Source organism: Synechococcus sp. 1G10 (assembly GCF_002252625.1).
In the GTDB taxonomy this organism is placed as follows: domain Bacteria; phylum Cyanobacteriota; class Cyanobacteriia; order PCC-6307; family Cyanobiaceae; genus Regnicoccus_A.
Window position 1 is genome coordinate 1 of sequence record NZ_NQKW01000002.1, and the last position, 52,507, is coordinate 52,507.

Consider the following 52,507-nt stretch of genomic DNA (forward strand, 5'->3'; position numbering starts at 1 on the left):
GTGAGCGAACAGTGGGCAAAATCTGCTCAATAACGTCTCATTGATGAGAATGAGACTGGGTTGTTTGGATTGAGCCGTCTTGATCAGAGCTTCCCTAGAAGAATAAGCCCGACTGCGGAGCAAATGCGATCGAATTCTAGGCAGAGTGGTTCAGTACGGAAGGGCGCTCAGTGCAATTCGTGCTGCGACTAACACCCAGCATGGCGATGCCATGGCGCCGGCTGTGCTGGCCTCGGACCAGTGCCTCATTGGCAGCACCGCAGCCTGGCCATTGGGGCGCGAGATGAAACGGCATAGCTCTAGCAGCGGCTGCTGGGCCTCGGCGCTCGGGAAGCATCTGTACGCCAGGGCGTATGCGAAATGCTGGAGATCGTCACCGTACTGGCCGGTGACATCGAAGACGCTGGCGATGATCTGGTGAATGAATTCGGTCGCTACAAGCTCGGCCGTAAGACATATCAGGGTGGCTCTTTTCTTGGCGGCTTGGTTCAAGCGGTGATCCGCTTCATCAGCCGCTGGACCCGCATCAAACAAAGTGAGAGTGGTAGAGCTGCCGCCGATCGTCCTGGACGGCAATGCCACAAGTGCCCGAAGAACTTGTCGGCCGAGGTGGAGCACGTGGTCAGCCCATCAGCGGAGACTGGCGAGCATGGGCCTGATCACTGACACCCTGCGGGCCACCCTCGGGGATCTGGCCCAGTCCGACGCCCGCCTCTACCGGGGTCTGCAGGAGGAACCCGCCGATACGGCTCCGGCTGCCAGGCAGCAGCCCCTCTGATGGACGGCAAGGCCCGTGCCCGCCGGGAGTAGCTGGAGGCTCTCTTCAAGACGGCGCTTTGGAAACTCTGCAAAGAGCACGGCATCAAGGGGCTGAGCAAGAGCACCAAAGGGTCCTGCACATTGGCGGTCAACGGCAAGGCCGGCAGAGCTGCACTGCAGCACCTGGAGCAACGCCTCGATCGACTGGAGCAGCTGGTGGTTCTGATCACTGAGCTGTTGGCGGGATCTATCCTCCCGCCAACCTCAAGCTCCAGCCGCAGTCCCTGACCATGCCCTCAGACCTGGAGAAGCTGGGCCGCTTTCTGCTGCGTGGCCTCCGCATCGGTGCCAGCACGATCTCGATCGTGGAGCTCCTGCGCAGCGATTGGACTGGCGGCATCAGCGCCGGGGTGGCCTGGCTCGTGTTTCTGCAGGTGGAGCGGCGACTGCCGCCGGAACCGACGGACACCCAGAGTTGAGCGCCAGCCTGCAGGCCCTGGGAGTGTTGTCGGGCCTGCCGAGGGTGCAAGTTCCGGAGCCATGAAGCCCTCTTCATGAAGACCAGTTGCCCTCGGTAACGACCGTTGTCGATCGCGCTGCAGCCCTTGCTGGCAGCGGCTGGCCGTCCGATTGTGACTACATCAACAACCGGGAGGCTCCAGAGCATGGAAGACACCCCACCTGAGCATCAGCCAGGAGCGCGCTGACGATCCGGTCCCTGCTCCAACAATCTCGACGGACCACTGACTTCCCCGGCGTGTGACATCGTCGCCGTCCACTGCACCGTTCACGGCCCAGCCTCAGGTGCCCAGGACCAAACGGGAGGTCCCACTTGTCAACTGGCCCCAGGTGCCAGCGTCAGCAGCTCCGCCCCCACAACCAAACTGCTTCAGAGCCCGGTGGCCTCGTCACCGGGCTTTGTCGTGCGGGCTCCAGGCTGCCTGGGGCGATTGAGCGAATCGGCTCGGGTTTGAGCATCGACGGGCCGAGCCTTGCTGTCTCGGTTGGCTGCCAGCCTGGGCACCGTTCCGGCTCTGATTGCTTGCCCCTCGATTCCGCCACCCTTCGGCCAATGCCGTGCACACCAGCCATGGGCGGTGTGCTCGAGACCCTCGCCTTCCTGCGGGATCCTGATTTCGCTCGCTCACGCTTCGAGCGCTTCGGCGATGTCTACGAAACCAGCCTGCTGGGGCAGCGCACCGTCTTCATTCGCGGCGGGCAGGCGATCGGCGACCTGTTCGCTCAGGCTGATGCGGTTCAGGGCTGGTGGCCGGACAGTGTGCGGCAGCTGCTGGGGCCGCTGTCGCTGGCCAACCGCAACGGTGCCGATCACAAAGCCCGCCGTCGGGTGGTGGGCCAGCTGTTCGCCTCCGCGGCCCTTAAGCGGTACAGCCCGGCGATCGTGGCGCTGGTTGAGGCGCTCAACCAGGAGCTGCTTGGCGCGCAAGCGCCCGTCGCCGTGGTGCCAAAGCTGCGGCGCTTTGCCTTCAGCGTGATCGCCAGCACGGTGCTGGGGCTCGATGGTGTCGATCGTGATGCCCTGTTCGAAGACTTCGAAACCTGGTGCCAGGGCCTGTTCTCCCTGCCGTTCGCCCTGCCCGGCAGTCCATTCGCAAGAGCCCGTCAGGCCCGCAAGCGCCTGTTGCTGCGTCTGGGCTCTGTGCTCCAGAAGGCCCAGGCCGCCGCTGCCTCCGGAGCACCCCTCGCCGCCGGCGGACTCGATCTGCTGGCAGGAGGACTGGATGAAGCCGGTCTCCCCCTGGCCGACGACGACGTGGCCGAGCAGCTACTGCTCCTGCTGTTCGCCGGCTACGAAACCACTGCCTCCTCGCTGAGTTGCCTGCTGCTGACCCTTCTTCAGCATCCCGCGGAGTTGGCCTGGCTGCTGGAGGAACTCGACAGCTTGCCCTGGCCACCGCCGGAGGGGGAAGCGGTGAGCGTCTACGACGCCCTGCGCGCCCCACGTCTTGATGCGGTGGTGAAGGAAGTGATGCGGCTGACCCCGCCGGTGGGGGGCTTCTTTCGCCGCACCCGGGAGCCCATCGCCCTGGGCGGTGTGCTGGTGCCTGCCGATCGGGTGGTGCAGGTGAGCATCAGCGCCAGCCATCGCCACGGCGCCGACCCCGATGATCTGGCGGCCTTTCGGCCCCAGCGGCATCTTTACGGAGACGCAACTGTGTTCCTGCTGCCCTATGGAGGAGGTGAGCGGGTCTGCCTGGGCAAGGCGCTGGCGGAGCTGGAAATCCGGCTGCTGGCGGTGGGCTTGCTCAAACAGCTGAGCCTGGAGATGGAGCCGGATCAGGACCTGACGCTCATGGTCATTCCCAGCCCCTCCCCGAAGGATGGCCTGCTGGTGCGCCCACGCCGCAGAGCCACTCCCCACAAGTGATCGGCCATGTGCTCAACGCTCTGAAACCCATCTGACTCCCCGTGGCCCAGCTGCTGCTTACGGTGCAGGAACACTGGGATGATCGAATGCCTCGCTGGCTCCAACGCCTTTCCCAGCGCCCCTCACTGCTGTGGAACACCGGCATCGGGCTGATCATCTGCCTGTCGCTGCTGCGCTGGCTGCTGAAGCGCTGAGGCGTTCAGGGAATGAAAAGTTCCTTGTAGCCGCCGCTTGTCGGAGCTGACCCAGCCTGAATGGGTTCCAGAAGATCATCGGCGCCAGGTTCATCACCCCGACCACCTCGTTCAGCCGATCAAGCGATCGAGCCGCAACTGATGGTCGGCGCTGGTGAGCCGTCTGTAGGCCAGGCCAACGACGCCGAACACGCCCAGCGCCGTCGCCGAAGCGATCATGAACAGGATCACGATCTGGTAGCGAACAGCCGCATCTGGCGCCGCCCCCTGGAGGATCTGGCCGGTCATCATCCCCGGCAGGCTCACCAGCCCCATCACCATCATCGAGTTGATCGTCGGGATCATTGCCACGCGGATGGCGTCACGCACCACCTCCTGGCAGGCCTCCCAGCGGGTCGCCCCCAGGGCCAGGGCTGTTTCCACCCGATCGCGCCAGCTGCGCAACCCCTCCATGAAGCGATCGAGCCCCAGGGAGATGCCGTTCAGCGTGTTGCCCAGCACCATCCCCAGCAGGGGGATCAGATACTGGGGGTCATACCAGGGCTGGGGCTGGATCAGCCCCGTCACCGCCAGGCCCGTGACCAGCGCCGAGGAGGCCATCACAGAGAGCAGGCTGTTGAGGTAAATGCCGGCGAAGCGGCGCCGGGTGCGCTGGACGGCTGAGACCCCCGCAATCATGGCCATGGCCGCACCCACCAGCACGATCAGCGGCGCATGGTCCTGGCGGAACAGCCACTCGAGCACGAAGCCCACCAGCAGCAGCTGCACCACCATGCGCACTGAAGCCACCAGCAGACTGCGCGTCAGGCCCAGGCGCAGCGCCGCCGAAAGCCCCACGTTCACCAGGATCAGCAGGGCGGAAAGCGCCAGGCGGCCATCGCTGATCGTCAGGGCTCCAGAGGTCACGGGCGTCATGGGCGGAGCTCCAGGGTGCGGGTGGCGAAGCGTTGGATCTGCTCGCTGTCGTGGCTGGTGAACACGCAGGCGCGCTGGCCCGCGGCGAGCCACTCGATCAGCAGAGCCTCAAGCGCAGCGGTGGTGGCCCCATCGAGGGAGGCCGTCGGTTCATCCAGCAGCAGTACGCTCGGATCGAACTGCAGGGCCCGCAGCAGCGCCAACAACTGCAGCTCGCCGCCGGAGAGCCGCTCGGCGTCGTAGGCCAGGAACGAGGGATCGCGCCCCAGGGCCTGCAACCAGCCCGTGATCCGCTCATAACGCCAGCCACCACGCCCCCGCAGCTCCTGGAACTCCCAGGGCGAGCGCAGGTTCGCCTCCACTGTCCCCCCATGGGCGATGGGCCGCTGGGCGAGATACAACACCATCGAGCGCCAGCGGGGCAGACCCCAGGAGGCCGGCGGGCGCCCCTGCAGGCTGATCGTGCCGGCCTGCAGGGGATCGAGCAGGGCCAGGGCTCGCATTAACAAGGTCTTGCCCGCCCCCGAGGGTGCCACCAGCCCGATGCGATCACCGGCGGCCAGCACCAGATTCAGCTGACTCCAGAGGAGTCGATCCCCCAACTGACGCTTGAGCCCCTCGGCGCGCAGGAGCAGGAGGCGGTCCAAGGCGGGCTACAAGGCAGGACTCAGTTTGATCCCAGCCGCCATGGTCAACGCCAGACGTGTCATACCGTGCTGCCCCATCAGGGGTTGATGGCGTCGAACTTGGCGGCCAGGACGGCATCGGCTCGCGTCAGGCCATCGGCTTTGTGGGTGTAGATGTCAATCTCCACGTAGCCCCAACCCACGCGAAAGTCGCCGTGGTGGCCCTGGTCTTCACAGATGGCGCCGGCCTGATTCAGCCAGGCCAATGCCGCACTGAAGTCGGGGAAGCTGATGCGCCTGTGGAGGTGGTGGCCTTCAAGGACCTCCCAATCCGGCAGTTCAGCCTGCAAGGAGGCCAGTTCATCCGCCTCAAGGGTGGGGCCACCATCTCGGCAAGGCACACAGATTTCGTCGCGTAGGGCCATTTGGTTGACATTCAACAGGGCTGCTTTCATCGTGCCTCACGACTGGTGCGGCGGCACAGGTGATAACCCCACCCACTTGAAGAGATCCCAGGCGTCGAGCTCGACGGGACAGGATTCTCAGCCTGCTGTGAATAGAAATTGCTCTCGCTAATTCTATGTCCTATTCTCTAATCGCCTGCAGGTGGATATCCGGTCACTACATCTTGTAAAGCAACACGACTGCTGGCCGGGGGCGCGGCAACGCTTGAGGGATGAACGGTCGTCAATCAGGAGAAGACCATGCCCTCCTTCATTCGCGGCTCCCTCCGCAGGCTTGGTCCCACAGCGCTGCGGCTCGCGGGCGCAGGGCTTGCCCTGACCGTGCTGTCCGGAGCGATGCCGGTGGCTCGGACTCAGACATCAGAACCCTCTGTGCGGCAAGCGCAGGTCGTTGCACCTCACTGGAGTGCTCGGATGGGTCCGAGTGATCAGCGTTTCATCGAGATGATGGTTCCCCATCACGATGGAGCCATCGCGATGGCCGATCTGGCCCTGACCCGCGCCCGCCGACCAGAGATCAAAGAGCTGGCCCGCAGCATCAAGGTCAGCCAGACCCGAGAAAATGAGCAGATGCGGCGCTGGTATAGGCAGTGGTTCAACGCCGATCTCCCCAAGTGGGAACCAGGGATTGGCTGGGGCTGGCACCGCGGCGGGATGATGGGAGGAATGGGCATGCCAGGCAGTGCTGGCAGAGGCAGAGGGCCTTGGATGGGCACCAACCTCGCGGCTCTCAAGCAGGCATCCGACTTCGATCGGGTGTTCATCGAGCAGATGATTCCCCATCACCAGATGGGCGTGATGATGGCGACCATGGAGCTCAACAGTAGCCAGCGCCCTGAAATGCGCAAGCTCGCTGAAGACATGGTGCGCGTGCAAAGTGATGAGATCAATAAGATGCAGCGCTGGTACCGTAACTGGTATTCCTGAAACGTCAGGCCTGAGTCTTCTGTTGGCAATCAATCCTGTTCAGCGGGCTGGATATCATGACATCAACAAGCGGCTACGCATTTCGCTGCACTCTCGCCTACGGAGATATCTATGGGCAGATTCTTGTGTGGTTGCTGGTCATCTTCCTGAGCCTTGCTGCAGGCATGGCGCTAATGGGCGCCACCCATCCCGTGGCTGGCATCGCGGTGATCGGGCTGATTTTCGTGCTGTCGCTGCCGTTTCTGATGTTTGCCTTCGTGACCACCTTGTTCAGTCATGTCGCTCTTGACGAGCAGTCTTAGTTGCTGGCGGATTCGCGCAGCAGCTCCTGCAGGCGTGCCTGAAATCTGTCCTCAGGCATGCCGCCGGCGATTTCGCCATGAATGCTGAAATCCCCCTCAGGGCTTTCCACCAACAGATAGGTGGGTAGCCCCAGGTTTTGCTTGAGGGGATAGTGATGCAGCAATATCTTGCGGTATCGCCCGTAGATCAGTGGATTCTTCATGTCGACATCCACAAAAGCCAATCCCAGCTCCTCGGCCACTTTGGCGTCAAAAGCAGCCATCCTCTGGCAGATTGAACAGTCATGGGTGCTGTACTTCAGCAGGGTGAGCATGCCCATCGCCATCGGCTCTCTCAGGCCTCTAGTATAACTGTGGTTCACCACCTCGGCTGCTCATGCCTGCAACTGAGAGTGTCGCTGCAGGGGGCACCAGTGGTTGCGTTCATTCGACCTCTGCCAGGCGATCATGCCGGACTATCCCGCCAGAATGGTTTTGATGGAGTCAATGAACGAGCGGGAAGGGGCGACGGCTATCGGTTGAGGCAGAAGCGCAGGCCCGCCGGTGAGTAGCTCAGCTGAAACGGCTGACTGCGGACCAAGTGCCTCGGGCAACAGCACGCTACCTCGAGAGCCTTTGCCGTTCAAGGCAATGAGAATGGCGGCGGCTCAATCTATGGTCGCTTGATTGACTATGCGAGTCGAATGTCGGCCAATCATTCTGCGGCGGCCCCCAGGAAGATTGAAGATACCTGGCCATCCTTAAGAGAAAAGATAAGCCCGCCGTACACTGATCCGACGACTAACGACTGAGGGTAATCACTCTCTGGTAAATTGATCTCAGCCTTGTAAGCGCTCATCACGGTCTGAGCATCAGTTCCAACGCCAACTCCTCTCTTCGTTTTAAATTTGCAAGGGCCGCTGGCTTTGATCGTGGCAATTCTTTGCTCGTCAGCTTCGGTCACCATGTCGAAAAGAAGGCCCGCCTTATTGTAAGCCCATTGCTGATGTTCTTGGGCGTCCGCTGGCCAAACTCTCTTTGGCGATTTGGTCTCAGGACTTCCAAGAAGTGCGACGGTTTCGCTGGAAGACAATCCGATTCGTAGAGGGCCTAAGCTTTCTGTTTTCAGCAAATCCCAGCCAATAGCAGAAAAGTCTGTTCCCGCCCCGCTTACATCTTGAGCGCTCGTAGCAGGTCGTAATTGCGTGATATTGGGAGGTTCTGCTTTGCTCTCATTGTTGATGAGGCACAGGGTCAAAAGTGCAATGCACATGATGCTGCATCTTGAGTTCCTCATCAGTGGTCTCGTCATCTTGGTCCGATATTGATGCAAAGCGACCAGCAGTTTCCCTTGATTCAGGCCACCACAGCCAACTTAGCCGCTTCGGCTCCGGTTTCAGGTGGTGAAGTCAGATCTCTGCAACCTGATGACCTTGTGCACAGTCAAGGGCGTGGATGAGCAGATCCCCGCCACGCACAACGCCTACCCGTTGATGTGCAAGTCACTGGAGCAGATGGTGCTGTGCGGGGAACTGCGGTGTCCACGGGAGATCAGTGCCGTGGAGAAGACCCTCATTCTCTCGCGCCTGCTCGGCGTCAACTACTTAGGCGGCGAGTCAACGCCCTGGGCCCAGAGGGTGCGCACCTGCCGGCAACTCGCGCAATGTCAGCAAGCGCTCTGGACCTTTCTGGAGAAACCAGGGATCGAGCCCACCAGCAACGCTGCAGAGCGAGCGGGTGGGGCTCTACCGCCCCGCCGGTTGCTGGACTGAGGCTTGGGTCTTCCTGGTGGAGCCCGTCAAGCCGCCCTGATCCAAGGCCGGGCCCGCAGCCATCACGACTGGATCCAGAGCCTGGCCGACGACCCCCAGGCAATCCCTTGTATTATTAATGTATTGCACATGGAGCGAATCGGTGAGGACGATTTCCGTGCGCCTGGATGACGGCAGCGAGGTCAGGCTCGAAAGCCTTTGCCAGGCCCTCGGCCTCAGCCAGACCGAAGTGGTGAAGGCCGGCCTTGAGCTGCTGCAGCGGCAATCCGCCAGCCCCGCGGCCCTGGCGGAGCGCCTTGGCCTGATCGGCTGCTTCTCCAGTGGCGCCCCGGGCAGCGCCAGCAGCAGCCGGGGACGGGACCATTCGGCTCAACTCCGCCAGAAGCTGAGCGGGCAGCACAAGCGGCAACAGCTGAGCGAACCGGACGCGTGAGCCGCTCCAGCTTTCGCGGTGCCACCCTCGTCGATACGGGCCCTCTGGTCGCCTGGTTCGATCGCAGTGATCAGGACCACGAGGCCTGTGCCGCTTTTTTCCTGGAGCACAGCGGGGCCTTGGTTTCCACCTGGCCGGTTCTCACCGAGGTCTGCCATCTGATCCCAGCGGATGTGGCACCTCGCCTGCTCGGTTGGGTCTCGCTCGGGGGCCTGAGCGTTTTGGAACTGAGTGGGTCTGCCCTGGAGTTGATGGCCCGCTGGATGCGGCAGTACGGCGATCTGCCGATGGATCTGGCCGATGCCTCATTGCTCTGGCTGGCCCATGAGCATGGGCTGCGCCGAATCGCCACGCTTGATCGACGCGATTTCGGCGTCTATCGACTGCCCGGTGGAGACAGTCTCGAAAACCTGCTGGTGACGTGAGACGCCATCGAAGAGAGAGATCAGGTGACGGATAACCTGTGAAGAGGGCGCAGCAACACGGTCCGTGTGATCGACGCCATTTTCTAAGATTGGGGCTGTCCTTTAATCAGCTTGAACCCCTACGCAAGGAACCCCACGCTGCTGCAGATCACCAGGGGATGGGGGTTGTACATGTCAGCTGTGGTGAAGCCGTGCGAGGGAGCGTCGAAGTCGACGCTGGGGACTTCGATCTTGTTGAGCTGTGGCCCCAGGTAGTGGCGTCGTGACTGAGGCCCTGGTCCTTCATAGGCCGATCAGTGGAACTGCAGCGGGAATAGGGCCAGAGCGCCTCGGGTCTGCACTTGGCACGAGTCATGCCGCCTTGCATTGACTGTCGATTCATGACGCAGGGCCGATCCGAGCTTCACCGGCATCAGCCTGGAAGGGATCAACCTGGAGAACCGTCATGCGTCAGCTGATGAAGGTGCGTTTCGACAATGCCGCCGCCAATGTGGCACTGGCCGATCCTCAATTCGGTGAAAAGATGCAACGACTGCTGACGGACATCCATGCCGAAGCGGCTTATTTCACGGCCGTTGATGGTCAGCGGGGTGCCTATATCGTCCTTGATCTGGAGAGTGCAGCGCAGATTCCTGCGGTCGCTGAACCCTTCTTTCATTGGCTCAAGGCGGAGCTCTCCTTTGAACCGGTGATGATCCCTGCTGACCTCGCCCAGGCAGGGCCCGCCATCGCAGAGGCCGCCAGGGCCTGGGGGTAGCCCCAGGAGGCGCCAAAGCTCTTGGCAGACAAGCAGCATCCTGATCCTTTGACGAGCCGAGCGTCGTTCCTCAGGATCCGTGCGGAGCTCCAGGACAACGACAGGTTCATCACGCCGGAGCAGTGGGCACTGGCCAGCGACTGAACGCAAAATGGGGGCTTCCAGGTGCGATCTGAGTCGTGGGCACCATCCTCACACAAGTCGTCTCATCCGGCAGCAGGTTGGTTACCCTGCCGGGAGCGAATCACGCCAGTGGATCGCCTCAAGCTCCACCCTTACCGCCTCCTCCACGGGAATCACCGGGCGAGCCTGGAACTCGAAAGCTGGAAAGGTGGAGCAGAGCTTGTGGACCGTCAACGGGTCATCGCAATCCACCAGCAGATGGCCGCCCCATTCACCAACGCGAACCACGAAGAGCTCGATCCGAAGATTGGCGGGTGCCTTCCACTGACCAAATACCTCAAGGATCCGCTTCTGGGCTTGCTCGTACTCCGCTGAAGAACCCTGCGGGCGCTCGAACCAACTGATCATGTATTTCATGGCAGCAACATTGCCTCAGAACATCATCCGTATGAACGTTAGATCGGCCCTGAAGGCGTGATCACCGCAAGGCACGAACGGACACATGCAGCCCTCCGGGCTCAATGAACGTCGAACCGCTCACAGCCCTGCTTGATCGTCTCGAGTGCAGGACCGGGGCGTTGGGCCCGAAGCGCTCCAACGGCACATCAGGAGCGAAGGTAGCCTGCTCTGCTTGCTGCCCTCTGAACCGTCATGCTGGGCATTAACAACGGCCCCAGCAGAACCTGACGCCAGCCAGTTGGGCACGTTCTTCGATTGGGATGCCCGGCTTGCCCTCTGTCAGCCCCTTGCCAGCTGAACCTGGTGGGACTGCTTAGCAGCGCCTTCCCCTTGAGTTTCGGCAGAACCCAGGCGCTGCTGGATGTGGAAATCAGCCGGGGTGCCATCGCCACCATTTTCGAGCGGCTGAGCGCTTGCCTGCAACACTCTGCGGCGGAGGCGCTGGAGCTGGCCCGGCAGCAGCCGGTGGCCTACATGGATGAAACCGGTGCTCCCACGGGCACTGCGGATGGGGCAATCCTGATGGCCGGCGCGGCTGGCAATGGGGCATGGTGACGCCGGTGGTGACGGTGTTCCTGCAGGGCCTGAGCCGCTCGGCCATGCCTTTGCCGGGATTGTGGTGAGTGATCGCTTCGCGGCCTACAACCATCTGCCCATTGATCAAAGGCAGCTGTGCTGGGCGCACCTGATCCGTGACCTCACCGTCATTGAGCAGCGGCCTGGCGGCAGCGGTGAGATCGGCATGGCGCTGCTGGCGTTGCAGCGGCAGCTGTTTGAGCAATGGAATGACAGGAATGTTGGCCAGAACAACCACCAGCAGCTACAGGACAGCTGCCTGCCGATCCGGCTGGCGTTCGAGGCCACGCTGCAGCGGGTGGTGGATCTGGGCTGTGAGCGGGGTGAGCGAACGCCCTGGGCCCAGACGGTGAGCACCTGCCGGCAACTCGCGCAATGTCAGCTAGCGCTTTGGACCTTTCTGGAGAAACCAGAGATCGAGCCCACCAATAACGCCGCCGAGCGAGCACTGCGCCAGCCGGTGATTCACCGCAAGATCAGTCATGCCGTCCAGTCCGCCAGCGGTGCTACCTGCCGAAGCCGCCTGCTCACGGTCACGGCCACCCTCAGGCAGCAGGGCAGAGATGTCTGGAGCTTCCTGGAGCAGGCCTGGATCGCCCAGCGCCTCGGTGGCGTGATGCCATCGCTGGTGCCAGATCGCTGAGACGACAGTCACAAAAGCCAGCAACCGATTGCCCCTTTCCAAGGAGCAATCGGGCTCTCATTGGCGCGATGGGCTGTCCCGACCCCTGAACGCACACCATGGTTTTCAGCCTTCGGTAACCGGGTGCCTACATGTCTTACCTTTTCGAGCCAGACGGGCCAGCCTGAGAACCACGAACGGAGCTGCCGTTGGCCGGCAGCGGGTGCGCATTCCCCGGGAAAATCACCACCTTCTGCTCGGCCGGAAGGAAGCGACGGGGCAGGCTCGGCCCCGAACCAGGCCCTTTCCTACGAGCCTGCTCATAGGCCTTCAGAACGGCCGCATCCGGCTCCGCAGCTGAGGTGGAGAGGAACACATCGGCGCAGGATCGTGGATCGATCCCGGCAGCGGCCATCAGCCGCACCGCTTCGGCCTGGGCTTGTTTTCGCTGCTCCTCGATCACCTCATCCCGTTCCTGAGCGGCGACGCCGAACCACCCGTCGATATGCCCCCAGGCCTTACTGAAGATTGTTTCGGTACCAAAATAATAAGGATTACCTTCCGGCAGGCTGCGCAGCTCCATCAATGCAGTCACCACTGCTGGTGCATGCTGTTGCAGCACCTGCCAGTGGGGGGACTCGGCCAGACGGGCATTGATCCAGCGGCCCAGGTTCCTGCCTGGGATTCTCGTTGCAGTACCAACCGCCGTGTGTAAGGGCATGGAGATCATCAGTATTCCTGTGATCACTTTTTCCAGGTTCGATGGGCGAGGGTTTGCCACACCCGCCACCAAGCTGATCCGCTCCGCCAGCTGGGTATGGATGCGATCGAAACTCTCCTGCTGTTGCTGCGGCTGGCCCAGCTGAACGGCGGCGAATTCCTGGGCGATCCTGCAGGTGGCTTCGGGCGGGAGAACGGGCCCTGCCTCTCTTCCGTGCCGCGTTGCAGGCGTGGAAGCCTGCCAGATCAATTCCAGGCGTTTGGCATTGAGCAGGATCGTGTGCCCCTCGATGGCGGCCGAGGGTCGTTCAGGATCGCTTGCCGGGTCGGCCTGACGCTGCAACGACACCACGAAGGGCACGAAGAACCCCTGCCGAAGTCGTGGCGGCAGCTCAAAGCCGCTCAGACAGATGCCCGACTCTGATGGTGGCTGCGTTGTGGCGGCCGCCTGGGTGCGGGCCACTGGATCGACCGCCTGCGGCGGGCAGACCTCGCCGCGGAACGGTCGCACGACGAGGGTGATCGGGGCCTTGATCGAAGCCGGTGCCATCAGCCGATCCAGCACCCGGTAGGCCGCAAGCAGTTCCGGGGCAGGATCGGTCGCAGCAGGGGGTACAGCGAAGCTGGGCAGCGAGCCAAGTGAGAGCAACCAGAGGGAGGCCACCTCCCTGAGTTGCCGTTGCCATGGTTCCATCGACCCCTCTCTTCCTCCTATTCTCGATCGCGTGCAACGGCTGCTGTTGTTGCCGTGGGCTTCGTTGTACCCCCGCCGCGTGTGTGGATCCCGATAATCGGACACACCCGTCCACGAGCCCCTTGTGGCATGGGTTCCTCTGCCTTACAGCCGGCGATGTCTGGCATGCTGAGCGGCAGCGGGGATGGGGATTCCATGGGCAGATTCCTTTCCCTTGTTCCGTTCACACTTTTCCTGCCCGCCTTTCTGGCTTCCCTCGGCTTCGGAGTGGCGGTACCTGGCCAGCCCACCTCAGCGCCGGGTCCGCGAACCACTGGGCAGCTTCAACGCTGGGACGGCGCCGGCCCCGCTCCTGCAGCAGCTCCCGATCCCAGGATCGAGCGGTACAAGGTCCAACTACTTTCCTGGAGCAGTCTGCCTTTTGAATCCTGGATCGTGTTCGACGTGATCGCAGGCACCACGACCATCCTGATGAAACATGCAACCACAAACACCGCGAAGTGGTGGGATCACCCCATCCTTTCAAGTAATGCCTGTCGGATCATCAAGGCCGACGGAGGCGACCGGCTGGTGGACTGTCTCCGGGGCGCCAGCGCCGGCCCTGCAAAACAGCTGCGGATCGTTCTGCCGGAAGGCGCTTCCCTTCATGACTACCTGTTCACCTTCACGTGGCAGGAAAGTGGCAGGGTCCACGAAGGGGTGACCCGCATCGATCGCACGATCAAACCCACACTGATCCGGTCACGGTGATGCCGCCGAGGCGTCAGCTCGCCAGCGAGGAGACAAGCAGCCAGGGCCCGAGGCATCGTCGCAGCCGATCAGTTCCAGCACCCACCCAGCCTCCAGTCATTTTAGCTAAAGAGGCTCTGATCAAGACTGCTTAAACCCCCTGGTTTCAGGAAAGAGGTCACCCCTTTCATCGGTACACCTGAGGTGGGTGCCTTTTATTGGACAGATACGACCTCTGACATCGTTAACCCCGGACGGGAGGAACAGGGTTCGGTCTCAGTGTAGATCTCTTGAGGAGTTTTGCCTCCCAGTGCACTGTGGGGGCTTACATGGCAATACCTCCATAGGAAGTGGGCCAGGCTGACTTCCGCCTCCCAGCCATCGCTGTAGGCACGCAGGTACACCTCCTCGTACTTGACGGTGCGCCATAGCCTCTCCACCAAGATGTTGTCGTAGCAGCGTCTACGGCCCGACCAGCTGATCTCAATCTCTTCTTCCTTGAGCCTGCCCACGAAGGCTGTAGAGGTGAACTGACAGCCCTGATCGGAGTGGAAGATCTCTGGCTTGCGGTCATTGCCCAACGCCATGTCCAAGGCGTCCAGGCAGAATTACGTTTCAAGGCTGTTGGAGAGTCTCCAACTGAGCACATGCCTGGAGAAGAGATCAACCACCGCCACCAGGTACAAAAAGCCCTTCTGCAGCGGGATGTACGTGATGTCGGTTGCCCACACCTGATCTACTGACGTGATCTGATTGAGGTCCACCAGGCAGGGGAATCTCTCAGCTGGCTCGCCTGGCACCGTGGTGCGTGGCTTTTGGTAGATCGCCCGTAAACCCATGCGCCGCATGAGGTTTCGTACGCGGTCGCGGCTGATCGGGATTCCTTCTCTGGCCAGGTAGTCCACCATTCGACGACTGCCGCTGCAGGGATCCTCCAGATAGAGCGCATCGATCCTGGCCATGATCCGCAGCGTCGATTCGCGCACTGGAGTGGGCCGGTAGTAGAGCGTGGATGGAGGCAGGCCCAGCAGCTCGCATTGACGGCTGACCGTGAGCTCAGAGTGGTCGTGATCGACCAGGTTCCGCAGTTCACCGGGCATCAGAGCAGTTGAGACTTTTTTCAGCCACTCCAGCTCCATCTGAAGCTTGCCGATCTGCTGGAACAGCTCAGCTTCCTTGGCCTGGGTTTCGTCCTTAGCCTGCGTCTTCTTCCCTCGCGTGAACAGCTCGTTGGCTCCTTCCAGCAACTGCTTCTTCCACTGGCTCACCTGGATCGGGTGGACCGCATGGGCAGCGGCGATCTCCTGAAGCGTTCTGCGACCTGAAATCGCCTCCATGGCGACCTACCGCAAGCGGAAGCCTTCGGCTAGGGCCTTGAACTCGGGGCTGTGCGTGCGGCGTTTGCTCATGGGTGGGAGCCCCTTGTCAGGGGCGGTGCCCCGCCTCACAGGTTAACGATGGGGTCTGTCCAGAAAAACCAGACCACCTCATCCACTTCCATTTCGCGCCCACCTACGCCTCCTGTCGCAACCAGCTGGAGCGTTGGTTTGGGGTCATCACCCAGCGGGCCATCCGGCGGGGCAGCTTCTTCAGCGTCCTAGGAGCAGGCTTCCGCGCAGCGGTGGGAGTTGATTGCCAGGATCGATCAGTTCGTGGCGGCCTACAACAAGACCAAGGCCCCATTCAACTGGAACGCCACAGCGGATTAAATTCTCGAGAAGTTCAAGCGATTTTACACACAAATCTCCATAACAACATACTTGCTTGGCGCCTTTGATTGGCTCAAACCAGCTGTATTGCAGGGATTTTGCATTTTTCAGGAGTCCCGAAATAGAAGTGGGTTTGAACACCTCGTCCAGTTTTCCCTTCAGCGAGCTCGGCAACACCATCAGCGGCCCGTTGCAGTTGGATGTGATCCTGCTGGGACAGGGTCGCTTTGGCAGCGCGATCGACAGCCAGATGTAGCCTCACAATCTCACAATTGTTCCTGCCGACCTCGACCACCTGGCCCTGCGGCTGGAAACGGCCAGTTTTCAGGGCAGCCGCCATGGCGGCTGCAAGTGCATTGGGTGTTGCTCGATCAACTGACCGGCAAACAAAGCTGATTTTTCCGCCGGGTTTTCCCTACGCGGCACTCGCTGAGAGGGTCATGGTTGGGGCACGCGAAGGTGGTGCAGTCGTGTGATCAGATCGGCGATTGAGTCGTCTTTGGCTGGATGGCTGCTGTTGCTCACCAGCTGACGGCCCACCACATGGGCACCCAGGTGGGCGAGCTGCAGCCGCAGGGCCGTCATAACGGTGTGGCCGCCACCACCGGAGTGCGTGGCGATCGCTACGGGGCGACCATTGAACAGGGCTCTGAAGTCGTCGCCCTGCACCGACAGCCAGGCAATGGCACTGGTGAGCACCGGCGGAATCGAGCCGTTGTACTCCGGAGCACAGATCACCCAGCGGGGGTAAGCACTGAGACGGGCCTCCAGATCGGCCAGCGCAGGCGGTGTGCCGGCTGCTTTGGCTCGGGGCGTGAACAGGGGCAGCGCGACGGTGGTCAGGTCCAGCACCTCGGCGGAATGGCCCTGTTCCCTGGCAGCGGAGGCAAAGCGCTCAGCCAGCTTGAGATTCTCGCCATTGCTGGCGGCGATCACCAGCAGATCTGGGGTCTGGGGCAGGTTCATGGCTGGGTAATGAGGTTCCTCATCAAAGCTGGATAGAACGCATCCCCGCGCTCTGCCATGACGACCGCGAGGCACTGATGGCACCTACAACAAAACCCCAGGCAGTACCCGGGGATTTGAAGTAGTTGCGCTTTCGCGCAAAGGTCAGAAGCAGAAAGGCAGAAACTGGGTGCGGCAGGCGGCGTAACCGTCCACCAGGGGTCCGAGACCGATCTGGTGGGCAATGCCGAAGCCCGTGAGGCCTTCGACCACCACCCCGATCACGATGCCGATCATGGCAGCGCGGCCATTGAAGAGTTCGGCGCGTTTGAGCTGATCCAGGTGGATCTGCTGCTCGGTGGGCTGCTGGAAACGTGGGGCGTCGACTGGAGTGTTGGTCATGGGTTTAAGAGGTGAATGGAAAAGGACTGAAGCGTCAGTCAGCAACTTCTGGCTGAAGCAGGGCGCCAGCGAGCTAGGTGCTGAACAGGACGACGGTGAGGGTGGCGGCGATCATCGTGATGACTGAGAAAGGTCGCTGGGACGGCTGAGCAAGTAAGTCACCATGCCCGTCAGAACAATGACGAGGCCGATGACGGCGGCGGTAGCTGCGGTGTAGTCGGTGCTCATGACGATCAACCCAGTCCGATCTGGGAGAGGATGCCCTGGCCGGTGAGCAGCTCGGTGCCGAGCCCGATCACGAAGCCGAGCATGGCGAGGCGGCCATTCCAGGTTTCGGCGAAAGCGACAAAACCGAAGCGGGAAGCGGAGTCAGCCATGTGTGTTACGGGTTGTTTCAAGAACTGTAACAGGTTGTTAAGCGTTTAGGCAATGCGGGCCCCAAGGCCGTGCGCTCGGCTGAATCCGCCCGCTTGCGGCAAGGCTGAGCGCTGCTTCCGTTAGACCTGCGCCCGGTGGTGGGGCGCCATCACCACATCGATAGATCAGCTCTCACAGGGGAATCGATGCCTGCGGGGACGGGCAGCACCGGATTGCTGCGGCGATCCGCCGGTTGGGCATGGAGCTGGTTGTGATCGACACCGGCACCTGGCATCCGGACTCCGGGCTGGGGGCCGAGTGACTGCATGCAGATCGGTGGCCGAGCGTGCAGATCTGACGGTGTTCTTGGTTTCAGGCCTTCATGGAAGGCTGATCAACACAGGGATTCTTCAGTGGCTGGGGTGCTCACGGCAGGGCATCCAGAGTGAGCCCATGGCATGGACGCCCTCGCACCCCAGTTCCTTCGCCTTCTGGAGCGCCACCTGTTTGCTCGGGTAGGCATAAACGTTCTGTTTGGCCCCTTGCTGCCCGTGGTGTTGATGAACCTGCCCGCTTTGGCTCCGCAGACGGAAGGGGCCCATACCCTCGATCCCAACCCACCACACACCCATCACGTTCACCCCAGCGATCAGGATGCCCATGCCCACCACAGAGGCATTGATCACTCCCATGGCGACGGCGCCGATGCTCAACACCCCCATCGGCACGACGCCAATGCTGACCACACCCATGGGCACGATGCCGATCGAGATGATGCCCAGGGGGGCAATGCCGATGGCAACGATCTTCGGTCGACCACCGCAAGCCGGTGGCGATACAACCGGAGTTGTCATCAGTGCGCAGCTGGGCTGGAATGGCTACCGGAGGCCTCGCCATGCCTGGCGCATGGCATCCATAGGTTGCCCATCCTGTGGGCGCCTTTGTAATTGAACTGCTTGGCGGCGGCTTCAGCCTCAGCTTTTGTGGCGAACATCGCCTTCTGTGCCCCCTGGCCTGCATGCTGAGCGCTGGCGGGTCCGGCGTAAAGGCCGGCAATGAGTCCGCCAATGGCTGCAAGCAAGGTGAGGACCTGTCGGTGGTGTGTCATGCCGGCATCACCAGTCCGTCGGTGTCGGTGACACCGGGGCTGATCTGATTGACGGTGATCCCGCGGGGCCCCAGCTCCTTGGACCAGGCCATGCCGAACTGTTCCACCGCCGCCTTGCTGGCGGCATAGACGTCGGCGGCCACGTGACGGGCCGCCTCCTGGAGGGCAAAGAAGGTGCCGCGTGCATTGGTGTTCATCACTCGGTCGTAGTCGTCTTCTTCGATTTCGGTGGTGGGTTTGAACACCGACATCCCCACGTTGTTGACGACGATGTCGAGACGACCGAATTGCTCGAGCACGGTGGCAAACCTATGTTGCGTGTGGTGCACCTGGCTGAGGTCGGATTGGAGGGCGAACGCCCGTACCCCGGCTGCACGGATTATGGCCGCAACGGCTTCCGCATCACGGCCCAGGCGCTCGGCGATGGCCCGGCCAATGCCGCGGGATCCGCCGCTGACCAGGGCCACCTTGGCTTGCAGTCGCGTCATGGACGGGGGGAAGCGATGGTCAACCTGTGGAGATCCGCTTCGGAAAGGAAGGACTTACCGTCAGGCGCGCTCCAGGGCAGGACTTCGGCAGCTCGAATGAACGCCATCCAGCCCTGGGGCGCTGGTCCCATCGAAGCAAGCCTCTTCGTTCGAGCTGCCCTCCAGTTGCTGGCGGGCAAGTGGACGCTGCCGATCCTCTGGCTAGAACGGCGGCTGACTTTGGAGCCCCAGGGTGAATCTCGAGCGCCTCCAAAGATTCTTCACGTCTCCATTGTTTCCACTGGGACGTCAGAGTTTTTCCCTGTTGTGGGTTCTTCAGGTTCTGCTGCTGCTGGTGGCCGTGAGCCTGGCGGCGCGGCTGTTGAAGCGTCTGCTGGCCGGTCGTGTGCTGCTCTGGTTCTCCCTGCCGGAGGGGCGGCGCGAAGCGGTCGCTACCCTCGTGTCCCTGGGCCTGGCCGCCCTGGGCTATGTGGTGGTGGCCCAGGGCATGGGGCTCGACTTCGGCGCTCTCGCTGTGCTTTTCGGGGCCTTGGGTGTGGGGGTGGGCTTTGGACTGCAGGAGCTCACCCGCAACCTGAGCAGCGGCCTCACTCTGCTGATGGAGGGAAAGCTGAAGGTGGGGGATCTGATCGAGTTCGGCAACACCACCGGTTACATCCGAGAGATCTCGATCCGCTCCACCGTGATCCGCACCTTTCAGGGCGCCGAGATCGTGGTTCCCAACTCGGCCATCACCAATGCGCCGGTGAAGAATCTCAGCTACCTGAGCCCGGATGGCCGGGTGGATGTGGAGGTGACCGTGGCCCACGGCAGTGACGCTCTGGCCGTGACCGAAGTGCTGCTGGAAGCGGCACTTGCCGAACCCTCGGTGCTGGCCGATCCGCCGCCGAAGGTTCTGCTCCACGGACTGCAGGGCCAGGGGCTGGCATTCGAGCTCTGGGCCTGGACCTCACAGATCCATGCCAGCCTCAGCCTGCGCAGTTCCCTCAACTACGCGATCGAGCAGGGGCTCCGCGATCGACAGATCGAACTGGCCGGTGCCCGTCAGCAGGTCCAGCTGCTCACCTCCAGGCACGGGGCCGCCAAGGACGCAGAGGCGCAAGAACGGAGCCCGCTGCGCAGCTCCCTGCCGGACCATCCCTGCTTCAGCAGCATGGATGAGCGGCGCCTGCGGGAGCTCGTGGGCAGCGGCGCCCGCCGCTTCCTCCCCACCGGCACGGTCCTGGTCCGTCAAGGTGAGGAGGGGCGTTTCTTTTACATGGTGCTGAACGGCGCCATGGACGCCATCCACGAAACCGAGCGGGTCAGCCGCAAGCTGTTCACCTTCGACGCTGGCGAGTTCTTCGGCGAACTGCCGCTGCTGCTCCAGGTTCCTTACCCGACAACGATGGTGGCGGCTCAGGACACGACGCTGTTCGTGGTTCCCAGCGGCAGCTTCCGCGCTCTGCTGGCCTCGAGACCCGAATTCGCCGACACCGTGGCCCAGGAGGTGGCCCGGCGCAGCGATGTTCTGCGCAGCTATGAGGACTGCCTGCGCCAGCGTGGCCTGCTTGAAGACGCTGATCTGGGTCATCCCCTGCAGTGGTTCCGTGAGCGGCTGCGGCGGGTGCTGGCGGGCCGCCCGCCACTGGCAACGATCGAGGTGGAGGAATAAGTCACCTGCTTTTGATGAGCCGTGTCTGCAGTTTTCCCCGGACGTCTGACCGGAAGGTTGGGGCCGTTCCCATCACCTCGCTTGGGGGAATTGTTCTACCAGCCGGCCAGCAACCCCCGCAGTTCCGCTCTGAGTTACCGCACCTCCTTGATCCGCCCAACGCTCAGGATCAGCGGCGGGCAGGAACCCAAAGGATTCATCAAGAATTTCTAGCCCCGGCCGCTGGATCTTGATGTTAGAGAGTGGCATTAACTGTCGGGATCCAGCAAAGGTAAAATTCTAGACGTCACTTGCTGGACAATCGGTGCCGGTGCACAATCAATCAACCTGGCTTTCCGAGCTCGCCAGTCCAAGCTCTTTAGCTGATCAGAAAGAACTACGCCACCAACCTCAAGACCATCGGGTAGGCGAACCTCAAAGGGATAACCTTTGATCCGCGATGTCACTGGACAGACAAGGGCTAACCCAACCTTCTTGTTGTATGTCCTTGGTGACATAATCAGAGCCGGGCGTTTCCCCGCTTGCTCGCTTCCAGCCTGAGGTGTGAACTCAAGCCATACCAAGTCTCCTCTATCGGGTACATAGGCGGCTGGCATCAGAGGATCTCCACGCCAACAGCTTCTCCAGTGTCCACTGCTGAATGGAGATTTTCAGGAGTGATTCCTGCGAGGAGATCTTCTAGCTTGAACCGAGTAGGAAACGCCGGCTTCACGATCAGCTCACCCTCAAGGACACTCAGACTGACTTCTGAACCAGGGCCGACTCCGACTTCTTCGGCAAGAGCGCGCGGGATCCGTACCCCAAGGCTGTTTCCCCATTTCTGGATCCGTGTTTGCATGGCCTGAAAGCGACTATACAAAGAGTATACGGCACCTTGCCGTAGGGGCTGCGAGCCACTCCGCCGCCGTCTCTCTAAACGATTAACGATTATGGATAGATCGTGCGCAGCCACGATCTTATCCGAAGTTGAACAAGCCTGCAACTCCGGAATCCAGGGCCTACTGCAGAAATATCCGGCCTGATTTCACAGTTGCTCCAGATTGACTATGGAGGCAGAGGCCTGTCGCATGACCCACATGGGTGTGGCGTTGCGTGACTATCCATTATATGGGCGCAGCCGTGCCGGTAGGCCATTTCTCTCTACGGGAACTGGCCTGGAGCAGGCTATAGGATTTATCTCTAGATTGATCTTACAGCCCTTCTTGTTCAGCTCAGCAGAGTAGTGGCGCCATACTGCGCACCCGTACGGCGATGATGCTCATCACCCCTCTGCAACGGGGGCAGAGAACGGGGGGCTTCTGGCTCGCCGCTGGCTGATCTGGTAGCGACACCTTGAGCAGGAGTTGCACCAGTTGAATCAGTTGCTTGCAATTGCCATGCAGGATGCCGAAATCCCGCACGCGACGGAACCGTTTGGGCAGCACATGCCGCAGAAGCAGCCAGAGGAAGTCACCCCCACAGACGGTCTGGATCGTCTCGTGTCCCTGGTTGTCCGTCGTCCGGAACGTTACCTTGCCATCCGCGTCCGAAAGGATGTTCTCCTCAGGTAGCACGCCGCGATACAAATAGCGGCCAAGGTAGAGCAATACCTTGTCGCCATGGCCCACATGCTTGCAGTCCACCACCCATTCCTGCGGCAGGGTTGTCTTGACCTGCAAGCCAAGCCGCCGCATTCCCTCGTACCACTTCGCACGGAAGACCTTGGCCAGGTTGGCAGCATGAAACAGGTACTGTGTGGCCTTGGTCCGCCATTCATGACGCTGCTGATTCACGGCACCTGCAGGCACGATCAGATGCACATGTGGATGGAAATAGAGTCTGCGGTTATGGGTGTGCAGCACAGCGTGGGCACCGATCTGCCCTCTGAGTTTCGGGTCACGTCGAGCGAATGAATCAATCGTTTGCCAGGCTGTTTTCAGCAACAGATCGTAGGCGGTGCGCTGATGCTGCCAGATCAATGGCCGTAGTTCTGCTGGTACCGTGAAGGTGATCAGGAAATATTGTACTGGCAGCAGCTTGGCTCGTTGCCGTTTAATCCACTGTTGGCTTTCATGATGTTGGCAGTGCGGACAACTGCGATGGCCGCAGGAATGGGGGATCTTGATGGTGTGCTCACAGTCAGAACAGTGGAGCACCATTTGGTCACTGCCCTGCTGTCGGCAGCGCCGCATCGCCTGCAAGGCCTGGCGATGGCTCGGCAGCAGTTGAGGGCCATGGCGGCGTTCCAGGTCATCCTGGTAACGCTCCACCAATTGGGAGAGAAGAATCATGACTCCTCCACCCAGCGCAGCTGGAAGCCGCTCAGCAGCGTTTCAATGCGATCGCCGGTGTGATCGCGAACCACCTTGGTGATGTGGGCGTAGCGGGCTGTGGTGTTGCTATTGCTGTGGCCGAGCAGGGACTGGATCAGGCGCAGGTCCATCCCCTGCTCCAGCAGGTGGGTGGAGTAGGCGTGCCGCAGCGTGTGAACCGTGAGCCTCTTCTCGATCCCACACTCCAGGCGGGCTGCTTTCAGTGCCGCCTGCACGCCGCTGGCATCCATCGGTGCACTGGCGATCCGCACGATGAACTGGCTGCCGGCCGGGCTGGTGAACAGCAGTCGGGGATGGCGGTGGGTCGTCCAGAACCGACGCATGGCCTGCAGCGTCAGCGCCGGCATGGGTACGTAGCGATCCTTGCCGCCCTTGCCATCGCGGATGTGCACGCGCCGCTGTGAACCGTCGATGTCGGCGACTTCCAAGGCCAGACCTTCACTGATGCGCAGGCCCAGGCTGTAGACCACCAGCACAAAAATCCGATAGCGCAACTTGCGCACCGTATTGATCAGCCTGTGCACCTCCTCCCGAGTTGGAATATCTGGTAGGCTGCGAACTCGAGGTGGACGGATGATCTTGATCCACTCCATCTCGCGATCGAGAACATAGCGATGGAAAAACTGCAGACTGCAGAGATCGACCTTGATCGTGCTCCACGAATACTGCTCAAGCAGAGCGGCAAAGTAGTCTTTGAGTTCAGAAGGGCTGAGATCATCAGGGCAACGATCGAAATGGCCGGCCACTCGACGTAGCGTTCGGCTGTAGCTGTCGATCGTCTTGCTGCGTAAGCCGTGCAGCCTCATCGCTTGCAGGTTCGCATCAAACAGGCAATCAAAGCGCTCCTGTTCAGCAGGATCCATTGCGGTAGCTTCCCGATGGAAAGACGAAGGGAGTGGGCGCATCTACAGATGCACTTCCCTCAGTGTCTTCTTCGGCAGGCGCAGGCTCGCAAGAGGCTGCAGAGGCCTTGCCATCGACAATGGCTCGGCAGCAGGACATTGATCTACAGTGAGCCCTGCAACGAGGCAGGTTTGCTATGCTTATTCTTGGAATCTGCCGCGAAGCGGCTTAGTTCAAACGATTATGGATAGATCGTGCGCAGCCCCGATCTTATCCACAGTTGAACAAGCCTGCAAATCTGAAGCTCTGCCGGGCGGGGACTACTGCAGATAAGTCCGGCCGTTTTTCAGGTTTCCTTCATGATTGCCGTGGCTGGTAAGTAGAAGTACCTGCTCCATGGCCCCCATGGCTTCATGAAGAGTGTAGTTGGCTTTCAGCTGATCTTGGTGTGAGGGTGCACACTGCGAATGTGGAAGTATCGGAATAGTAAAGAGTGAAGCAATGATTGTTTTCACGGGCTGTTGAATCTGCCGCGCAGCGGCTTAGTTCAACGCTAATTGGACGGACCGGCACAACACTGTTCGCGTTGTCACGCAAGTTCGGCTGGGTTGGTGTTGCCAGGTTGGTCGCTGTTGCTGAATATCTTTTCAACATTCTTAACTGCAATTGCGCCAAAGGATCAGCAGGTTGGTGAGAGCTCAGCACTCCACTCAGTCAACTTCTGCACGTCGATGACGCAGGCACCATGCTGGACGTGAGGCGGTCCACTTCGACAACCTTGCAGATCGCACCACGGGTGCGCAGCCCTGCGGGACAGGGCCAAACGTTGCTGAGTCATTGGCACTTGGTCATTCCCCAGCATGCCGATGAAGGGTGTGCGGCCCGAGTGGGTGGTCGGCATGGGGGTAGGGGGTGTCGTTCGCCTCGATCGGGCTGCGCTTCCTGCTCACCAAGGCGGTTGCCCTGCTGCTGTTCGGTTTGCGGGTTCGATCCGCACGGTCGGGTCCCGATGCCTGCCCAGGAGAGATATGGGTTTTCTGCTGGGCTGGAGCGCTGCTTTTCTGATCTGCCGCCAGGTTCCGGTGGGGGAGCTGCTTGGCCGGCTCGTGATCGGAGCCATGGGATGAGCGGATTCCTGGTTCCGGCCGCCATCGAGGTCAGCCAGCTGGCCTTCACCTATGCCGATGGCACCCCTGCCCTGGATGGAATCTCGCTCACCATTGCCCCCGGCGAATCCGTGGCGGCGATGCTCACCGGCCTGCTCGAACCGGCGGCCGGCTCCATCCACATCGGCGGACTCCGGCGGGGGAGCTGCAGCCTGGCGGAGATCCGCCGCTCGCTAGGCATTGTGTTCCAGGATTCCGACGACCAGTTGTTCATGCCCACCGTCGCGGAGGACGTGGCCTTCGGGCCGGTGAACCTGGGCCTGCCGCCGGAGGCGCTGCTGCTGCTCGATGAGCCGAGCGCGAACCTCGATCCACGCGCCCGCCGCAGGCTGATCCGTTTGCTTCAGGGACTTGCCCATACCAGGCTGGTGGCCACCCACGATCTCGATCTGGTGCTCGACCTCTGCGAGCGCACGCTGGTGCTGGCGGCCGGCCAAATCGTCGCCGACGGCCCCACCGACCGGATCTTCGTCGATACGGCCCTGCTGGAGCGCTATGGCCTTGAGCCACCCCTGGCCCTGCAGCGCTGCCCGATCTGCAGCCGGGGCTGACCGCCTCAGCCGGACTGCCCACTCCAGCCCTTTTTTCTCTCTGCCATGAAACGGTCCTTCCTTCCAGTTCCTCTGGGTCTGCTGCTGGCCCTTTCTCCCCTGGCGGCTCTCGCCCATATGGAGCACGGCCATAGCGGGGGGTTCGTGGCTGGGTTCCTCCATCCGATCACGGGGCCCGACCATGTGGTGGCGATGGTGGCCGTTGGGCTCTGGGGGGCGGTGCTGGGACCGCCGGCCGTCTGGGTGCTGCCGGTGGCCTTCCCCCTGGTGATGGCCTTCGGCGGCCTGCTCGGCCTTCTGGGGATCCCGATTCCCGGCGTCGAAATCGCCATCGCCGCTTCGGGTCTGGTGCTGGGTCTGATGGTGCTGTTCGAGGTAAGGGCTCCGCTCTGGTTGGCTGCGCTGATCGTGGCCGCCTTTGCGGTGTTTCACGGCCATGCCCACGGCAGCGAGCTTCCTGCCGGCAGCAATGCTCTTCTCTACAGCCTGGCGTTCGTGATGGCCACCGGGCTGCTCCATCTCACAGGCATCCTGCTGGGGGAGACGCGCCGATGGCCTGGGGGACGCAGGTTCGTGCAGGGCGCTGGAGCGGTAGTGGCCCTGGTGGGGCTCTTCTTCCTGGAGCAGGCGCTGACATGAGCTCCGCAGGTGTCCGCCGCGGCAAGGGATGGTCAGGCGTGTTCCTGATGGCAGCTTTGGCGATTGCTGCCCCACCTGCCGGCGCCCATCTGGTGCAGACCGGCCTGGGTGGTTTCGCGGATGGCGCCGCCCGTTTGGTGCTGACGCCCTCCGACCTGCTGCTCGTCTGCGGTCTGTCCGCCTTGGCGGTTCAACAGGGAGCGGCCTGTGCTGTGAGGCTGCGGTTGGCCCTGCCCTTGTCCTGGTTGCTGGGCGGAATCGTGGGGCTACAGCTGCCGTTCGAGCTGTCGACGCCTTGGCTGAACACGATTGCCTTCTCGCTGGTGGGCCTGCTGGTGGCGCTCGAGGTGCCGATGGGCAGGCGGGCGACCATGGCTTTGACAGTGCTGGTCGGTCTGTGGTTCGGCCTGATCAATGGATCAGCCCTGGCCTTTCACTCCGGCGCTGCCCTGGCCTTGGTGGGTGGCGTCGTGGGCGTCACTGCGATGACAACGATGCTCACCCTGGCGCTGACCCCACCGCATCCAGCCTGGCTGCGCATCGGCCTGCGGGTGGCAGGAAGTTGGATGGCTGCTTCTGGCCTGCTGATGCTGGGCTGGCTGATCAAGTACTCGTCTTGAAGAGACATTCCAAAGACCAATCCGATCCCGGTGTGCGAGGGGTTGCTGATCTCTTCCCAGCCCACTGCGCCTACCGGGTGAGGATCCGGCGATCGCCGTCCAAAAGCCAGCGCGATCAGGCTGTTGCGGCGCCCTTTCCTCGCGAACATCTGTGTGCCAGCTCAGACTGGGGGCAGGCGTTGATTCGGGGGATGGTGCGCTGATGTCAGGGCCGGTTCCCCCCGCTGACGGCCCGCAGCCCGTGGATCTGCCCGCCGGCCGCTCCTACCTCTGCAGCTGCCGCCGCAGCCGCCAGGGCTGGTTCTGCGACGGCGCCCATCTGGGCAGTGGGCTGATTGCCCGTGAGATTCAGCTGGAGCAGCCGGGCACCGTGCTGATGTGCGGTTGCGGCCGCTCCCGCCGCTACCCCCTCTGCGACGGCAGCCATGGTCGAGCGGCTGTAAAGCCCTGGTGGAGCTGGTGGAGATGAAGGGCTCGATCGTGCTGGCCGCCGACGATCCAGCGGAACTGGCCGGCTTCTATGGCTGCCTGCTTGCGGTGGAGCCGCAGCGGGGCCTGAGCGCCTCCCACTGGCGGTTGGCCTGGCCTGCCGGCGGGTTCCTGGAGATCTATGCCCCGTCGAGCAGTCGGCCCCAGCCCCGGCAATTGGGCCGTGTGGCGCTGTGCCTGCAAGGCCACGCCGATGGCGGCGATCCCACCCAGGTGCTCCACGACTGGATTGGGCAGGCAACAGCTCAGGGGGCATCACTGCTCACACCCCCGCGGCAGGAACCGTTCGGGGTGGAAGCCTGGCTGCTGGATCCGGAGGGCAACCGCCTGCTGTTGCTGGTGCAGGCCTGAGCCGTCTGGTCAGAACCAGTGGTGGGGATAGGGATCATCCCCGGGCCGCAGACGGCTGAACAGCACCGCCATCAGCGTCAGCAGCAGGGAACCCGTCAACATCGGCATCACCACAAATCCTGGCTGGACCTTGAGCAGCACGCCCAGCAAGGCGACGGCGCCGGCAGGTGGATGCAGGCAGCGCAGCAGCTGTCCCAGGGCGATCGTGACCCCAACCGCCAGGCCCATCGCCCAGGGAGTACGACCCAGCGTCGCGACACACACCACACTGACAGCGGCCGCCACCGTGTTGCCCAGCACGATGTTGCGCGGCTGGGCCAGGGGGCTGCCGGGATGGCCGAACAACAGCACGGTGGAGGCCCCGAAGGGTGCGACGACCAGGGGGTAGTGGCTCCAGGAACTGATCAGACTCAGAGCTGTGATCGCCAGCAGACCGCCCAGCCAAGAAGCCACGACATCATGGAGCTCAAAGCGTGGCTGGAAGGCCCGGCCGCGCAGCCGCTGCTCCTGAATCCGGCGCCAGGCCATCAGTTGTGTAGCCGTTCATACAATTAAAGCGTTTCATGAATGGCCTCCGAGCTCTCGGAAAAGCGCTGTCCAGGCCGATCCACAGGCCGCTGATCACCTGAATGGCGACAGCTCTCACCCCACCAGCTGCGCCAGCAGTTGGGTTCCGGCACCGATGGCTGCAGCCGCGCCAATCACCTGCAGCACACTCCAGCGCAGTTTCACCAGGACCAGCAGGGCGAGGGCCACCACCAGTGCTGCTGCGGGATTAAGGCGTCCGTTGGGCCAGAGCACCGGTCCGGCGAAGAACACCGCCAGGCTGGCGATCACCCCCACCACAGCCGCTGTGATCGCTGTGAGCGGTGCACCCAGGCGCAGATCGCCGCGGCTGGCCTCCACGAGCGGCGCCCCGGCCAGGATGAATCCGAAGGAGGGAAGAAAGGTGAACCACACCGTGACCAGGGTGGCGGCGGCGGCGGCGGGCCAGCTGCCCTGGGTGCTGTTCCAGCCGCCCATGAACCCCACGAAGGCCACCACCATGATCAGCGGGCCCGGGGTGGTTTCCCCCAGGGCCAGGCCATCGACCATCTGGCCGGCTGAGAGCCAGCCGAACTGCTCAACCGCCCCCTGGGCCACATAGGGCAGCACGGCATAGGCCCCACCGAAGCTCAGCAGCGCCACCCGGGAGAAAAAGCGGGCCATCAGCGCGAGGTTGCCGTTCCAGCCGCCGGCAGCGGTGAGCAGCGCCAGGGGAATCAGCAAGGCCATTCCCCAGGCCAGCAGGGTGAGTGCCAGGCGGCGGCGGCAGAAGCGGGCGTGCTCCGGCGTCGACGTGTGGTCCCCGTGGATGGGCTCCACCTCGGACATGCCGGCGTTTGATGCTGTGGTGCTTTTGGTCTGCTGAGCCGGTGGGGCTGAATGACCTGGCACCAGCAACAGCCCCGATCGCCAGCGGCCCACTACCAGGCCGCAGAGGGCTGCCCCCACCACCACCAGTGGATAGGGAAGCTGCAACACCGCCAGGGCCAGGAACGCCGCGACGGCAATGCCGATCAGCACGGGGGTGCGCAGGGTGCGCAGGCCCAGCCGCCAGGCCGCCACCAGCACGATCGCCAGCACGGTCGGCTTGAGAACGGCAAACACCGAAACGAGCAGGGGCAGCTGGCCCCAGAGGGCATAGACCGTGGCCAGGGCCGTGAGCACCAGCACCGAGGGGGCCAGAAACAGCCCACCGGCGATCAGGCCACCAGACACCCCATGCATCAGCCAGCCCAGATAGGTGGCCAGCTGGGTGGCCTCCGGACCGGGCAGAAGCATGCAGTAATTGAGGGCATGCAGGAAGCGCCGCTCGCTCAACCAGCGCCGCCGCTCCACCAGCTCCCGGTGCAACAGGGCGATCTGCCCGGCCGGCCCACCGAAGCTCACCAGCCCGAGCTTCAGCCAGAAACGTGACGCCTCGCTCAGGCTCACGGCTGAGGCCTGAGAAGCCGGTTGCGTGGTCATGGCTGGCCGATCCAGTTCGGAACCATCACGATCTCACCCCAACCGCATTGCTCAGAAACCGCTCCAGGGGGCCTGTGGAAGTTGACGATTCGATGATCAGCACACAGGCGGCTGTACCTGAAATTACACACAATCTGTCGATCTGATTTCTAACATCATATCCCCGCTCGTCTTTGCGTACAATGTTCTTTGTCTCTCGGCTTCCACTACGGCGTCGGTGGATCTCTGCAGGCCTCGGAATGATCGCAACCGTGTCCCTGGCCCTCCCGCTGACTCTTCCCTCCATTGCCAAGGTGGCTTCAGGCTCCACCAACTTTCAGATTCTCACTCCTGATCAGGCAGCTGCTGGCCTGAAGTCCGGCGACTGGAAGGTGCTGGATGTGCGCCCAGTACCTCCCCTTGATTACATCGGCGGTCACGTGCCTAGAGCCGTTCACATCTCCGAGCAGGCTTTCCGTGGGCCGAACGGCCGGCTTCCCTTTCAGATCTGGGGGCCCAGCGAGCTAGCTGGTCTGTTGAGCCGGGCTGGCATCAGCAACAAGGACTCGGTGCTGATTTACTCCGATGGCAACAATGTGCTCGGCGCTTCTCTGGTGGCCTACATCCTTGAAAAAAGCGGCGTGCCCAAGGTGGCCATCCTTGATGGCGGCCTCTCCGGTTACAAGGCCTCTGGCGCCGAAACCACCAAGGCATTCCCCACCTTCAATGCCGGCAGCTTCAAGCCCTCCACTGTTGAGGGTCTCAATATCTACTTGGATGAGCTGCTACCACTGGTGGGCAGAAAGAACGTGGTGATCGTCGATCCGAGGCCAAAGGCCCAGTTCGAGGGCACCGACCAGACCTTCATCCGTAACGGCCACATCCCCGGAGCTCGCAACATCCCTTGGCAGCTGCTGACCGAGGCCAATAATCCGGATGCAGCGAAGAGTAACCCCCACAAGCTCAAGTCTATCGAAGACTTGAGGGCTCTGTTCGTCAGTAGGGGCATCACTCCCGACAAGACGGTGATCATCTCTTGCAGCACCGGGCGTGAGGCCAGCCTCCAGTTCCTGGCGCTCAAGCATCTGTTGAAATACCCCAACGTGCGCATCTACGAGGGATCGTGGACCGAATACAGCGCCTCCCCCCACCCGGTGCAGACCGGGCCAGAAAAAAGCCCTGCCAGCTGACTTCCATGGCCTCGTTTCTCCACTCCTCGAACAGCCCCGCCAACAGGTTCAACTCTGTCGGTTTCAATGGCGCTCTGACGATTGCCCTGGTTTCTGTAGCCACACTGATCCCGCTGCAGGTCCTGGCCTGTGAAACAGGCAGCGAAAGTCCGCCGCCACCGAAAACCAGGAACCGTTGATCAGGATTATGAGATTCGTCGTGCCCGGAGCCCTGCTCCTGGCAGCTGCCTTCGCCCTGGCTGCCATCGACGGCCGTGATTGCCTGATCTGGCTGCTGGGATGTGCCCTCGGTCTGGTGCTCACCCTTAGCCGCTTTGGATTCAGTTCGGGCTACCGACGGCTGATCACCGAGCGGGATCCTGGAGGCATCCAGGCCCAGTTGCTACTGGCGGCACTGCTGGTGGTGGCTATGGGCCTGGCTCTGGCTTTCGGGGCGGCCGTGGGCCTGGAGCCAAAACTGCTGCGCACTCCCCTGTCGCTGCCTTTTCTTGGCGGTGCCTTCCTTTTCGGGGTGGGGATAGCCCTGGCCCGGGGATGTGCGTGCGGAACCCTGGCCGCCACCTCCCGGGGCGGATGGGGGGTCATGGTGGCCCTGGCGGGACTCGTGGTCGGGGCGTTCTTGGGCAGCCTGCAGCGTCCGCTGCTGGCTGCCCAGCCTCAGGTGTTGTCGCCAGTAATCCTTGACCACCTCGCCCTTCCCTGGACGGTGCTGCTTCAGCTGGCAGGTCTTGCTCTATTGGCCTGGTTGCTTCAACGCTGGAGAGGCCGATCCATCGGCTCCAGCCCAGTGCCGTACGGAGGGGCTGCTCTACTGGCCCTGGCGGCGACCGGGGTGCTGCTCGTCACGGGGGAGCCCTGGAAGGTGCTCTGGGGGTTGGCGATCACCGGAGCCAAGGCGGCCACCTGGCTGGGCTGGAATCCCGAAGCTTCAGGATTTTGGTCAGCGCCTGCCCGGATGGCACTGCTGCAGGGTCCCCGGCCCTGGTGGTTACAGGAAGCGGTACTTCTCGATCTGGGGCTGATCTCGGGTGCCCTAGCGGGGGGATTTTCCGGTGGCACCCTCCGTTGGCGAGGTCCCGGGGAACTCAATCCGTCCGATCTGATGCGCCGTGGCATCGGGGGTCTTGCGATGGGCTTCGGGGGGCTGCTCGCCTCCGGCTGCAACGTCAATGCTTTTCTCGGAGGGGTGATGAGCTTCAGCCTGCACGGTTGGGTATGGATAATCGCCGCCCTGCTGGGTTTCGCCACGGCGCTCAAATGGAGTGGTCCTGGCACTGTTTTCTCATGGGGCGCTGCAGAGAGCAGCCGTTGCCAACCTGGCCCATCGATGGAGAGCAATGGAATCACCAAGAACCGCAAAGGCGGTTGGTGACACCTCCGCCTGAATCGCTCAAGGCTCTACCCGCCGTGGCTGAACTGTTCCACGAGAAGATCCGGTTGTTGGAGAACGAGTCCTCACCACTTTCCTGTGGCAGTTCGCTTCACTTCTGCCAGGATCGCCGGACTGTCACGGCAATCAAGAGATGGGCCGCTGCAGTGGCAGGAGATCGGAAGATGTCGGTTTCCAACGGGCTTGGTATGGGGAGGTTGCCGGGACGGATGCCGCCCACGGCTTTCTCAGGCCCTGGACCCGGCCAGCTGTTGGAGGGCGCTTACCAGTGCATCCACATCGTGTCGGGTGTTGTACAAGGCCAGCGTTGCCCGCACCGTGGCCTCCACCCCAAAGCGCCGCAGGATCGGCTGGGCGCAGTGGTGCCCGGCCCGCACGGCAATGCCCTGAAGGTTGAGGGCGCTGCCCACCTCATCGGGTGTGTAGCCGGCAAGCAGGAACGAGAGGACGCCGGCCTTGTGTTCAGCATTCCCGAACAGCCGCAGACCCGGAATCGCCAGCATGCGCGGCGTGGCGTAGGCCAAAAGCTCCTGTTCGGCCCGCTCGATGGCATGCATGCCGACGCGCTCCACGTACTCGAGCGCAGCTCCGAGTCCCACGGCATCTGCGATGTTGCCCGTACCCGCCTCGAAGCGATGGGGAGGATCCTGGTACAAGGTTCGCTCGAAGCTCACATCGCGGATCATGTTGCCGCCCCCCTGCCAGGGGGGCATGGACTCGAGTAGATCTCGCTTGCCGTAGAGAGCACCGATACCCGTGGGGCCATAGATCTTATGGCCAGAGAATACGTACCAGTCGACATCGAGAGCCTGCATGTCGACCGGCGTGTGGGCGACTCCCTGAGCACCATCAAGAAGAACACGTGCACCGTGGCGGTGAGCGATCGCGATCATCTCCTGGACGGGGAGAACCGTGCCCAGAGCATTGGAAACTTGGGTGAAGGCGGCCAGTTTTGTCCGACTGCTGAAAAGGCGTTCGTAGCCTTCGAGAATTATCTGACCGGTGTCATCAACGGGAGCAACGCGCAGCCGGGCGCCCTTCTCGTGCGCAAGCTGCTGCCAGGGCACGATGTTGGCGTGGTGCTCCAGATGGGTGAGCACGATCTCGTCGCCTACTTCGATATGCTGGCGCCCCCATGACTGCATCACCAGATTGATGCCTTCGGTGGTTCCCCTCACGAAGACGATCTCTTCGCTACTTGAGGCGTGCAGAAAACGCGCGACGATAGAACGTGCCTCCTCGTAGGCATTGCTGGCCCGGGCCGCCAGCTCATGGGCCGCCCGGTGGATGTTGGAATTCTCCGTGCGGTAGAAGCGGGAAAGCCGATCAATGACCGCACTGGGTTTTTGGGTGGTGGCACCGTTGTCAAGCCAGACCAGGGGATTGCCGTGAATGCGCTCCTGCAGGATCGGAAAGTCGCGCCGGACGAAGGCTGAATCGAGCGGCTGCGCTGAACTGATGGGTCCAAGCGTCTTGAGCGGATCGAGGTCGACTCGTTCACTGGTCTGCGGCCCTAACAGCGGTGGCTCGATCCTGGGAGGTGCGGCAAAGGTGCCTTGCAGGAAGTAGGGCACATCCGACGCCAACGGATGCTGGTCCAGGATGGAGCCGAGGGGCGGAACGGTGTGGGGAATCATGATCGGGGCCAGGGTCCCTATCCACGGTTCAACGGCCGCTGGATCAAGTGCCGCCGGATCAACGACCTGGCTGAGATGGGTGGTTCTGACATCGTCGCGCAGATGAGGCTCCACACTGAGTTCGATGGCATCCGCACTGGTCCCGGCCAGAGGCACCGCCGGCGAGGGAGGCTCTCTGCCGGGATGGTTGTAGCGGGCAGAATTTGCCCGGTCCGCGAGTACCGGAGCGTCGCCGAGTTCCTGATAGAGGCGGCTGGCGAGTTTGCTCAACTCCAGCTCATCTGGAAAACCTAGCGGCAGGGGCCTGGTCACAGGGAAGGCATCAGAGGTAGTCATGCGCGTACTGATGGAACTTGTCAACTTCGACGTTCTCGAGCACGGCGATGGCGTCGTCGGTGAGAACAGCCAAGGAGCAGTAGAGCGAGATCAGGTAGGAAGCAATGGCCTTGCGGCTGATGCCCATGAACTTCACTGACAGGCCCATGCCCTGCTCACCGGGCAGGCCAGGCTGATACAGACCTACCACACCCTGGCGGGATTCGCCGGTACGCAGCAGCAGGATGCTGCTTCTTCCATTTTCAATCTTCACCTTGTTGCTGGGCACCAGAGGAAGTCCGCGCCAGGTGATGAACGGAGAGCCATAGAGCGTGATGGTGGCCGGTGGTACGCCGCGGCGAGTGCATTCACGCCCAAAGGCAGCGATCGTGCGCGGATGCGCCAGGAAGAAGGCGGGCTGCTTCCACACCTTTGTGATCAGTTCATCGAGGTCATCAGGCGTGGGGACACCAGAGACAGGCTGGATTCTCTGGCTGGAAACGATGTTGTTCAGGAGGCCGTATTCAGCATTGTTGATCAGTTCGCTTTCCTGGCGCTCCTTGATGGTCTCGATTGCCAGCCGCAGCTGTTGCTGGATCTGATCATGGGGGCTGCTGTAGAGATCAGAGATCCGGGTGTGGATGTCGATCGTGGTGGTGACGGCACTGAGGAAATATTCCCGAGGTCGTTCTTCATAGTCGACAAACGTCTCAGGGAGGTCGTTCTCGTCTCGCTGGGAACAGGCGGTGAGAACCCTGGTTTCGTCCTTGACCTTGTTGACCCTGTAGATGCCTGCCTCTACACCGACCCAGGAGAGCAGGGGAACCAGCCAGCGGGGCGAGATGCCAAGCAACTGGGGAACGGTCTTGGTGGCATTTGCAAGCTGGCGGGCCGCCTCGTCCCCCAGGGCCAAATGAGATGGAGTGGAATGGGTCATGAGATTCAATGAGGCAGATGGAAAAACAAAGAAGCTGAAAGGGCAAGGTGTTCAGCACCTTGGTTGCCCTCGTCGATCACGTCAGTGATGCAACATCGACCGACAGGGAAGAGCGTTAAGCGATTAAGAACTGATCAACAGGTGTAATCTCTAGGATGGCTTCTGGAGCAACAAGAGTCCAAGCCCTATGCTCGGCCGATATCAGGATAGCCCTTGTTATGGCGGACATCTATCATATTCCTGCTCCTTCATTGAATGTCTCATTGCGCGCGCGGGCCTGGGTGATTGTGGTGCCGGCAGGAATGCTGCGGGTGAGCCAAACGTTGCCGCCTATCGTCGATCCCTTGCCAATGGTGACTCGACCCAGGATGGTGGCACCGGCATAAATCACCACATCATCTTCAACGATCGGATGGCGTGGTTCACCCTTGACCAGATGGCCATGATCATCGACAGGGAAATGCTTTGCGCCGAGGGTGACGGCCTGATACAGGCGCACACGCTTGCCAATTACAGCCGTGCCGCCGATCACGACACCGGAGCCATGATCAATGAAGAAACTCTCTCCGATCTCAGCGCCGGGATGTATATCAACACCGGTGGATGAATGGGAGATCTCAGCGATGATTCGGGCTATTACAGGAGAGCCAAGGCCATACAGAGCATGGGCGAAACGGTGATAGGTGATCGCCTTCACTCCGGGGTAGCAGACGAGCACCTCATCGATGCTTCCAGCCGCTGGATCACCAGTGAATGCAGCTTGGAGGTCTGTATCCAGAATGGCAAGAATGGACGGCAACTGGTCTGCAAAGTCGGCCACGATTGAGGTGGCGCGATGCTCGAGATCCCGTGTCTGCTGTTCTCGGCTTCTTGGCGGCTCGCAGGCAGCCAGTTCAATTCGGATCTGATCGCGAAGGCTGCGCAGACTCGCGTCGAGGGTATGGCCCACGAAGTAGTCGGTGGCCGATAGGGGTGTGGGTAAGCCGAAAAGGTCAGGTTCCGGCTGTCCCAGCCGATGGGGATACAGCGAGGCGCTGAGGCCCTCGAGGGCTTGACCAAGTGCCTTGCGTGAGGGCATCTGGACAAGGGAATGGGGATGACGCCAAGAGAGGTGGGAGCGATCCCTGATGCCTCGCAGGGAGGCAACAATGGCCGCCAGATTCCAGCTTTCCTTTTGGCCTTCAACGGGAGATGGCTGCGGTGGGCTGACCATGGCTTCGCTCATGGCGCCAACCCTTCGTCGTTGAACAGGCCTTCGAACAGAACCGTGCTCAGGTAACGCTCGCCGGAGTCGGGCAGCACCACCACGATCGTCCGGTCCACGAAGGCCTCCTCATGGGCCAGGGTTACCGCCACGGAAGCGGCTGCGCCACTGGAGATGCCCGAAAGGATTCCCTCCTCACGGGTCAACCTTCGTGACATTGCCACCGCATCGGCACTGCTGATCCGCTCGATCCGGTCCACCAGATCTAGGTGGAGGTTCGCTGGCACGAAACCCGCTCCGATGCCCTGGATCTTGTGTGGGCCGGGCTGTAATGGTTCACCGGATACGGTCTGGCTGATTACAGGGCTCTCCAGTGGTTCTACTGCCACGGAAACCAGGGGTTTGCCGAGCGTGCGTTTGATGTATTCACTGACACCTGTGATAGTCCCCCCGGTGCCGACTCCCGCCACCAGCACGTCCAAGTTGCCCTTTGTGGAAGACCAGATCTCAGGACCAGTGGTGTCGTGATGAATGCGGGGGTTGGCGGGGTTGGAGAATTGCTGCAGAAGCACATAGCGCCTAGGGTCGGAGGCGACGATCTCCTGTGCTGCGGCGATGGCTCCAGGCATGCCCTTGCTGCCTTCGGTGAGAACGAGCCTTGCACCGTAGGCTGTGAGCAACTTACGCCGCTCCAGGCTCATCGTCTCCGGCATGGTGAGGGTAAGCGGGATGCCGCGGGCAGCTGCGACGAAGGCAAGAGCTATGCCGGTATTGCCACTTGTTGCCTCAATCAGTTCTTTACCAGATCCCAGCAGGCCGTCTTTTTCCGCCTGCCAGATCATTGCGGCTCCGATGCGGCACTTCACCGAATAGGCGGGATTGCGCCCCTCGATCTTCGCGTACACCTTGGCCTTGGCATCCCCGATCACACGGTTCAACCGCACCAATGGCGTATGTCCGATCGATAGACTGTTGTCATCGAATGGAGGCGTAATCTCTGCTGTCTGCGAAGGCAGAACTCCTGTGGCAACAGTCATCGCAGTAGCTGCAGTAGCGTCGTGAACCTGACTTGGTTAACCGGGTCGGCTCGCCTAATCCACTCCTAGCCAAGACCTCATTGCAGACGATGTAATCCCAGGCACTCCGCACCACGCCTGGGAGCACATGTCGCAAAGCTGCTGGATAGTGATCCATAAGCTGTTGATCAGGAGTGAATCATGTCGTAGTCATCTGGATGACCTATTGTCGGCTTGCCTTGGCCGGCATATCCATGATAAATACCTTGGCTTGCAGAAGCGTAGATCTATTTCTTATGCCTGTCCGGTATAGGCACTGACTGCCTTCGCTACTGGTCACAGGACATCAGTCCGCAGGGTAATCAGCCATTGAAAGTCATCGCTCTACTGATGTGACGTCGATCACTGGTCAAGACTTCTGAGCTCCCTTCCCTCGATACCTCTTGGCCCCATGTCTGCGGGGAGCTAACCGCCGGCCTGCAAGGTTAAGGTCTTCGATTACTCGCCGCAGGCGCCCCATCGATCCGGCAAGATGCGGAAGCGCCAAGGCTCCATCGGCTGATCGCACCTTGGCGAGTCCGAGGAGCAAGAGCGGAAGCCCGATTATCACAGGTGCTGTCAGTAGGCCAAGGGCCAGCAGCAGGGTCGCACCGAGGTTGTTCGGCACGGGGGTGAAGGCATATCCCTCTGCAGTAGTGGGTGCTTCAGCATCGGCTGTCATGGCAATTCAGGAACAACATCTTCGTCGAACATGAAGCTGGAGCGTGAACCGGTGGCTGCCGCCACAGGTCGATGTGGTTGTGGATCAGGAGTTACGTAGCCAACCACAACACAGGCAGAGCACCCCGATGAGAACGAACACCAAAGGGGAGAAACCGATCACGTGCCCAATCGATACACCTGCAAGGAGCACGATCCAGCTGTGCCAATTCGTCCAAGGGCTGAAGAAGGACTCGCGATCGACAACCTCTTTAGAGACAGGCCCGACCATTGGCTTGCCCGACAGATGGAGGGGCTTATCACTGCCGCTCCGTGAGTCTGTCTGGGTATTCATCGCATGACCCTGTAGTTCCGTAACAATGAGACGGAGTAAGGGCAGCCTGCCGAGGACTTGGCCGACCGGGTGTAACTTGAACCACATCGGTGTCTCATGGAATGAACTTCAGCAGCACACTCAGAGCACGCACAGGCTCAGTGACCACTGCTCTTAGGCACTGCTTGCCTACCCAGAGTGAATTTTTTAACGGTTATTGCTCATGACGATGTACTTGCTGTCGTGAGCATAGAGCTGTTGACGACCTTCGAGGAATAACTACTGCTTCAAGGGCGAGGAGTGGTGCATTGTCAGCTGACTTCAATCGACAGTTCCGGCGAACCTGAAGCCAGGCAGAACACGTGACCGTAACCTAGGCTGAGCAGATGCTCCGCCAGCTGCACGGCTGGCTTGGAGGCTGCGCCGTCCTTCCCAATTCCCATGCACAGAAGTGGCATGGTGCTGTCTGGCAGCATATCCCGAATCTGACGCTCTTCCATGTCTGCTTCCAGCTGGATGGCGCTCTGCAGCGGATCGCTGAGTGGGTGTTTTGGTTGCACCAGGGTGGCACCTTCCCAGAGCATTCTGCGTACCTCCAGTGGCTGCAGCTCGTGAATCTGGCCACGCCGGATACCCGCGCGATCGAACAGACCTGCCACTCGATCCTGGTTCCAATCGTGATCGTGGTGATATCCCATCAAGATAGGGTCAATTGATTTCGTCGTTCTAAGCATGCCTCGACAGAGCTTCTCGCCATGTGTGTTCAAGCAACCGCCGCTGTGCTCATAGCCACTTTTAAAGCGCCCTGGGAGCGCCAAGATGTATGTGCGCTCGACACAGAGCGGGTACGGGATAACAGGGGGTCTCGCTAGATAGTGAGACCCTTTTTCATGCCTTGGTCCAGCATTCTGATGCTTTGTTGTGGCATTACAACGTCTTGTCGCTCGGAATACCGCTGTTAACGTTGAGCTGCTGCAGTATTGGGTAGTTGCCGGTACGGGGCGCCATGAGCCATGCCGTTTTTATTCCAGTGTCCAGTTCTGCTTCCGGTGATCTGTTGACGCCCCAGGAAGTCTTCAGTCTGGTGAACACTAGTGGGCCTACGCGAAAGAGCTCCCATCAGCTGATCATCGATCTTCGCTCTAGATCTAGCTATCACAAGAGCCACGTACCAGGCAGTCACAGCATCCCCAGCGGATGGCTGCTTAGTGCTGACCCGCCGGACGGGGATCTGATCCTGGTGGGTGACAGCAACGATCACTCAGCTGAAGTGATTGAACATCTGCATGGCCATGGCTATGCCCGCAGGATTCGCCATCTCTCAGGTGGGTTCGAGGCTTGGGTGCGCCAAGAGCTGCCTGTGGCAGGTTGCCAGCGGTCATGGTTTCCATTCCCAGCGAGTCAGCGGCTCCTTGTGGCCGGCGGCGGGCTGCTCATCGCTTGGCTTTTACTGCATCCGCCGGTGGCCCTGATTGCACTGGCATAAGTCACAAGCCATCGCTCCCTCATGACCTTCTTCCTTGCTTCCACAACATGACGTTCAGTTTCGAAACCCGTCAGCTCGATACCAGATCGATACCAGAACGACAACCGACCATGCCGCCAAGGTCTCCGGTCTTCGGGAACTTGGCAATATCGACACCAGCATCATGATTCCCATCCATGCCGCCTTTGAGCAGCGACTGGCGGACCTGGAGTGCGGTTTCAGCCCAATGCGAGGGTGCTGATCATGGCGAGCACCGCGACGAGCCACCCCCTCCAGCAACGGAAGCGCCATGGGGGCTGGCGGTGGGGTGATCCCATTGGCAATCGAAGATTCGCTTTGTTGTTCCGCCGCCGCCAGTTGAATCTGGAATCGGGCGCGCGGCTGGGTCCGATCACGATCGCCTACGAGAGCTGGGGTCAGCTCAATGCCGCGCGCGACAACGGGGTGCTGCTGCTGCATGGCTTCAGTGGCGACAGCCATGCCGCCGGACCGGCAGGCCCTGGCCACGGCATCCGGGGCTGGTGGGATGGGTTGATCGGCCCTGGACTCGCGATCGATACCGACCGGTACTTCGTGGTTTGCACCAATGTGCTGGGGGGCTGTCAGGGCAGCACAGGCCCGGCTGGTCTGGCACCCGATGGCAAACCCTGGGGTAGCCGGTTCCCCCAGCTGACGATCCGCGATCAAGTGGAAGCGGAGGTGGCCTTCGCCGACCACATGAACATCCTTGAATGGCACGCGCTGATCGGCGGCTCCATGGGCGGCATGCGGGCCCTGGAATGGGCGATCGGCCATCCCGAGAGGGTGAAGCGGCTGGTGCTACTGGCCACCACCGCTCGCTGCACCGCCGAAAACATCGCCTTCCACAATTGCCAGATCCAGGCGATCCGCCAGGACCCGGACTTTCTGGGAGGGGATTTCTACGATTGTCCGTCCGGCGGACCGGTGGACGGTCTGGCCCTGGCGCGTTCGATCGCCCGACTCACCTATGGATGTGAGCGTGAGATCAACATGCGCATCTCCGCCGCTGGCACCGAGGCCACCGAAGACGGCATCACCACCTTTCTCGCCAGGGAGGGGCGGGGCTTTGTGGAGCGGCTGGACGCCAACAGCTACATCCTCCTCACCCAGGCCATGAGCGGACATGACGTCGGCCGAGGGCGCGGCGGGGTGGCTGCGGCCCTGGCCAGAATCACGGCCCGTGCCCGCGTGGTGTCTGTGAGCTCCGACCGCCTCTTCCCACCGCACAGGCAGCAGGAACTGGCCATGGCGATCGGCAAGCGCGTCACCTACACCTCAATTGAAAGCCACCTTGGCCATGATGGATATCTGGAAGAACAGTCTCAGCTGAAATCGGTCCTGCGCCAATCGCTTGGCTGATTGCCGATGCTCTCAGCCCCTGAGGTTGATGAGAGATGGGAGAACTGTTGATTTGATTGTTCTCTCCTGAAGCCTGCCACGGATCTCGCCGTTGATCAGCAGCATCGACTCACCCTTCTGAAAGGGGTGCCACAACTCATCGGTGGTGAGTGGCTCCGTGCTCAGGATCGTCACCACATCATCGGCCGTGGTGACAGCGGAGAAATCCACCTGAAGGGGCGCATCAGCCAGGGTGGCAGTGCGAAAGGGGGCCCGGCGGCTGAGCCAGTGCAACCGGCTGGTGGCGGTGGCAAACAGCCACTGGCCATTGCTGATCAGGGCATTGAAGGTGCCTCGTTGGGCCAGCTGCGAGGCGCAGTGATGCAGGAGGGCAAACAGGGCACCGGCATCCTCCGGATCAACCCGGGCTCGATCGAGCTGCTCGAGGATCCAGCAGAAGGCGGCTTCGCTGTCGGTTGTGCCGAACGGGCGATAGCGATCGCCCAGGGGGATCTCGCCCTTCAGGTCGCCGTTGTGGGCCAGCACCCAGCTCTGGCCCTGCCATGTGCGCGCGAAGGGATGGCAGTTCTCCAGCGCCACCACCCCGCGGGTCGCCTGACGGATGTGGGCGATGCTCACCAGAGCTTTGGCAGAGCTTTCAGACAGTTGATTCGCCAGGGCGGAGAAGGCGGCCGGGGCGTCCTCCCGCAGCAGGGTGAGGCCATGGCCAGTGGGGCTGAAACTGGCCAGCCCCCAGCCATCGGCGTGCTCGCCGGTGACACCACCGCGGCGACTGAGGCCCCGAAAGGAAAAGCCCATGTCGGTGGGGGTGTTGGCGTTGAGGGCCAGCAGCTCGCACATGGCCGGATCAGCGGGTTTTGGCGAAGAGACGATCCCAGAGTCCGTCTTTGCCGAAGAACTCCTTGTTCACCAGGCCCCAGCCTCCGAAGTCCTGCACAGTGAAGTACTGCTTCACGGGGGCAAAGCGATCTTTGACTTGTGACCAGATCGTGGGGTTGGTGGGGCGGAATCCCTCCTCGGCAAAGATGGCCTGTGCCTCTTCAGAGAACAGATACTTGGCAAGGGCTTCTGCCGCCTTACGGGTGCCCTTTCGCTCCACATTCTTGTCTACCACGGCAACCGGACCCTCGATGCGGATGTTTACTTCTGGCACCAGGAACGGATCTTTGAGATCACCGGTCCTGGTGGCAAGGATGGCCTCGTTTTCGTAGTTCAGAAGCACGTCACCCTGATCTTTCTTGAGGAACACGTCGGAGGCTTCTCGTGCATCCTTGGGCAGGTTGTCAACGTTCTTGTACACGCTGGTCACATAGGCCTCGGCCTGCTGTTGGTTGCCTCCCGTCTGGGTCACAGAGCCCCAGAGGCCCAGGAAGTTCCAGCGGGCACCGCCTGAAGTTTTGGGATTGGCTGTCACCACCGTGATGCCTGGCTTGATCAGATCGGCCCAGGAGGCGATCTGCTTGGGGTTGCCAGGACGGGTCAGGAAAGCGACCGTTGAGTTGGTGATGATGCTGTTGTTGGGCAACTCCTTCTCCCAGCCGGCATCCACCAGTCCAGCTTCCTCGAGCTTGAGTACGTCAGCCGAGAGGGCCAGGGTCACCACATCGGCATCGAGGCCATCGATCACCGCCCGGGTCTGGGTGCCTGAGCCGCCGTAGCTGGTTTTGATCTCCAGCTCCTGGCCCGTTTTGGCTTTCCACTGCGAGATGAACTTGGGAACGATCCGGTCGTAAGCCCCCTTGGTGACGGCGTAACTCACAAGCAGCAGCTGTTTCTGGCCGTCCGGCCCGCCAGTGCCGGAGCTTTGTGGTGGCCCACCGCAGCCCGCCAGGAGGACCAGAGAGCCAGCCGCAAGCAGGGCGGAGAGGCGCTGGGGAGCATTAGTCACGTTTTCCGGCCGGAAATTCGAGGTACAGGATACCACGGTTGTCCGACCGGTGATACGTCAATCTGCCTGCCCTGATCTGGTGCTCCGCTGGACGTCCTGTCTCAGCGGGTACTGGCGAAGATCTGATCCCAGACTCCCCCTTTGCCGAAGAACTTCTTGTCCACACCGGCCCAGCCGCCGAAGTCACTCACCTTGAAGAAGCTGGCGTTCTGGAACCTGCCCTTGGCATAGGCCTTGCCCTGTGGTGTCACGGGGCGGAAGCCGTTGTCCACGAAGATCTTCTGAACCGGCGGCGTGTAGAGGAATTTCACAAAGGCCTCCGCCACCTTGCGGCTGCCGCGGCGATCCACCACCTTGTCCACCACGGTGACGGGCTGCTCGGTCAGGATGTTGGGGCTGAACAGTTTGTAAGGGGCCGTCCATTCCCCTTTCTGTTTGGCCAGAACCGCTTCTGTTTCCCAGTTCAGCAGCACATCGCCCTGCTTGCGCTTGATGAACAGATCGGTGGCTTCGCGGGCGTCCTTGGGCAGCACATCGGCATTTTTGTACACACCTGTGATGAAGCTGCGGGCCTGAGCTTCCGAGCCGCCCGAGCGGGTGATGGCGCCCCAGAGGGCCAGGAAGTTCCAGCGGGCTCCGCCGGAAGTCTTCGGGTTGGCCGTGACCACGTCCACATTTTTGTTGTCGAGGTCGCGCCAGCTGTTGATCTTCTTGGGATTACCGGGACGCACGAAGGCCACCACGGTGGAGTTGATCGGTGTGGAGTTGTTGGGGTTTTCGTTCTCCCAGCCAGGTTTGATCAGGCCGGCCTGCTGGATCTTGGTTACATCAGCGGTCATGGCCAGGCTGACCACATCGGCCTCCAGGCCATCGATCACGGCGCGGGTCTGGGAGCCGGAGCCGCCGTAACTGCCCCTGAAGGTGACGGTCTGCCCCGTTTTCTTCTTCCAGTCATCAGAGAACAGCTTGAAGATTCTGTCGTAGGCGTTCTTGGTGACGGCGTAGGACACAACAGTGAGGGTCAGCGGCTTGGGCGCCTGCTGGGCCTCAGCGATTGAAGCGTCGAGGCTGGTGGCAACAGCTACGGCAAGGGGCAGGGCGGCGAGCCCCGTCAGCGCCAGCTGCCGGCGACGCAGAGGAGCGGGAGATGGAATTGTATCCACGGTTTGTCGATCGGGAACTGGCGCAAAGTAAGCCCGCGTCTGCCAGGGCCGGTGTGACCTGGGGCACAGACGTGTGTAGGCATATTCCCTATCTGCTAACCGTCCTTTCTGCTAAGATCGGCCAACGCTCTCGATCAAGCCATGGCCTTCAGCGCCAAAACGGAATACGGACTGGTGGCTTTGATCGACCTGGCCGCGGCTTCCTCCTCTGGAGTGCTGGTGCAGGTGGGTGAGATCAGCCGCCGCCATGGTCTGCCCGAGCGGTATCTCGAGCAGATGCTCACGGCACTGCGCAAGGGGGGGTACCTCAACAGCATCCGCGGGCCCCGCGGCGGCTTTCAGCTGAGCAGGCCGCCGGAGCAGATCACCATCGCGGAGGTGGAGGAATGCCTGGAAGGCGAGGCCCGCTCGGAGCGCCAGGGTGATCGCCAGGACGCCGAGTTCCGCGTACTCAAGGGCCTGGCCCATCGGGCCGAACAGGCCCGCATGGCAGTGCTGCAGTCCACCACCTTGGCCCAGCTGCTGCTGGAGCGGGACAGCCTGCAGCAACCGGCACCAATGTTCTACATCTGAGACCAACGCGTCGCTGTTCGTGTGCCTGGAAATACCGGTACACCTATCGGAATTAGGGCATACTCCAGGCAAGTTGCTTGCCCGCCATGGCCTGTTGTCTGCGAATGCCCCTGCTTGTCCGCCTGTCGTTGATCGAACAACCGCCCCATCGCCCACCAGCCCGGTGACGTCTTCTTTGCTCAAGCAGCCCTTGCAGTTCACGCTCCATCCCAAGGACGTCCTCCCTGAAGGGATGAGCTGGCGCCTGCATGAGGGCTATGTACGGTCTGCAAGCTGGGATCTCGAAGGCGAGTGCATCGCCCTGGGCCTATGGGGCCCTGGTGATGTGATCACCTCGGAGAATCCTGTGGTCCAGCCGTTGGAGTTGCAGTGCCTCACCACCGTGGTGGTGGAGCACATCGAGCTCGATCCCCGCGATCAACACCAACACCTGCAGCGGGAGCGCCAGATGCTGGCGGAGCTCCTCACCATCCAGCGCATCCGCTCCGGGGAGCGCCGTCTACTCACCCTGCTCAGCTGGATTGGCGGGTCCCATGGCCAGGTCAACCGCCACGGCTGCCGCCTCTCGCTCAGTGAGCTCAACCTCACCCACCAGGCCCTGGCCGATCTGTGCGGCTTGACCCGGGTCACGGTGACCAAGCTGCTCTGCCGCTTTCGCGCTGAGGGCCGGTTGTTGGCCGTGGGCGACAGCGACCTGTTGATCCCCCTCCAGCCATGACCATCCACACTCCTCCCTGGTGCCTGCACTGGGACCGTGACGGCGAGTTGGCGGCAGGCGATCGCCAGGATCTCTTGATCACGCTTGTCGTTCGTGAGCATGGAATGACGCCAGGAGGAATCCCCTCAGGGCCCGAATTCATAAGCGTCTTCAACGAACAGGGCCTGCCCGTGGGCTCTCGGCCCTGAAGCTCAGATCACAAAGTCCGGCACAAAGGTGCGTGTTTCACGGCTGGTGATGTGCAGGGCATCACCGGCCTTGAGCTCGCGGTAATCGATCCGCTCGCGAGGGAGTTGGGCCACCACAACCTCTCCACTGGCGAGGGTGAGTTCTGCCTGGATGTCACGGCCCATGTGGGTGAGCCGGCACAACACAGCGGGCACACTGCCGCTCTGGGGGCTGCGGTGCAGCTCAAGATCGTGGGGGCGGATGAAGATATCGCCGCCTTGACCTTCGTCTCCTGAGCGTTCAGCAGCGGCAAGGGCCAGGGGCACGTGCGGAGGCAGCACGTTCACCGCACCCACAAAGCTCATGACAAAGGGGCTGGCTGGCTGGTCGTAAATCTCAGCCGGGCTGCCGATCTGCTCGATCTTGCCGTGGTTCATCACCACGATCCGATCGGCCACCTCCATGGCTTCTTCCTGGTCGTGGGTGACGATCACCGTGGTGACGTGCATCTCGTCGTGGAGGTTGCGCAGCCAGCCGCGCAGCTCCTTGCGCACCTTGGCATCGAGGGCACTGAACGGTTCATCGAGGAGCAGGACCCGTGGCTTCACCGCCATGGCCCGGGCCAGGGCAACCCGCTGGCGCTGGCCGCCGGAGAGCTGGGACGGGTAGCGGTTGCCAAAGCCCTGCAGCTGCACCAGCTCCAGCAGCTCATCCACGCGCCGGCGGATCGCCTCGTGCTTCCAGCCACGCAGCTCAAGACCGAAGCCCACGTTCTGACGCACCGTGCGGTGCTTGAAGAGTGCGAAGTGCTGGAACACAAATCCCACCTGGCGCTCCTGCACCGAACGGCTGGTGGTTTCTTCCCCGGTGATCCAGATGCGGCCGGTATCGATCTCCTCCAGGCCTGCGATCAGGCGTAAAAGAGTGCTCTTACCAGAACCGGAGGGGCCGAGCAGTGCCACCAGGGAGCCGGTCTCGACATCAAGGCTGACGTTGTCGACCGCCCGGAACGAGCCGAACTCCTTGCTCACACCAGCGACGCGGATGCCCATGGCAGGGAAAAACGGATTCGATGGCACGATCCTATAGCAAACACACATTTCCCCACCGGCTTACCGTTGTATAAATCGGCAAATGGTGATACGTTCCCACGGATCTGTTCCCATGACCTCGTCCATGGCTCCTGCCTCTCCGGCCCGCCTCAGGCGCCCGGCGCTTCCCAGCTGGCTGCAGCTCAGTTGGTCCTGGCGAATCACCTGGCTCTATCTGGCCCTGGTGCTGTTCCTGCCCCTGGGGGCCATGGCCCTGAAGGCCGCTGCAGTCGGCCCGGTCCAGTTCTGGCAGCTGGCCACCACCGCTGAAGCGCTGGCGACCTACCGAATCAGCTTCGGGTTGGCGCTGGTGGCTGCCCTTGTCAATGGTGTGTTCGGCGTGGTGATCGCCTGGGCCCTGGTGCGCTGCTCCTTCTTCGGCAGGCGGTTGCTCGATTCACTGATCGATCTTCCCTTCGCGCTGCCTACCGCCGTGGCGGGCCTGGCGCTGGCGTCGATCTACAGCTCCAATGGCTGGCTCGGGGCCCCGCTCTATGCCCTCTTCGGACTGAAAGTGTCCTTCACCTGGCTGGGGGTGGGCATCGCGATGATGTTCATCTCGCTGCCGTTTGTGGTGCGCAGTGTGGAGCCGGTGCTGGAAGCCCTCGAGCGTGAGCAGGAGGAAGCGGCCTGGTGCCTCGGCGCCAGCCCTCGCCAGACCCTGCTGAAAGTGGTGCTGCCCCAGCTGATGCCAGCGATCCTGGCCGGCGTGGCCCAGGGCTACAGCCGTGCTGTGGGCGAGTACGGCTCGGTGGTGATGATTTCCTCCAACGTGCCCTTCAGGGACCTGATTACCCCCACCTTGATCATCCAGAAGCTTGAGGAATATGACTTTTCCTCGGCAACAGTGATCGGCATGGTGATGTTGATGTTCTCGCTTGTGAGCCTGCTGGTGATCAACGGGCTGCAGGTGTGGGGCCGGCACTGGGAAGGCAATCCCGCCTAATTCTGTTGAAATCCACCCGCCGTTTTTCCCATGCGTTCCCTGTTGCGTTTCCTGCGTCGTGGCAAGATCCGCCCATCCGCCTCGGTGCTGATCCCGCTGATTGCTGGCCTCTATGTTGCAGTGATCATTCTGCTGCCAGCTCTGGAAGTGGTATCGGGTGCCTTTGCCAAGGGCCTGCAGCCCTTTCTGGATAACTTTGAATCGGAAGAGCTGCACTCGGCGGTGCGGATGACGCTGATGATGACGGCTATCGCCGTGCCTGCCAACACCATCTTTGGCCTGTCAGCAGCCACGGCTATCGCCCGTCGCCAGTTCCCCGGCAAGGCCTTTCTGCTGAGCGTGATTGATCTGCCGTTCTCGATCTCGCCAGTGGTAGTCGGCCTGATGCTGGTCTTGCTCTACAGCCCCACCAACGGACTGCTGGGCGGGATCGTGACCAGCCTGGGCTGGAAAATCATCTTCTCCTGGCCCGGGATGACGCTGGCCACGATCATCGTGACCTTCCCCTTCATGGCCCGGGAGGTGATCCCCCTGCTGGAGGAGGAGGGTTGGGACCAGGAGGAGGCGGCCCGCACGCTTGGTGCCAGTAGCTGGCAGGTTTTCTGGAAGGTCACCCTGCCCTCCGTGCGTTGGGCCGTTCTCTACGGGTTGATCCTCACCACGGCCCGGGCGCTGGGTGAGTTCGGAGCTGTCGCCGTTGTGAGTGGCAACATCGCCGGCCAGACCCAGACCCTGCCCCTGTTTGTGGAGGACGCCTACAAGCAGTACGACACCGAACTGGCCTATGGCGCCGCACTGGTGTTGGGGGGTGTGGGCCTGGTTTCCCTGCTGCTCAAGCTGCTGGTGGAGCAGGTCATTCGCGGAAACAAAGAAACTGAGCCGATGAACTGAACACAGACTGCGAGCTCACGTCTGCAGCAGGCCCTCTGATCCATCCGGCCCAAGCGTGGCAGGCAGGTGGCCGGTCTTGACCCAGATCGTGCAGCCCTCCTCGCTCCAGGGCCGGTGGATGCTGCCGGGTGGATTGCGCAGCCAGCTGCCGGCGGGATAGCTGCCCTGTTCGTCCTGAAACACGCCCTCAAGCACCAAGATCTCCTCGCCGCCGGGATGGCTGTGGGGTTGAAACAGCGTGCCGGGTGCCCAGCGCACCAGGGCCCCATGCTCTGAACCAAAGGCGTGCAGCGGCATCACCTCCAGGCCCGCCACCAGGCCGGGCAGCCACTCAGCGCTGTGGGTGTCGATCACCAGCTGCTGCTGGTCGGCCGGGTGCATCTGGTGCAGTTTCACCAGGATCGTGCAGCCCGGCTCGCTGAAGGGAGCGTGGCTAGAGCCAACAGGGTTGCGCAGGTAGGTGCCGGCCGGGTAGTCGCCCCGTTCATCGGAGAAGGTGCCTTCCAGCACAAGGATCTCTTCGCCGCCGCCATGGACATGCCGATCAAAGTGGCTGCCGGGGGCATAGCGCACGATCGAGGTGGCCCGGGCCACTTCCCCGCCGCGGCGATCGAGCATGCGCCGGTCCACGCCCGCCATGGGTGAGGGTGTCCAGGGCAGGGCGGTGGTGTCGAGCACCACCCGCTGGTCGAGATCGGCGTTCAGATCCATCCCCCCATTCTCGGCGGCGTGGCCGTCCCAGCGGCGCCGTCGATCTGGCGGGGGATGATGGTGGCGCGCCAACGCCTTGCTGTGCTCAGAACGACTGGCCTGTTTTTGATCACAGCCGTCGCCGAGATTCTGGGCTGCTATCTCACGGATCTGGTGGTCAAGCAGCAAAGGCCCCTGTGGTTGCTGGTGCCTGCCGCTTTGTCGCTGGCGCTGTTCGCCTGGTTGCTCACCCTTCACCCCACGGCTTCTGGACGGGTCTACGCCGCTTATGGAGCGGTTTATGTGGCAATGGCGTTGATCTGGCTGCGCCTGGTGGATGGTTCACCCTTCACCGGCCGCGACCTGCTGGGCTCCGTTGTGGTTCTCAGCGGCATGGGGATCCTGATGGGAAGAGCGCCGCAATAAGCGGCTGATCAGGCGGATCGCCGAAACCACTGGCTCAGCGACTCAACCCAGGGCGGAGCGGCCCAGGCCCTCGCCGTCGTTGCGGAAGAAGGAGCTGAGGTTTACGCCTGCTTCATGGGCTGCCACGGTGACCTGCAGCTTCTGCTCGTCGTCGAGGCCATCCCAGAAGGCGTGGAAGAGATCGAGGGAGGCTTTGGCGGTGCCCACCACCCCCATCAGGGAGAGGGGAAGCGTGAGCCAGGGGAACACCAGCAGCAGCACCGAGAGCACGGCCCCGACAGCCACGCCCGCTTTGGCTGATTCGAAAGTGGTGCTGAGCACCAGCCGCACCTGGGTGGCCCGGTCGAGTTCGCCGCGCTTACGCAGGGCCTCGGTGCGCAGGGCCGTGAGCAGCGCCTGGTAGGCAGCAAAGCAGACGACCCCGCCCACGGTGGATTCAGAGAAGAATTCCTTGCCCGTGAAGGCCCCGCCGTTCTGGTTCAGATCGATCGAGGCCAGCCCCGCCAGGGGAGCAGCTTCCCAGCCGGCGCGGGGGATGCGGAAGGGGTCGCGTTCGCGGGTCATGGCTGGCGGCTGATCCAGTGAGACCCAGCTTGCTCCATTCCAGGGGCTGCTGCCAGGCTGAAGGCCCTGCAGGTCAAGAATCAAGTGCTTTTAGGGAGTGATCGAGGCGGCTTCGATTAACCTTTGGTCATGGATCTTGTCCGTTTGTTCTGAGTTGAACGGGCAGGATCCAGCGATCTTTTGACGTGGCGCTCAGGGCTGGCTCCGATTGTGGCCAGAGCGCCATGATCTCTCACTTGATTAAGTATAAATACTGGCCTGACTGCACCCTTTTCTGGTTAGGGTTGAAGCAACAACAGTTTGAGGTCGCCATGATCAATGCCACCCCCATGATTGCCCCCGGGGCCGCCAGCGTGGCGGCCTTGACTGGAACGGTGCACGAAGCGATGGACGCGCTCCATGCCCTGCAGCAACTGGCCAGCCAAGACCCCTCCTTCGCCCAGGCGCTGAAGCAGACCGACTCCACCCATGCCGCAGCCAGCCTGGCTCGTCGCCATGGCCTTCATGTGAGCTCGGAAGCCCTCTGGCGTAACCGCGGACGCCACGGCCTGCCCACCTGGCGTGGTTGACTGCCGCGGGCCTGGCCTGAGCGATGCAACGCCGCGATCTCTTTGCCCTCTTCGGCCTGGGGGGATCAGCGGCCCTCGCCTCTGGCTTGCCCCTGAAGGCCCTGCCAGTGCCATCTGCCAGCGGGCCCTTCACGCCTGTGCCCGTGCCGCTGCCACTCCCAGGCGATGGGCAGAGCGCAACTGAGCAGCAGCGCACACAGCGCCGGGTGTCCCTCGTCGACAGGCTGGTGGTGCCCCTTGGTTACCGGGCCGATCTGCTTGCCGCCTGGGGGGAACCCTTGGCGGATGGCCACTTTGGCTTCAACAACGACCACCTCTCCTTCACGGATCTGGGTGAAGACCGGGCCCTGCTCACGGTCAACTTTGAATACATCAGCCCGAAGCCCTGGAGCGAGGGCTACGCCGACGCCACCGGCGAATCATTGCCCTGGCTCGAGCTGATCGAGGCACTCAGATCTTTCGATGGTGTGGTGGATGTCACGGCTCTGAGGGCCGACGATCCCCTGCGCCAGTTGGCCCGCACCGTGGCGGGCGCCGCCCTGCGCGATCAGGGCATCGGTGTGATCGAACTCCGCCGGGAGCCCTCGGGGCAGTGGCGTCGCCGGAGTGGCAGTTTCGATCGGCGCGTCAGTGGCCTCGAAGGCCTCGACGATCCCGCCAGGCGCCTGCGGGTGAGTGGTCCGGCGGCGGCAGTGTTCAGAAGCCCGCAGCGCCTCGGCTACGACGATGGCCTCCAGGACCGGGTGATCGGCACCTTCGCCAACTGCGCCGGCGGCGAAACCCCATGGGGAACGGTGCTCTCGGCCGAGGAGAACGTCCAGAGCCAGGTGGTGGAAGCGGTCCATGCCGATGGCTCCTCGCCGGCCCCCGCCGTGTTGCCCCTGCGCTGCGATGGCCGCAAGTTCGATGGCCTCGGCAATGCCTTTGGCCTGGCCGGGAACAAGTACGGCTGGATGGTGGAGATCGATCCGCGTCAGCCCCAGCGGCCGGCGGTCAAGCACAGCTGGCTGGGGCGCTACCGCCATGAGGCCGTGGCGGTGCAGGCCCGGGCCACCGAGCCGCTGCTGGTTTATTCCGGCTGTGACCGCCATGGCGGCCACCTCTACCGCTTCGTGAGCGAGGGGCGGATCACAGATCCGAGCGATCCGGCCAATTCAGCGCTGCTGGAGGCCGGCCGGCTGGAGGTGGCTCGTTTTGAGCCCGATGGGAGCGGCCGCTGGATTCCGCTTGATCCCGCCACCCCGCTCAACCCCCAGCGGCCCAGCCACTACGAGGGTTTCGGCCTCAAGCAGCCCACCCTGGTGCCCCACAGCGACCGCAGCCAGCCAGGGGCCGAGGCATTGGCCAGTGACCAGGCGGTGGAGACCTATCTCCAGCGCTATGGAACCCTCGCCGATCTCTATCCCGGCCGCAGCGAGGAGCGTCTCGGCGCCATCCTGATCGATGCTCACCTGGCGGCCAATGCGGTGGGCGCCACCGCCGCTGCAAGGCCGGAAGACACGGTGATCGATCCCAGCAGCGGTGATCTGCTGGTGGCCTTCACCGCCGGCGGCTCCGATGCTGGCGGCAGCGCCGATCCGGCGATTTTTCATGGACCCGGCGGGGAGAACCGCTGGCCCCATGGCTGGATCATGCGCCTGCAGGATCAAGGCTTCGCCGAGGCGGGCCGGTTCCGCTGGCGCATGTTGGCCACCGGCGGTGCCCCCTGGCAGGGAGGGCTGGGGTTCTCCAGCCCCGACAACCT

The 52,507-nt window shown here is 62.1% G+C and carries 65 protein-coding genes (1 of these 65 cut by a window edge); 32 read left to right on the forward strand and 33 right to left on the reverse strand.

Going from position 1 to position 52,507, the window contains the following annotated elements; translation table 11 throughout:
• Nucleotides 1-360: 360 nt before the first annotated feature.
• From CJZ82_RS17615 to CJZ82_RS18210, 5 genes are all read left to right on the forward strand, one after another.
• Nucleotides 361-666 (forward strand): hypothetical protein, encoded by a 306-nt coding sequence (locus tag CJZ82_RS17615; RefSeq protein WP_143593503.1) that lies wholly within the window; start codon nt 361-363, stop codon nt 664-666.
• Complete coding sequence (locus CJZ82_RS19300; protein WP_255380705.1) at nt 650-778, forward strand: hypothetical protein; 129 nt, start codon at nt 650-652, stop codon at nt 776-778. Before CJZ82_RS17615 ends, CJZ82_RS19300 begins: the two co-directional genes overlap by 17 nt.
• 271 nt (nt 779-1,049) lie before the next feature.
• A complete protein-coding gene (locus tag CJZ82_RS01995; protein WP_094554152.1) occupies nt 1,050-1,238 on the forward strand; it encodes a hypothetical protein in 189 nt (62 codons plus the stop codon).
• 593 nt (nt 1,239-1,831) lie between these two features.
• Nucleotides 1,832-3,148 carry a cytochrome P450 gene (locus CJZ82_RS02000; RefSeq protein WP_233129977.1) on the forward strand — a complete coding sequence of 439 codons (1,317 nt, stop codon included), beginning with the start codon at nt 1,832-1,834 and terminating at the stop codon, nt 3,146-3,148.
• A gap of 41 nt (nt 3,149-3,189) precedes the next feature.
• Nucleotides 3,190-3,342 carry a hypothetical protein gene (locus CJZ82_RS18210; RefSeq protein ID WP_158218469.1) on the forward strand — a complete coding sequence of 51 codons (153 nt, stop codon included), beginning with the start codon at nt 3,190-3,192 and terminating at the stop codon, nt 3,340-3,342.
• 111 nt (nt 3,343-3,453) lie between these two features.
• On the opposite strand, the gene fetB is transcribed toward CJZ82_RS18210, so the two are convergent.
• The 3 genes from fetB to CJZ82_RS02015 form a co-directional block, all read right to left on the reverse strand.
• Entirely contained in the window at nt 3,454-4,257 is an 804-nt protein-coding gene (gene fetB / locus CJZ82_RS02005) for an iron export ABC transporter permease subunit FetB (protein WP_198949621.1), read from the reverse strand.
• The gene (locus tag CJZ82_RS02010) at nt 4,254-4,904 is read right to left on the reverse strand and encodes an ATP-binding cassette domain-containing protein (RefSeq protein ID WP_094554154.1); all 651 of its coding nucleotides are present in this window, start codon (nt 4,902-4,904) and stop codon (nt 4,254-4,256) included. Before CJZ82_RS02010 ends, fetB begins: the two co-directional genes overlap by 4 nt.
• A 77-nt stretch (nt 4,905-4,981) precedes the next feature.
• Nucleotides 4,982-5,323 (reverse strand): 4a-hydroxytetrahydrobiopterin dehydratase, encoded by a 342-nt coding sequence (locus tag CJZ82_RS02015; RefSeq protein ID WP_233129978.1) that lies wholly within the window; start codon nt 5,321-5,323, stop codon nt 4,982-4,984.
• 438 nt (nt 5,324-5,761) lie between these two features.
• Between CJZ82_RS02015 and CJZ82_RS02020 the strand changes: the two genes are divergently transcribed.
• Together CJZ82_RS02020 and CJZ82_RS02025 are read left to right on the forward strand one after the other, a co-directional pair.
• Nucleotides 5,762-6,274, forward strand: coding sequence for a DUF305 domain-containing protein (locus CJZ82_RS02020; protein ID WP_255380706.1), 513 nt, complete (start codon nt 5,762-5,764; stop codon nt 6,272-6,274).
• Nucleotides 6,275-6,330: 56 nt separating this feature from the next.
• Complete coding sequence (locus tag CJZ82_RS02025; protein ID WP_094554156.1) at nt 6,331-6,576, forward strand: hypothetical protein; 246 nt, start codon at nt 6,331-6,333, stop codon at nt 6,574-6,576.
• On the opposite strand, the gene CJZ82_RS02030 is transcribed toward CJZ82_RS02025, so the two are convergent.
• Nucleotides 6,573-6,890: a thioredoxin family protein gene (locus CJZ82_RS02030; protein WP_094554383.1), complete on the reverse strand. Its 318-nt coding sequence runs from the start codon at nt 6,888-6,890 to the stop codon at nt 6,573-6,575. The genes CJZ82_RS02025 and CJZ82_RS02030 overlap by 4 nt on opposite strands.
• 380 nt (nt 6,891-7,270) lie before the next feature.
• Complete coding sequence (locus CJZ82_RS17620; protein WP_143593504.1) at nt 7,271-7,828, reverse strand: hypothetical protein; 558 nt, start codon at nt 7,826-7,828, stop codon at nt 7,271-7,273.
• Nucleotides 7,829-7,988: 160 nt separating this feature from the next.
• On the opposite strand from CJZ82_RS17620, the gene CJZ82_RS02040 reads away from it, so the two are divergent.
• The 4 genes from CJZ82_RS02040 (at nt 7,989) to CJZ82_RS02055 (ending at nt 9,942) form a co-directional block, all read left to right on the forward strand.
• A complete protein-coding gene (locus tag CJZ82_RS02040; RefSeq protein WP_143593505.1) occupies nt 7,989-8,327 on the forward strand; it encodes a hypothetical protein in 339 nt (112 codons plus the stop codon).
• 142 nt (nt 8,328-8,469) lie between these two features.
• The gene (locus tag CJZ82_RS02045) at nt 8,470-8,760 is read left to right on the forward strand and encodes a hypothetical protein (protein WP_143593506.1); all 291 of its coding nucleotides are present in this window, start codon (nt 8,470-8,472) and stop codon (nt 8,758-8,760) included.
• Nucleotides 8,757-9,185 (forward strand): type II toxin-antitoxin system VapC family toxin, encoded by a 429-nt coding sequence (locus tag CJZ82_RS02050; protein WP_094554160.1) that lies wholly within the window; start codon nt 8,757-8,759, stop codon nt 9,183-9,185. The genes CJZ82_RS02045 and CJZ82_RS02050 overlap by 4 nt, the downstream gene beginning before the upstream one ends.
• A gap of 445 nt (nt 9,186-9,630) precedes the next feature.
• Entirely contained in the window at nt 9,631-9,942 is a 312-nt protein-coding gene (locus tag CJZ82_RS02055) for a hypothetical protein (protein ID WP_094554161.1), read from the forward strand.
• Nucleotides 9,943-10,167: 225 nt separating this feature from the next.
• On the opposite strand, the gene CJZ82_RS02060 is transcribed toward CJZ82_RS02055, so the two are convergent.
• Nucleotides 10,168-10,482 (reverse strand): DUF3303 domain-containing protein, encoded by a 315-nt coding sequence (locus CJZ82_RS02060; protein ID WP_094554162.1) that lies wholly within the window; start codon nt 10,480-10,482, stop codon nt 10,168-10,170.
• A gap of 345 nt (nt 10,483-10,827) precedes the next feature.
• On the opposite strand from CJZ82_RS02060, the gene CJZ82_RS02065 reads away from it, so the two are divergent.
• Both CJZ82_RS02065 and CJZ82_RS02070 read left to right on the forward strand, forming a co-directional pair.
• Nucleotides 10,828-11,079: a transposase gene (locus tag CJZ82_RS02065; protein ID WP_158218470.1), complete on the forward strand. Its 252-nt coding sequence runs from the start codon at nt 10,828-10,830 to the stop codon at nt 11,077-11,079.
• Nucleotides 11,066-11,743 (forward strand): transposase, encoded by a 678-nt coding sequence (locus tag CJZ82_RS02070; RefSeq protein ID WP_094554164.1) that lies wholly within the window; start codon nt 11,066-11,068, stop codon nt 11,741-11,743. The genes CJZ82_RS02065 and CJZ82_RS02070 overlap by 14 nt, the downstream gene beginning before the upstream one ends.
• Before the next feature lie 136 nt (nt 11,744-11,879).
• Here CJZ82_RS02070 and CJZ82_RS02075 read toward each other — a convergent pair whose 3' ends face one another.
• Nucleotides 11,880-13,136, reverse strand: a complete 1,257-nt coding sequence (locus CJZ82_RS02075; RefSeq protein WP_094554165.1) for a hypothetical protein — start codon at nt 13,134-13,136, stop codon at nt 11,880-11,882.
• Nucleotides 13,137-13,301: 165 nt separating this feature from the next.
• On the opposite strand from CJZ82_RS02075, the gene CJZ82_RS02080 reads away from it, so the two are divergent.
• Entirely contained in the window at nt 13,302-13,886 is a 585-nt protein-coding gene (locus CJZ82_RS02080) for a hypothetical protein (protein ID WP_094554166.1), read from the forward strand.
• 194 nt (nt 13,887-14,080) lie between these two features.
• Here the strand turns inward: CJZ82_RS02080 and CJZ82_RS18790 are convergent, their stop codons facing one another.
• The 9 genes from CJZ82_RS18790 to CJZ82_RS02120 all read right to left on the reverse strand — a co-directional run bounded on the left by CJZ82_RS18790 (nt 14,081) and on the right by CJZ82_RS02120 (nt 18,874).
• On the reverse strand, nt 14,081-14,452 hold the full coding sequence (locus CJZ82_RS18790; RefSeq protein WP_233130005.1) for an integrase core domain-containing protein: 372 nt from the start codon (nt 14,450-14,452) through the stop codon (nt 14,081-14,083).
• A 21-nt stretch (nt 14,453-14,473) separates the two neighbouring features.
• Nucleotides 14,474-15,202: an IS3 family transposase gene (locus tag CJZ82_RS18795; protein ID WP_233129980.1), complete on the reverse strand. Its 729-nt coding sequence runs from the start codon at nt 15,200-15,202 to the stop codon at nt 14,474-14,476.
• 445 nt (nt 15,203-15,647) lie between these two features.
• A complete protein-coding gene (locus CJZ82_RS18805; protein ID WP_143593508.1) occupies nt 15,648-15,914 on the reverse strand; it encodes a hypothetical protein in 267 nt (88 codons plus the stop codon).
• A gap of 98 nt (nt 15,915-16,012) precedes the next feature.
• Complete coding sequence (locus tag CJZ82_RS02095) at nt 16,013-16,540, reverse strand: NADPH-dependent FMN reductase (protein WP_094554167.1); 528 nt, start codon at nt 16,538-16,540, stop codon at nt 16,013-16,015.
• Nucleotides 16,541-16,684: 144 nt separating this feature from the next.
• The gene (locus CJZ82_RS02100) at nt 16,685-16,921 is read right to left on the reverse strand and encodes a chlorophyll a/b-binding protein (protein ID WP_094554168.1); all 237 of its coding nucleotides are present in this window, start codon (nt 16,919-16,921) and stop codon (nt 16,685-16,687) included.
• Between the two features lie 233 nt (nt 16,922-17,154).
• The gene (locus CJZ82_RS02105; RefSeq protein ID WP_094554169.1) at nt 17,155-17,298 is read right to left on the reverse strand and encodes a chlorophyll a/b-binding protein; all 144 of its coding nucleotides are present in this window, start codon (nt 17,296-17,298) and stop codon (nt 17,155-17,157) included.
• A gap of 390 nt (nt 17,299-17,688) precedes the next feature.
• Nucleotides 17,689-18,132: a hypothetical protein gene (locus tag CJZ82_RS02110; RefSeq protein WP_094554170.1), complete on the reverse strand. Its 444-nt coding sequence runs from the start codon at nt 18,130-18,132 to the stop codon at nt 17,689-17,691.
• Nucleotides 18,132-18,386: a hypothetical protein gene (locus tag CJZ82_RS19515; RefSeq protein ID WP_094554171.1), complete on the reverse strand. Its 255-nt coding sequence runs from the start codon at nt 18,384-18,386 to the stop codon at nt 18,132-18,134. The genes CJZ82_RS02110 and CJZ82_RS19515 overlap by 1 nt, the downstream gene beginning before the upstream one ends.
• The gene (locus CJZ82_RS02120) at nt 18,383-18,874 is read right to left on the reverse strand and encodes an SDR family NAD(P)-dependent oxidoreductase (RefSeq protein ID WP_094554172.1); all 492 of its coding nucleotides are present in this window, start codon (nt 18,872-18,874) and stop codon (nt 18,383-18,385) included. Before CJZ82_RS02120 ends, CJZ82_RS19515 begins: the two co-directional genes overlap by 4 nt.
• 304 nt (nt 18,875-19,178) lie before the next feature.
• On the opposite strand from CJZ82_RS02120, the gene CJZ82_RS02125 reads away from it, so the two are divergent.
• Nucleotides 19,179-20,528 (forward strand): mechanosensitive ion channel domain-containing protein, encoded by a 1,350-nt coding sequence (locus CJZ82_RS02125; protein ID WP_158218472.1) that lies wholly within the window; start codon nt 19,179-19,181, stop codon nt 20,526-20,528.
• 248 nt (nt 20,529-20,776) lie between these two features.
• Here CJZ82_RS02125 and mazF read toward each other — a convergent pair whose 3' ends face one another.
• The 4 genes from mazF to CJZ82_RS02145 form a co-directional block, all read right to left on the reverse strand.
• On the reverse strand, nt 20,777-21,124 hold the full coding sequence (mazF, locus tag CJZ82_RS02130) for an endoribonuclease MazF (RefSeq protein ID WP_094554174.1): 348 nt from the start codon (nt 21,122-21,124) through the stop codon (nt 20,777-20,779).
• Complete coding sequence (locus CJZ82_RS02135; RefSeq protein WP_094554175.1) at nt 21,124-21,366, reverse strand: AbrB/MazE/SpoVT family DNA-binding domain-containing protein; 243 nt, start codon at nt 21,364-21,366, stop codon at nt 21,124-21,126. The genes mazF and CJZ82_RS02135 overlap by 1 nt, the downstream gene beginning before the upstream one ends.
• Before the next feature lie 373 nt (nt 21,367-21,739).
• Nucleotides 21,740-22,798 carry a transposase gene (locus tag CJZ82_RS02140; RefSeq protein ID WP_094554176.1) on the reverse strand — a complete coding sequence of 353 codons (1,059 nt, stop codon included), beginning with the start codon at nt 22,796-22,798 and terminating at the stop codon, nt 21,740-21,742.
• Entirely contained in the window at nt 22,795-23,646 is an 852-nt protein-coding gene (locus CJZ82_RS02145) for a site-specific integrase (protein ID WP_233129981.1), read from the reverse strand. Before CJZ82_RS02145 ends, CJZ82_RS02140 begins: the two co-directional genes overlap by 4 nt.
• Nucleotides 23,647-24,806: 1,160 nt before the next feature.
• On the opposite strand from CJZ82_RS02145, the gene CJZ82_RS02150 reads away from it, so the two are divergent.
• The 5 genes from CJZ82_RS02150 to CJZ82_RS02170 all read left to right on the forward strand — a co-directional run bounded on the left by CJZ82_RS02150 (nt 24,807) and on the right by CJZ82_RS02170 (nt 27,499).
• The gene (locus tag CJZ82_RS02150; RefSeq protein WP_094554178.1) at nt 24,807-25,400 is read left to right on the forward strand and encodes an energy-coupling factor ABC transporter ATP-binding protein; all 594 of its coding nucleotides are present in this window, start codon (nt 24,807-24,809) and stop codon (nt 25,398-25,400) included.
• A gap of 45 nt (nt 25,401-25,445) precedes the next feature.
• A complete protein-coding gene (locus tag CJZ82_RS02155; protein WP_094554179.1) occupies nt 25,446-26,039 on the forward strand; it encodes a HupE/UreJ family protein in 594 nt (197 codons plus the stop codon).
• Nucleotides 26,036-26,659, forward strand: a complete 624-nt coding sequence (locus tag CJZ82_RS02160) for a HupE/UreJ family protein (protein WP_143593510.1) — start codon at nt 26,036-26,038, stop codon at nt 26,657-26,659. The genes CJZ82_RS02155 and CJZ82_RS02160 overlap by 4 nt, the downstream gene beginning before the upstream one ends.
• Nucleotides 26,660-26,861: 202 nt before the next feature.
• Nucleotides 26,862-27,128 carry a CDGSH iron-sulfur domain-containing protein gene (locus tag CJZ82_RS02165; protein WP_094554181.1) on the forward strand — a complete coding sequence of 89 codons (267 nt, stop codon included), beginning with the start codon at nt 26,862-26,864 and terminating at the stop codon, nt 27,126-27,128.
• Nucleotides 27,125-27,499: a VOC family protein gene (locus CJZ82_RS02170; protein ID WP_198949622.1), complete on the forward strand. Its 375-nt coding sequence runs from the start codon at nt 27,125-27,127 to the stop codon at nt 27,497-27,499. The genes CJZ82_RS02165 and CJZ82_RS02170 overlap by 4 nt, the downstream gene beginning before the upstream one ends.
• 9 nt (nt 27,500-27,508) lie before the next feature.
• On the opposite strand, the gene CJZ82_RS02175 is transcribed toward CJZ82_RS02170, so the two are convergent.
• Nucleotides 27,509-28,027: an HPP family protein gene (locus tag CJZ82_RS02175; RefSeq protein WP_094554182.1), complete on the reverse strand. Its 519-nt coding sequence runs from the start codon at nt 28,025-28,027 to the stop codon at nt 27,509-27,511.
• Nucleotides 28,028-28,141: 114 nt separating this feature from the next.
• Nucleotides 28,142-29,509 carry a chromate efflux transporter gene (gene chrA, locus CJZ82_RS02180; protein WP_094554183.1) on the reverse strand — a complete coding sequence of 456 codons (1,368 nt, stop codon included), beginning with the start codon at nt 29,507-29,509 and terminating at the stop codon, nt 28,142-28,144.
• A 182-nt stretch (nt 29,510-29,691) separates the two neighbouring features.
• On the opposite strand from chrA, the gene CJZ82_RS02185 reads away from it, so the two are divergent.
• Both CJZ82_RS02185 and CJZ82_RS02190 read left to right on the forward strand, forming a co-directional pair.
• Nucleotides 29,692-30,678: a sulfurtransferase gene (locus CJZ82_RS02185; protein WP_094554184.1), complete on the forward strand. Its 987-nt coding sequence runs from the start codon at nt 29,692-29,694 to the stop codon at nt 30,676-30,678.
• Between the two features lie 199 nt (nt 30,679-30,877).
• Complete coding sequence (locus CJZ82_RS02190; RefSeq protein ID WP_233129983.1) at nt 30,878-32,050, forward strand: YeeE/YedE thiosulfate transporter family protein; 1,173 nt, start codon at nt 30,878-30,880, stop codon at nt 32,048-32,050.
• 245 nt (nt 32,051-32,295) lie between these two features.
• On the opposite strand, the gene CJZ82_RS02195 is transcribed toward CJZ82_RS02190, so the two are convergent.
• From CJZ82_RS02195 to CJZ82_RS02220, 5 genes are all read right to left on the reverse strand, one after another.
• The gene (locus tag CJZ82_RS02195; protein WP_233129984.1) at nt 32,296-33,975 is read right to left on the reverse strand and encodes a cysteine desulfurase; all 1,680 of its coding nucleotides are present in this window, start codon (nt 33,973-33,975) and stop codon (nt 32,296-32,298) included.
• A gap of 52 nt (nt 33,976-34,027) precedes the next feature.
• Complete coding sequence (locus CJZ82_RS02200; protein WP_094554187.1) at nt 34,028-34,957, reverse strand: family 2A encapsulin nanocompartment shell protein; 930 nt, start codon at nt 34,955-34,957, stop codon at nt 34,028-34,030.
• A gap of 232 nt (nt 34,958-35,189) precedes the next feature.
• Nucleotides 35,190-36,182, reverse strand: a complete 993-nt coding sequence (gene epsC / locus CJZ82_RS02205) for a serine O-acetyltransferase EpsC (RefSeq protein WP_198949623.1) — start codon at nt 36,180-36,182, stop codon at nt 35,190-35,192.
• Nucleotides 36,179-37,198, reverse strand: coding sequence for a cysteine synthase A (gene cysK, locus CJZ82_RS02210; protein WP_094554188.1), 1,020 nt, complete (start codon nt 37,196-37,198; stop codon nt 36,179-36,181). Before cysK ends, epsC begins: the two co-directional genes overlap by 4 nt.
• Before the next feature lie 1,323 nt (nt 37,199-38,521).
• Nucleotides 38,522-38,908 (reverse strand): hypothetical protein, encoded by a 387-nt coding sequence (locus CJZ82_RS02220; RefSeq protein ID WP_094554190.1) that lies wholly within the window; start codon nt 38,906-38,908, stop codon nt 38,522-38,524.
• A 308-nt stretch (nt 38,909-39,216) separates the two neighbouring features.
• Here CJZ82_RS02220 and CJZ82_RS19520 point away from each other — a divergent pair, with 308 nt between their 5' ends.
• Nucleotides 39,217-39,696 (forward strand): rhodanese-like domain-containing protein, encoded by a 480-nt coding sequence (locus CJZ82_RS19520; protein WP_094554191.1) that lies wholly within the window; start codon nt 39,217-39,219, stop codon nt 39,694-39,696.
• Nucleotides 39,697-39,939: 243 nt separating this feature from the next.
• A complete protein-coding gene (locus CJZ82_RS02230; RefSeq protein ID WP_094554386.1) occupies nt 39,940-41,076 on the forward strand; it encodes a homoserine O-acetyltransferase in 1,137 nt (378 codons plus the stop codon).
• A 12-nt stretch (nt 41,077-41,088) separates the two neighbouring features.
• On the opposite strand, the gene CJZ82_RS02235 is transcribed toward CJZ82_RS02230, so the two are convergent.
• From CJZ82_RS02235 to CJZ82_RS02245, 3 genes are all read right to left on the reverse strand, one after another.
• Nucleotides 41,089-41,916 carry a class II glutamine amidotransferase gene (locus CJZ82_RS02235; protein WP_094554192.1) on the reverse strand — a complete coding sequence of 276 codons (828 nt, stop codon included), beginning with the start codon at nt 41,914-41,916 and terminating at the stop codon, nt 41,089-41,091.
• A 7-nt stretch (nt 41,917-41,923) separates the two neighbouring features.
• Complete coding sequence (locus CJZ82_RS02240; protein ID WP_094554193.1) at nt 41,924-42,964, reverse strand: sulfate ABC transporter substrate-binding protein; 1,041 nt, start codon at nt 42,962-42,964, stop codon at nt 41,924-41,926.
• A 101-nt stretch (nt 42,965-43,065) separates the two neighbouring features.
• Complete coding sequence (locus CJZ82_RS02245; protein ID WP_094554194.1) at nt 43,066-44,127, reverse strand: sulfate ABC transporter substrate-binding protein; 1,062 nt, start codon at nt 44,125-44,127, stop codon at nt 43,066-43,068.
• 141 nt (nt 44,128-44,268) lie between these two features.
• Between CJZ82_RS02245 and CJZ82_RS02250 the strand changes: the two genes are divergently transcribed.
• The 3 genes from CJZ82_RS02250 to CJZ82_RS17635 all read left to right on the forward strand — a co-directional run bounded on the left by CJZ82_RS02250 (nt 44,269) and on the right by CJZ82_RS17635 (nt 45,606).
• Complete coding sequence (locus tag CJZ82_RS02250) at nt 44,269-44,700, forward strand: Rrf2 family transcriptional regulator (RefSeq protein ID WP_094554195.1); 432 nt, start codon at nt 44,269-44,271, stop codon at nt 44,698-44,700.
• A 163-nt stretch (nt 44,701-44,863) separates the two neighbouring features.
• Complete coding sequence (locus tag CJZ82_RS02255; RefSeq protein ID WP_143593512.1) at nt 44,864-45,418, forward strand: Crp/Fnr family transcriptional regulator; 555 nt, start codon at nt 44,864-44,866, stop codon at nt 45,416-45,418.
• A complete protein-coding gene (locus CJZ82_RS17635) occupies nt 45,415-45,606 on the forward strand; it encodes a hypothetical protein (protein WP_143593513.1) in 192 nt (63 codons plus the stop codon). Before CJZ82_RS02255 ends, CJZ82_RS17635 begins: the two co-directional genes overlap by 4 nt.
• 3 nt (nt 45,607-45,609) lie before the next feature.
• On the opposite strand, the gene CJZ82_RS02260 is transcribed toward CJZ82_RS17635, so the two are convergent.
• Nucleotides 45,610-46,638, reverse strand: coding sequence for a sulfate/molybdate ABC transporter ATP-binding protein (locus CJZ82_RS02260; RefSeq protein WP_094554197.1), 1,029 nt, complete (start codon nt 46,636-46,638; stop codon nt 45,610-45,612).
• 112 nt (nt 46,639-46,750) lie between these two features.
• Here CJZ82_RS02260 and cysT point away from each other — a divergent pair, with 112 nt between their 5' ends.
• Nucleotides 46,751-47,623 carry a sulfate ABC transporter permease subunit CysT gene (gene cysT, locus CJZ82_RS02265; protein ID WP_094554198.1) on the forward strand — a complete coding sequence of 291 codons (873 nt, stop codon included), beginning with the start codon at nt 46,751-46,753 and terminating at the stop codon, nt 47,621-47,623.
• A 30-nt stretch (nt 47,624-47,653) separates the two neighbouring features.
• On the forward strand, nt 47,654-48,514 hold the full coding sequence (gene cysW, locus CJZ82_RS02270) for a sulfate ABC transporter permease subunit CysW (protein WP_094554199.1): 861 nt from the start codon (nt 47,654-47,656) through the stop codon (nt 48,512-48,514).
• 15 nt (nt 48,515-48,529) lie between these two features.
• On the opposite strand, the gene CJZ82_RS02275 is transcribed toward cysW, so the two are convergent.
• On the reverse strand, nt 48,530-49,225 hold the full coding sequence (locus tag CJZ82_RS02275) for a cupin domain-containing protein (RefSeq protein ID WP_094554200.1): 696 nt from the start codon (nt 49,223-49,225) through the stop codon (nt 48,530-48,532).
• Between the two features lie 57 nt (nt 49,226-49,282).
• Here CJZ82_RS02275 and CJZ82_RS02280 point away from each other — a divergent pair, with 57 nt between their 5' ends.
• On the forward strand, nt 49,283-49,630 hold the full coding sequence (locus CJZ82_RS02280; protein ID WP_094554387.1) for a YnfA family protein: 348 nt from the start codon (nt 49,283-49,285) through the stop codon (nt 49,628-49,630).
• A 42-nt stretch (nt 49,631-49,672) separates the two neighbouring features.
• On the opposite strand, the gene CJZ82_RS02285 is transcribed toward CJZ82_RS02280, so the two are convergent.
• Complete coding sequence (locus CJZ82_RS02285) at nt 49,673-50,194, reverse strand: hypothetical protein (RefSeq protein ID WP_094554388.1); 522 nt, start codon at nt 50,192-50,194, stop codon at nt 49,673-49,675.
• 311 nt (nt 50,195-50,505) lie between these two features.
• Between CJZ82_RS02285 and CJZ82_RS02290 the strand changes: the two genes are divergently transcribed.
• Together CJZ82_RS02290 and CJZ82_RS02295 are read left to right on the forward strand one after the other, a co-directional pair.
• Complete coding sequence (locus CJZ82_RS02290) at nt 50,506-50,763, forward strand: Nif11-like leader peptide family natural product precursor (protein ID WP_094554201.1); 258 nt, start codon at nt 50,506-50,508, stop codon at nt 50,761-50,763.
• Nucleotides 50,764-50,786: 23 nt separating this feature from the next.
• Nucleotides 50,787-52,507 carry the 5' portion of a PhoX family phosphatase gene (locus CJZ82_RS02295; RefSeq protein WP_094554202.1) on the forward strand. It continues 415 nt past the right edge of the window, so the window shows 1,721 of its 2,136 coding nt (coding positions 1-1,721); the start codon lies at nt 50,787-50,789; its stop codon lies off the right edge, out of view.

Bases quoted from the DNA above. Each gene is read 5' to 3' on its own strand.
- CJZ82_RS17615 (WP_143593503.1), top strand. From the start codon at position 361: ATGCTGGAGATCGTCACCGTACTGGCCGGTGACATCGAAGACGCTGGC.
- CJZ82_RS19300 (WP_255380705.1), top strand. From the start codon at position 650: ATGGGCCTGATCACTGACACCCTGCGGGCCACCCTCGGGGATCTGGCC.
- CJZ82_RS01995 (WP_094554152.1), top strand. From the start codon at position 1,050: ATGCCCTCAGACCTGGAGAAGCTGGGCCGCTTTCTGCTGCGTGGCCTC.
- CJZ82_RS02000 (WP_233129977.1), top strand. From the start codon at position 1,832: ATGCCGTGCACACCAGCCATGGGCGGTGTGCTCGAGACCCTCGCCTTC.
- fetB (WP_198949621.1), bottom strand. From the start codon at position 4,257: ATGACGCCCGTGACCTCTGGAGCCCTGACGATCAGCGATGGCCGCCTG.
- CJZ82_RS02020 (WP_255380706.1), top strand. From the start codon at position 5,762: ATGGGTCCGAGTGATCAGCGTTTCATCGAGATGATGGTTCCCCATCAC.
- CJZ82_RS02025 (WP_094554156.1), top strand. From the start codon at position 6,331: ATGACATCAACAAGCGGCTACGCATTTCGCTGCACTCTCGCCTACGGA.
- CJZ82_RS02030 (WP_094554383.1), bottom strand. From the start codon at position 6,890: ATGCTCACCCTGCTGAAGTACAGCACCCATGACTGTTCAATCTGCCAG.
- CJZ82_RS17620 (WP_143593504.1), bottom strand. From the start codon at position 7,828: ATGTGCATTGCACTTTTGACCCTGTGCCTCATCAACAATGAGAGCAAA.
- CJZ82_RS02055 (WP_094554161.1), top strand. From the start codon at position 9,631: ATGCGTCAGCTGATGAAGGTGCGTTTCGACAATGCCGCCGCCAATGTG.
- CJZ82_RS02060 (WP_094554162.1), bottom strand. From the start codon at position 10,482: ATGAAATACATGATCAGTTGGTTCGAGCGCCCGCAGGGTTCTTCAGCG.
- CJZ82_RS02070 (WP_094554164.1), top strand. From the start codon at position 11,066: ATGGGGCATGGTGACGCCGGTGGTGACGGTGTTCCTGCAGGGCCTGAG.
- CJZ82_RS02075 (WP_094554165.1), bottom strand. From the start codon at position 13,136: ATGGAACCATGGCAACGGCAACTCAGGGAGGTGGCCTCCCTCTGGTTG.
- CJZ82_RS02080 (WP_094554166.1), top strand. From the start codon at position 13,302: ATGCTGAGCGGCAGCGGGGATGGGGATTCCATGGGCAGATTCCTTTCC.
- CJZ82_RS18790 (WP_233130005.1), bottom strand. From the start codon at position 14,452: ATGGCGTTGGGCAATGACCGCAAGCCAGAGATCTTCCACTCCGATCAG.
- CJZ82_RS18795 (WP_233129980.1), bottom strand. From the start codon at position 15,202: ATGGAGGCGATTTCAGGTCGCAGAACGCTTCAGGAGATCGCCGCTGCC.
- CJZ82_RS18805 (WP_143593508.1), bottom strand. From the start codon at position 15,914: ATGGCGGCTGCCCTGAAAACTGGCCGTTTCCAGCCGCAGGGCCAGGTG.
- CJZ82_RS02095 (WP_094554167.1), bottom strand. From the start codon at position 16,540: ATGAACCTGCCCCAGACCCCAGATCTGCTGGTGATCGCCGCCAGCAAT.
- CJZ82_RS02100 (WP_094554168.1), bottom strand. From the start codon at position 16,921: ATGACCAACACTCCAGTCGACGCCCCACGTTTCCAGCAGCCCACCGAG.
- CJZ82_RS02105 (WP_094554169.1), bottom strand. From the start codon at position 17,298: ATGGCTGACTCCGCTTCCCGCTTCGGTTTTGTCGCTTTCGCCGAAACC.
- CJZ82_RS02110 (WP_094554170.1), bottom strand. From the start codon at position 18,132: ATGACAACTCCGGTTGTATCGCCACCGGCTTGCGGTGGTCGACCGAAG.
- CJZ82_RS19515 (WP_094554171.1), bottom strand. From the start codon at position 18,386: ATGACACACCACCGACAGGTCCTCACCTTGCTTGCAGCCATTGGCGGA.
- CJZ82_RS02120 (WP_094554172.1), bottom strand. From the start codon at position 18,874: ATGACGCGACTGCAAGCCAAGGTGGCCCTGGTCAGCGGCGGATCCCGC.
- mazF (WP_094554174.1), bottom strand. From the start codon at position 21,124: ATGCCAGCCGCCTATGTACCCGATAGAGGAGACTTGGTATGGCTTGAG.
- CJZ82_RS02135 (WP_094554175.1), bottom strand. From the start codon at position 21,366: ATGCAAACACGGATCCAGAAATGGGGAAACAGCCTTGGGGTACGGATC.
- CJZ82_RS02140 (WP_094554176.1), bottom strand. From the start codon at position 22,798: ATGATTCTTCTCTCCCAATTGGTGGAGCGTTACCAGGATGACCTGGAA.
- CJZ82_RS02145 (WP_233129981.1), bottom strand. From the start codon at position 23,646: ATGAGGCTGCACGGCTTACGCAGCAAGACGATCGACAGCTACAGCCGA.
- CJZ82_RS02150 (WP_094554178.1), top strand. From the start codon at position 24,807: ATGAGCGGATTCCTGGTTCCGGCCGCCATCGAGGTCAGCCAGCTGGCC.
- CJZ82_RS02155 (WP_094554179.1), top strand. From the start codon at position 25,446: ATGAAACGGTCCTTCCTTCCAGTTCCTCTGGGTCTGCTGCTGGCCCTT.
- CJZ82_RS02160 (WP_143593510.1), top strand. From the start codon at position 26,036: ATGAGCTCCGCAGGTGTCCGCCGCGGCAAGGGATGGTCAGGCGTGTTC.
- CJZ82_RS02165 (WP_094554181.1), top strand. From the start codon at position 26,862: ATGTCAGGGCCGGTTCCCCCCGCTGACGGCCCGCAGCCCGTGGATCTG.
- CJZ82_RS02170 (WP_198949622.1), top strand. From the start codon at position 27,125: ATGAAGGGCTCGATCGTGCTGGCCGCCGACGATCCAGCGGAACTGGCC.
- CJZ82_RS02175 (WP_094554182.1), bottom strand. From the start codon at position 28,027: ATGGCCTGGCGCCGGATTCAGGAGCAGCGGCTGCGCGGCCGGGCCTTC.
- chrA (WP_094554183.1), bottom strand. From the start codon at position 29,509: ATGACCACGCAACCGGCTTCTCAGGCCTCAGCCGTGAGCCTGAGCGAG.
- CJZ82_RS02185 (WP_094554184.1), top strand. From the start codon at position 29,692: ATGTTCTTTGTCTCTCGGCTTCCACTACGGCGTCGGTGGATCTCTGCA.
- CJZ82_RS02200 (WP_094554187.1), bottom strand. From the start codon at position 34,957: ATGACCCATTCCACTCCATCTCATTTGGCCCTGGGGGACGAGGCGGCC.
- epsC (WP_198949623.1), bottom strand. From the start codon at position 36,182: ATGAGCGAAGCCATGGTCAGCCCACCGCAGCCATCTCCCGTTGAAGGC.
- cysK (WP_094554188.1), bottom strand. From the start codon at position 37,198: ATGACTGTTGCCACAGGAGTTCTGCCTTCGCAGACAGCAGAGATTACG.
- CJZ82_RS02220 (WP_094554190.1), bottom strand. From the start codon at position 38,908: ATGGGATATCACCACGATCACGATTGGAACCAGGATCGAGTGGCAGGT.
- CJZ82_RS19520 (WP_094554191.1), top strand. From the start codon at position 39,217: ATGAGCCATGCCGTTTTTATTCCAGTGTCCAGTTCTGCTTCCGGTGAT.
- CJZ82_RS02230 (WP_094554386.1), top strand. From the start codon at position 39,940: ATGGCGAGCACCGCGACGAGCCACCCCCTCCAGCAACGGAAGCGCCAT.
- CJZ82_RS02235 (WP_094554192.1), bottom strand. From the start codon at position 41,916: ATGTGCGAGCTGCTGGCCCTCAACGCCAACACCCCCACCGACATGGGC.
- CJZ82_RS02250 (WP_094554195.1), top strand. From the start codon at position 44,269: ATGGCCTTCAGCGCCAAAACGGAATACGGACTGGTGGCTTTGATCGAC.
- CJZ82_RS17635 (WP_143593513.1), top strand. From the start codon at position 45,415: ATGACCATCCACACTCCTCCCTGGTGCCTGCACTGGGACCGTGACGGC.
- CJZ82_RS02260 (WP_094554197.1), bottom strand. From the start codon at position 46,638: ATGGGCATCCGCGTCGCTGGTGTGAGCAAGGAGTTCGGCTCGTTCCGG.
- cysT (WP_094554198.1), top strand. From the start codon at position 46,751: ATGACCTCGTCCATGGCTCCTGCCTCTCCGGCCCGCCTCAGGCGCCCG.
- cysW (WP_094554199.1), top strand. From the start codon at position 47,654: ATGCGTTCCCTGTTGCGTTTCCTGCGTCGTGGCAAGATCCGCCCATCC.
- CJZ82_RS02275 (WP_094554200.1), bottom strand. From the start codon at position 49,225: ATGGATCTGAACGCCGATCTCGACCAGCGGGTGGTGCTCGACACCACC.
- CJZ82_RS02280 (WP_094554387.1), top strand. From the start codon at position 49,283: ATGGTGGCGCGCCAACGCCTTGCTGTGCTCAGAACGACTGGCCTGTTT.
- CJZ82_RS02285 (WP_094554388.1), bottom strand. From the start codon at position 50,194: ATGACCCGCGAACGCGACCCCTTCCGCATCCCCCGCGCCGGCTGGGAA.
- CJZ82_RS02290 (WP_094554201.1), top strand. From the start codon at position 50,506: ATGATCAATGCCACCCCCATGATTGCCCCCGGGGCCGCCAGCGTGGCG.